This is a genomic window from Staphylococcus sp. HGB0015, from assembly GCF_000411275.1.
GTDB classification, from domain to species: domain Bacteria; phylum Bacillota; class Bacilli; order Staphylococcales; family Staphylococcaceae; genus Staphylococcus; species Staphylococcus schleiferi.
The window spans coordinates 113,964-171,634 of sequence record NZ_KE150417.1 but is presented as its reverse complement, the minus strand read 5'-3'; the positions used below and the strand labels follow the sequence as shown (position 1 = coordinate 171,634).

Here is a 57,671-nt window from a genome sequence, read left to right as displayed (position 1 = left end):
TGTTTGAACCTTACTCGCAACAATGCCTAAAATAATCATAAAAGGCACTTCTAAACCTGCACATAAACTTGCTAAATGACCTACATATTTCTCTTCTTCACCAAGATATTTCGTAACAAAAAGTGGCATATTGAGTGTGTACATCCATTGCCCAATATGTAATAACACAAAAGCAACAAATGGCACGATAAGATAGCGATGTCTCAACATAGAAGGCGCATTTTGTTCCGTATGTGTCGCTGTACGCGTGGGTTGTTTCGTCTTGATATCTTTGAAAAAGAAGACTTGTAAAAGTAGCGTTGTCAAAATGATTGCGACAGTGCCTCCGAACAGCCCGCTATAGCCCCATGACTGATTAAGGATGTTGCCCACTAATGGTCCAAATAAGAAACCAAATGAAAACATAGACCGCAGCACAGAATTCGCAAAAACGGCGCGACTGCTTGAAGTCGACTGATCAATAGATTCTCTCGCAGATGCATAAAGTTGTGGCATTGCAGGCGCGAACAGCCCTTGAAAAATGGCATATAAAATAATAAATAGCGTAATAGAATGAATAAAAAAGGGGAGTGCAAAGCTAATCGCGCCCATAAATAACCCAATAATAATTAATAACTTACGATTCACAGCATGTGTGTCTGAAAAACGCGCTACAATACTATTCATTGTGAATTGGCTAATTGCCGCAAGTGCCAATAATAATCCAAACTGATTGGTAGTCATCCCGAGTTGGTTTGTTGCAAATAGCACAAAAAAAGGTACTGTAATGGCAATCCCCATGCCAATCAGCATCATGTTGACTAAAAAGAGCTTATAATTTTTAATAGTTAATAATTCCCGAAACATTTGTTTTCTCCTTAATACGTAATTATCTTCTTTCTTAAATGACTTTACATCATCCCTTACTTTTTCTTCTGTTTACCTAAAAAAGCACGCCCTTAAACCATCGCACGTAAACGTGCAATGGTATGCGTTACATCTGATCAAGATGTAGATATTCTTTGAAAACATTAATAAATGAGCTCACTTGCGGTAATTGCATCATACTCATGTCATAACTTAAATATGTAGAACGCACGAGCGAATGTGCTTCTATGTCTACTTTTAACATCTCGAATTGTGTAATATCTAAGTCTTTCACCATAATTTCTGGTAATATGGTCACGCCAACACCGCTCAAAAGTAACGCTTTACATGTTGCAACTTGATCCACCTTAATTCTTGCATGATAATCTTGAGACATATGTTGTTGATACCACGTTTTAATTTGATTAATGTAAACTGGATCAGCCTGAAATTCGATGAAAGGCAATTTATGTAGCTCATCTTTTTTATTTTTAGGATAAATAAAATAGTGTTTATCGTCCATTAAATGATCATTATGCATATTTAGCAAAGGATTCCCGCGAACAATCATAATATGATAATCGTTATGATTCGCTTTAATATGTTCACTTGAACCCACTTGTAATTCAATTTCAACATTTGGAAATTCAGTTGTATAACGATTTAACACTTCAGGTAACACTGTTTGACCCACCAGTGATGAACAACCAATCGATAGTGTCCCGTTAATCGCACCCACATGTGCTTTAATTTTATCTTGAAACAAGCGCTCTTGCTTTAACATTGATTTTGCATGCGCTATTACCATCGCACCTTCAGTTGTCGTAATTAACTGCTTTTTTGTTCGGATGAAAATCTCAACACCAAAATGTCTTTCTATAGATTTAAGACGTTGCGTCACTGCAGGTTGAGAAATGTATAGTCTTTCAGCTGCTTTTCTCAATGTACGTGTCTCATCTAAAGTAATTAACAACCGATAATCATCAATCTTCATCGTAGCGCCTCCTCAAAATAAAAGAACACTAGACAAACAGAACATTGTCCAGTGTGCTTGTATACTTTCACAGCACACGCTGGGTTGGTTGTAACGGTGTGTGAAAAACATTTCTTTTAATCACTAATACTGTTTATGCTTTTCTTTTTTCTGATACTTATGCTTGATTTTCTGATAGCAGTACATTGCCCGTCTTTCGATACTTTCAAAGTCCTCGTCAATCTGGATCATGAGTTGGTGTGCAATCACATAAGCCTCGTGGTATTGCTTTCTTGTAATTTGCTTCGTTTTCAGTGCATATTCCAAGTCGTCTTGATCAACAAGTTCATATCGGCCGTTAGGTAGTGCGAGCACATCTAAGCACAAGTCTAACGTGCGTGCCTTACCTTTTTGCGTAATATTTTTTAAATTAATATCAAAATAATATTGCAATGGTTGTCCTTTATCATTAAACATGACAGTCATACTGTAACGCTTTTTTTCTGGTAATATTTGCAACCACTGATAGTTATCATCAGCCACGACTATCTTTTTACCTACAACAGTCACCTCTAATGGCTCTCTCACCTTTTTAATTGTAATTAAACCTATGATGCCTTTAAATTTGTTATTGTTCACTTTAACTTCGATATAATCATGGTCTAAGAGGCGACGCCAGTGACGTTTATCAATATATTTCACTTTCACAGCCACCAACCCCCTTTCGTACATTATATATAAATCAGCGTTATATGTCACTTCTCTCAGTTTCTAACCGTTTTGAAATTTGTTCATCCATGCCTCGATGATAGATGTCAGTCTGTCTAAAGCTGCGTGCTGTGTAATATTTATTATGCGTTCAATTTAAGCGTGGACGTTGATTTTCTGAAAGATGAGAACATCGTATGATTTCATACATCTTAATATGAAACAAAAAACATACTAAAGTGTATACAATCGTTAGGTTCTCATCACCTTAACATCCACCTTAGTATGTTTAAAATCACAACCACTGTCTCCCATCATCGCCCTATATGTTATGGGATTGATGTAATGAGGTCACATTCCTCATTCCCTTTCATTTACACATTCTTTTTCGCATATTTTTGAATGATTGTTTTATGCTCAGGATAAGTTTCTATAAGCTCATCTTGTGTGAATAATTCAAAATGTTCAAATTGAAATGCCGGTTGTACCATACAACCTACTACCGCAAAACTATTTTCTTGTTCAATAGAAGATGCAAAAATGGTATTTTTTGGTACAACAAGTTGTAATACATCACCATTTGCTACATCGGGACCAAGTTGCACAGTTTCATATGTGTGATCAGGATGTATCATATGAATTGTGAGTGTGTGCCCAGCATGAAAGTACCATATTTCATCAGCATCAATGCGATGAAAATGAGAAATGTTTGCGTCTTCTAATAAAAAATAAATGCTTGAATAATTTGGACGGCCTTCTGTCTGATCTGGACTTAATATCGTTTCACGATAATATCCCCCTTCAGGATGAGGGGTTAAATTAAGATGCTGTATCCATTCTTGAACATTCATAATAAATGCCTCCCAAAGATTTATTATAGTTCAACATTATGAAAGACACGTTGTACATCTTCAAGGTCTTCTAATACGTCAATCAATTTTTCAAAAGTCGCTTGGTCTTCATCAGAAAGTTGCACTTCTGTTTGCGGTAACATTTCAAATTCTGCAACTTCAAAGTCAGTGACGCCCATGTCGCGTAAAGCTTGTTGAACTGTAGCAAACTGATCAGGTTCAGCATAGACGATTGTCAAATCACCTTCTTCAACTACGTCACGAACATCTATATCGTTTTCCATTAATGCTTCAAGTACAGCATCTGCATCAAAACCTTCAAAGGCAAATGTCGCTGTGTGATCGAACATATAAGCAACTGAACCAGAAACACCCATATTTCCTCCATTTTTACCAAATGCGGCTCTTACATCAGATGCCGTACGATTAACATTGTTTGTTAAAGCGTCAACGATGACCATGGAGCCACTTGGACCAAAACCTTCATAACGTAACGCATCGAAATTTTCTTCGCCGCCACCTTTAGCTTTGTCGATTGCTCTTTCAATAATATGGTTGGGTACAGAATAAGTTTTAGCACGTTCAAGTACAAGTTTTAACGCTTGGTTTGACTCTGGATCTGGCTCTCCTGATTTTGCGGCCACATAGATTTCTTTACCAAATTTTGCATAAATACGACTTGTATTTTTATCTTTTTGTGCTTTCTTTTCTTTAATGTTATTCCATTTACGTCCCATTACTTCCATCTCGCTTTCACATGCTTTTTTGAATACTCTTTATTATACATGGAAATTTTACAGTATGGCAAATTCTACTCAATGTGAACAGGTTGTACGAATAATCGTTGTACTAATTCATGCGCCGTTTGCTGATCTGACGCGTGATAAATCAACAACCGCCCATCTTGATATAATGTCATTTCATAGTCTTTATATTGTAATCGTTTAATAAAATGATTTTCGATTAAACATGTCACACTAGGATGGATTTTTGCTGAAAACTGCTCTGGAGAGAGTCTATATTGATAAACGCCACCACACAGTAATTGTGTTTGTTCAAGTTGTTTATGATTTAATCGATCATATTGATGTTGAGCACAAACTTTACAATCTTCTTCTTTCAATGCTTTGATAGACAATGTTTTCATTTTGCCACGATAAATATCCATTGTCGTCATACGATAAGAAAAATCACCATGCATCAAATAATGGAAGACTTCTGCTACAACCAGACTACTCGCCATATGAACAGCGGGCGGAAGAACACCATTAATATCACAACTTTCCATTGTATCTGGTACGTCTGGCATTACACAATGTAAGCATGGACCATCTTGATGAATTGGAAAAACACTCACTTGACTCCCCACTACTGCCCCATAAATATAAGGAATATTTAACTTTCTAGAGGCTTCATTAACTAAATAACGTGTTTCAAATCGATCAAGTCCATCTAAAATCATGTCGGGTTGCGTTTCATTGAGGATACCCAATATGTTCCTTGCTGTAATCTCCTCATTCAATGGTTCTATCGTCACTTCATGGTTCATTGCTGACAGATGTTGTTGTAATGCAAATACTTTCGGCGTCATAGCTTGTACATCTGCTTCAGTATAGCCACTTTGACGATGTAAATTAGATAAGGACACCACGTCTTTATCAACAATTGTTAAACGGCCGACACCACTTCGCGTCAATTGCTCTGCGATACCACTGCCTAGCGCACCAACACCGATAACCATCACATGTAATTGTTGCAGTTGGACTTGTCCTTGTTGACCAAAAGGTTTAAATTTCTCTTGTCTGTTATAGCGGGTCATTATAAGAACCCTAACCCCTCTGATGGACTTGATTGAACAGCATTATAGCGAATAGGAATACGACCCGCTTCATAGCTCAAGCGACCCGCTTCAATACCTTTTTTCATTGCTTCTGCCATTTTCACAGAATCTTTAGCACGTGATACTGCAGAATTTAATAATATCGCATCTGCCCCAAGTTCCATCGCTTCCGCACAGTCTTTTGCTGAACCTATCCCCGCATCCACAATAACAGGAACTTGGCTTTTTTCTATAATATAACGTAAGTTTAAAGGATTGCTAATCCCTCTTCCTGTACCAATTGGCGAAGCAAGTGGCATCACGGCATGTACACCGAGCGCTTCCAAACGTTTCGCTAACACAACATCATCTGAAATATATGGACAAACAATGTAGCCTTTTTCTAATAAAATTTCACATGCTTTATAAGTTTCGAGGGGATCAGGTAATAATGTTTCATCATCACCAATTACCTCTACTTTAATCATGTCACATACACCAGCTTCATTTGCCAATTCAGCAATACGTACTGCTTCTTCAGCCGTTTTCGCACCTGCTGTATTTGGAAATGTCGTAAATTTAGATAAGTCCACATTGGCTAAAGGGTTCGGCAACTTTTCATCATACAAACTCATTCGGCGTACCGCAAATGTAAGTACTTCTGTTTCAGATGCATCAATTGCACGAGATTGAATCTCTTCATTTTCGAATTTACCTGTTCCTAAAAACAATCTTGAATTGAAACTTAAATTACCAATTTTAAACATCATTAACCGCCTCCAACAAATTCTAAAAGTTCTAACTGATCGTCTTCACGCACTTCAGTTGTATCCCACTCTGAGCGTTTTACAACTTCTTCGTTACGTTCAACTGCCATGCGTTTTGATTCAATACCAAAGTGATTCAATATATCACGAATCGTAGTGCCTTCATCGAAAAGTTGCCTTTCACCATTCACATATACTTGCATTACCTTCACTCCTTTGCACGCCAATAAGTGACCATTTGTCTAAACTGATGGATTTCGTTTGAAAACGCACTTCCGATACATGCGATCCCCGAAAAACCTGTAGGAACGTTTTGGATTGTCTCAAGACGAATGCCTCCAATTGCAATAATAGGAAAGTCAATAGACAACACTGCTGCAATTTCACTAGAGGATCGTGGTGGCTGATGGGGCTTAGAGGGTGTGGGAAAGAGATGACCAAACAATACGAAATCAAAATGTTGGGCTTGCGCATAGCGAATACTATTTTCAGAATGCGTAGACATACTAATACGATAATCCGGCGACTTCTGTTTGATATGTTCGGCGTTAACATCACCTTCTCTGAAATGAAGGCGATGAATGCCCAATTGCTCGGCAAGCTGCACATCCGTATGTACAATCATTTTAGATTTTGGAAAACCTTCATCATGCAACTTTAAAATCCAATTTTCTAGTTCAGGCTTTCTCATAGGTGTCCTGAAAATGACGCCATCAATATCAGGTTCAATTGCACACAAGCGTTGAATATGCGTATAATCAAGCCTTTGATAAGGTGTAACCACTACAATCATCGTATCCATCCTCCTTAACGCAACAAAAAAAGCTACTTTTCATAAATCAAATTAAGAAAAGTAGCGTGTTATTCCCACGAATTCAGCCACTTTCCTACGCCAGTACGAACTGGATCAGGTTCAGGAATTTTGAAATCGCATTTCAATCTCAGCCATTCGCAATGGCACTTCCAGTGGAATCGTTTTATCTATTCAATTGCGTTAACGTTTTACCATACGTGTTAATTCTAACACATAACGAATAATACGGAAAAGGTTTAAGAACAAATTGAAACCCATCTCTCTAGGTGAAAATTGTCCTCGTTTCATCCGATTAAAGTCATAAAGCGTATACAATAAGAATAATAACAAACCTACCACCGCAATGAGCGTATGGTAAATCGGGTTATGGATAAACCACCCAAGTAGACTTGCTAAAATTAAAGCGATAAGTGTCACGAATAAATATTTTCCAATACTTGAAGCATCTTTTATCAAAAAATAACCTAAAAAGCCAAAGATAAGAAACGCCGCAATCGCTAATAAAACAGTGTTAAAAAATACACTTGGCCCTAAATCTTCTAACGTATACATAAATGTGGCATAGGATAATAAGCCTGCAACAATGGTATAAATATGTGAAATGATAGGACCACTAAAACGTACACGTTGGACAACCATCGAAATCAGAATAAGGATAAGTAATCCTATCGATAGCGGTTGGCGCCATGCTTCTGGTAAAAATTGACCTAAATAAGTTGAAATCCCAAAAATAAGCCAATAATAAACAAAAAAGAGCCAAACTTTTCCATAAGCCTTACTAGGGGGTTGATGTGTTGATGATGACATCTTTTCTCTCCTTTCTTTTTGGTTGTTATATTTTACGATAGATTGTGTTACGAATAAAATAAAGTCTCTTGTCTTGTACCCGAAAATGCACTTTTTAGACCTCATTCAATATCGCATTAAATTTTCATCTCGATAAATTCGCGTCTTATGGCCCTTTTTATTACGTCATTTTTTATTTTACATTCAGTTGAAACAGCCTGGGTATCAACCTATAAAACACTTCAACGCCCTTATTAAGCCATTAGAAATTGCACACTGTTCAATGACTCACTGTTACGATGAATCGATGCACGTTTGAATTTAAAACAATGAAGCACTGTATATTTTTGACGATGCATGGATGGCGAGACGCCTGAGGGAACAGGACAAGCCGAAGACTACAGGCTGAGGCTGTCCCCTCGGAAAGCGAAGCCATCCATACAAGTAATCCAACATCAAAAACGCTCTAAGACAGTTTAATTAAAAACAATCTTAGAGCGTTTGAATTGAGGAAATAACCCCAGCCTCATCTCATCATAAACCGTACAACGGCCACTGTACAATCAACAATTAATGTGCTGACAAATGATCTAACGCCATATTTAACGCCAACACATTCACATAGTCATCATACATCGTTCCTTTATGTGCTTGCTTAGTAATTAATTGATCAATTTGTTGTGGTGAGAGATTTCGTTGTTTTGCAATACGTGCCACCTGTTGTTTTGCATTATCCACCGTAATATCCGGATCTAAACCTGAACCAGATTCTGTCACCGCATCAATCGGTGTATGGTGACCATCATCTTGTTTTAAGTCTTCTACTCTCTTTTTAAGTTCAGGATTGCCATTTGAATAGTTATCACTACCAGAAGCCACCCCTTTTTCTTTTAATGTCGTTTTATCCATATTATATTTGACAGCACTCGTTCTTCCGTGAAAATACTGAGGTTCATTCCACTGCTGTCCAATGAGATTTGAACCTACTACCTTACCATTCTGTGTCACAAGACTTCCGTTAGCTTGGTGATGAAACAACGTCTGTCCAACTGCCGTTACAGCCAATGGAAAGAGGACACCACACAAAACCATTGTCATTACAACGAGTCCTATGCTACTTCTTATCGCTTTCATATACACCCTCCTATATCCACCATTGAACAATGAGATCGATGAGTTTAATTCCAATAAACGGAACAATCATACCACCCAATCCATATACCAACATATTTTTCATGAGGATGGTCTCCGTTGAAGCACCTTTAATGCGCACACCTTTCATCGCAATTGGAATTAATAATGCAATAATCAGTGCATTAAATATTAACGCTGAAACAATTGCAGATTCAGGAGAATTCAAACGCATAATATTTAAAATACTCATTTCCGGTACAGTGACCATCATCATTGCAGGTAAAATCGCAAAATATTTCGCAATATCATTCGCAATACTAAATGTTGTCAACGCACCTCTCGTCATCAATAATTGTTTACCGATTTTAACAACTTCCATCAGTTTAGTTGGATTTGAATCCAAATCAATTAGATTTGCTGCTTCTTTTGCACTTAATGTACCTGAGTTCATAGCTAATCCAACGTTGGCTTGTGCTAATGCAGGCGCATCGTTTGTTCCGTCTCCTGTCATCGCGACGATATGCCCTTTTTCTTGTTCTTCTTTAATGACTTTTATTTTATCTTCTGGCTTACATTCTGCGATAAAACGATCCACACCCGCTTCTTTCGCAATAGTCGCGGCAGTTAATTCGTTATCACCTGTACACATAACTGTTTCGATGCCCATTTGACGTAACTCTTGAAAACGTTCGACCAATCCTTCTTTAATGACATCTTTTAAGTAAATAACGCCTAAAATGGTTTGATCTTCAACGACGATTAAAGGTGTTCCGCCTTTACTAGAGACTTCAGTAACCAGCGATTCAATATTAGAAGGTACCCTGCCGCCTTTTTGTTTAACATATTTAATCATACTATTAGGTGCCCCTTTAAAGACAGCACGATCACCCATGATAATACCGCTCATACGTGTTTCCGCTTTAAAAGGTTGGTAGTCACCTTTGACTTCATCCGGTAATTGAACCGATGAAGCTTGCGCCAAAGTAACAATACTTTTGCCTTCAGGTGTATCATCATAAACAGAAGTTTCGTAAGCTGCGACGAGTAATCTGTCGTACCATTCTTCATGCACAGGCATCAATGATTCCGCTAAACGGTTACCATAAGTAATTGTGCCGGTTTTATCCAAAATTAATACGTCTACGTCCCCGCATGTTTCTACGGAACGTCCGCTTTTAGCTAAAATATTAAACTGTGTCACACGGTCCATCCCAGCAATACCAATAGCTGAAAGTAATCCCCCAATCGTTGTCGGTATTAAACATACTGTTAATGCGATCAACGTTGCAATGGGCACATTCAGTTTTAAGTACTGTGCAATAGGATAAAACGTTAAAATAACAACTAAAAAGATAATCGTTAAAGTGATAAGTAAGGTAAAAAGTGCAATTTCATTTGGCGTTTTTTTACGTTGTGCACCTTCGACTAAGGCAATCATTTTATCTAAAAACGTAGCCCCTTCCTCACTATCGACTTCAATAATAAGCCAATCCGATGTTACAGTTGTGCCACCAATAACACCTGAAAAATCGCCACCTGATTCTTTAATCACTGGTGCTGATTCCCCTGTAATTGCAGATTCATCAACCGTTGCAATCCCTTCAATAATTGTTCCGTCTGATGGGATGGTTTCCCCTGCTTTAACAAGGATGCGATCCCCACGTTTTAACGCAGAACCGTCAATCGTTTCATATTTTTCATCGCCTATAATTCGACGTGCAACCATATTTGATTTTGTTTCACGAAGACTGTTCGCCTGTGCTTTACCACGTCCTTCAGCAATGGCTTCTGAAAAATTAGAGAACAGAATCGTCAATAATAAAATCACAAAAATCGTAAATAAATAAATTCGTGACATTGCATCATCTGTAAAAATTTGTGGAACTATCGTCATTATTAAAGTTAAAACCATCCCTACCTCTACAACAAACATAATTGGATTTTTAATGAGATATGCAGGGTTTAATTTTATAAAACTCTCTTTGATGGCTTGTTTGACGATCGCGCCATTCAAGACATGAGATGATTGATTCATTCAACATATCCTCCTTTATTTTAATGATAAAAATTCTCCAATAGGTCCAAGTAATAACACTGGTAAAAATGTCAAACCACTCAATAAAATAATAAAAATTGTGAGTGATACACCAAAGAAAGGTTTGTCGATAGCCACGGTCTGATCATCTTTTTGATATGCTTTTTTATTAACTAAGCTTGAAGCAATCATGATTTGTAAAATGATAGGTATATAACGCGCAATCAACATGACGATACCGGTTGAGACATTCCAGAACGTCGTATCATCTGCGAGTCCTTCAAACCCAGAACCATTATTGGCTGACGATGATGTCATTTCATAAAGTGCTTGTGAGATACCATGAAATGAAGGATTCGTTAATGCGTCACTCGCACCAGGAATAATAAAAGCGAATGCAGTCGCAACTAAAATCAATATCGGATGAATTAAAAATGTTAATGCGATGAGCTTCATTTCTCGTCCTTCTATTTTCATTCCTAAATAGTTTGGTGTTTTCCCTACCATCAAACTGCAAATAAATACTGTTAATAAGACGAAAATCAACATATTCATTAATCCGACACCTTCACCGCCGAAAATGGCGTTAAGCATCATTAATACTAAAGGTACAAAACCACCCAACGGTGTAAGCGTATCGTGCATATTATTAACGGTACCTGTCGTAAATGCTGTTGTAATCGTCGTGAAGAGCGCTGAAAGTCCTGGGCCAAATCTTACTTCTTTTCCTTCCATATTCGGTCCAACTACACCTAAATGAGATAACACAACGTTACCTTTGTACTCTGAAATAATGGCAATCGCAAAGAAAACTAAGAAAAATAACAACATTGTTCCAAATATGACATAAGCGTGCGCATGAATTTGCTTACCACTTTTTGTCAACATTCTTCCAAATAGGAAGACAAGCGCACCAGGAATCAACATCATACTCAACATTTCAATATAGTTCGACCATACAGTCGGATTTTCAAATGGTGTTGATGAGTTGGCGCCTAAAAAGCCTCCGCCGTTTGTACCGATATGTTTAATGGACTCTAATGAAGCAATAGGACCATATGCGATTTGTTGAATTTTGCCTGTGATCGTATGCAACGTTAAGTTACCTTTTAAAGTTTGTGGTGTGCCTTGACTCATCAAAAGAATACTCACAATAAATGATAGCGGTATTAAAACGCGGACGATAAACCGCACAACATCTTGATAAAAGTTGCCGATGACATCTGTCATTCCTGTTAGTCGACGCAGCATCGCAATACAAACCGCATAACCTGAAGCACTAGACGTAAACATCAAATAAGTGATGACAATCATCTGTGTTAAATATGTGAGTCCTGATTCTCCAGCGTAATGCTGTAAGTTCGTATTCGTTAAAAACGAAGCAACTGTATTAAACGCTAATGAAACCGATTGATTTAAATTATGATTCGGATTTAAAAAGAGCCATTGTTGAGTCAATAACAATAGAAACGACACAATTCCCATTAGTCCATTAAATAGTAGAAAATGTTTCAGGTATGTCTTACCCGACATGTGCTCTAACTTTGTTCCTAACACTTTGTAAATCCCTTTTTCCACACCTAAAAACACCTTATCTGCAGGTGTAGGGGTTAATAATGCAACACTATATAAGTATCGACTTAATAAAAATGCGCATAAAAGAAAGATGATTAAAAAGATAACGACTTCCATGTTTTCCCTCCATCAATAATTGAATTTAAAACTTTTCACTGTAAATTAAGGCGTATACTAAATAGCCAATTAATACGATGACAATGAGACCTAATACGATAATCATCTCTTGACCTCCTCCTTATTGCAGGAATCATTATATAAAAATTTCTATAAGGAGATTATTAATATTTGCATCGTTTTATTAAGAAGTTATTAAGATAAAGAAAAACGTATTTTTTTATAGAAAATATAAGATTTGAAGTTTATGATGAATTAAAAGAGGTGAAAAATATGGAGCGTAATCCAACGATAAAAAGAGGGTCCCTGACAATATACCTTGGTTATTCTCCGGGTGTGGGTAAAACTTATGAAATGTTATCTAATGCTATAGATGCATATCAAGAAGGCGCTGATATTAAAATTGGTTACATAGAGCCACATCAACGTAAAGAAACCCAAGCGCTAGCTGAAAAACTCCCCGTCATTCAAACTAAATCTAAAAACCACGGGAGTCATACATTCCAGTATTTAGATGTTGATCAAATCATTGATGATGCGCCTGCTATCATTCTTATAGATGAATTAGCGCACACGAATATCTCAAAAGAGCGTCATGAAAAAAGATATATGGATATTGAAGAAATTCTTTCCCACGGAATTGATGTCCATACCACATTAAATATTCAACATATTGAAAGTTTGAGCGAGCAAGTATCATTAATGACAGGCGTCAAAATTAAAGAACGGGTGCCAGATCAATTTATTATGTCGAGTGATGCGATAGAAGTGATTGATATTTCACCTAAACAGCTCATCAATCGCCTTAAAGCAGGAAAAGTATATAAGAAAGAACGACTCGATACGGCCTTCACTCATTTTTTCACTTATGAGAACCTTTCAGAATTAAGGGAATTAACACTCAGAACAGCCGCAGATATTATGAGCCAAAAAGAGCACCTCTATAAGAAAAATATTGATATTACGCCTCATGTCGCCGTCGCAATTAGTGGGAGCATCAGCAACGAAACCGTTATTCGAGAAGCGCGACGTATCGCCAATCGTGAACATGCACAATTTACAGCTGTTTATATTGATGTGTTTGATCATGAAGGCAGACACTACGCTAATGAAAGTCAGGTTCATCAAAATTTAATGCTTGCGCAATCATTAGGGGCATCCGTTAAAGTGATTTATGATAATCAAATTGCATCGGGTCTCGACGACTGGTGCAAATCCCAAAAAGTTACTAAACTTGTTATTGGTCAACATATTAGTGACAAATGGAACGATATTTTCAAACGTCCTCTCATTGACCAGTTACTGGATTTAAAGCATCATTATAAAATAGAAATCGTGCCGATTAAGCATATCCAAATGAAAGCGAAGCATGAACGACACAATCAAAAGGTAGAACAGAAACGTTGGACTGTCGATATTTTTAAAATGATTACTATTCAAGCAATATGTGTACTTTTGGGTCTATGGGTTTATAGTGCAGACCATGGCGAGCAAGACACCATCATTCTTCTATTATTTTTGTTAGGGATTATTGTTTTAAGTATGTGGACACAGTCGTACCTCATCGGTTTTTTCGCGGCAATTTTAAACGTATTTGTCTTTAATTTCTTTTTTACTGTGCCAAGATTCACTTTCGAAGTTTATCGTTTTGATTACCCTATTACATTCACCATTAGTATTATCGTCAGCATCGTGACAAGCGGACTATTAAAACAAATTAAACACCAGTACATCGTAACGAAACATCAACTTTATCGTACAGATATCCTGTTACAATTTAATGATTCAATCAAACAGACCTATACCATTCCGGATTTATTAGTTAATGCTCGACATCAAATTCAACACCTTTTAAATCAAGAAGTTACGATTTACTTAGTTGAAGATGAAAAAATTTCAAAAACGATTCCAATTGAAGGTCCGCATGCCGATTATTCACGACATCAACAAGCATTGAGTTGGATTATTAAAAACCAAAAACGTGCAGGCGCCACGACAGACACTTTTCCAGGGATTCAATATTTATTAATCCCAATAGGAACAAATCCTGTCAAAGCCATCGTTTCTATACATTTTTCTGAACCGCAAGTCATTGATTCTTATGATAATTCTATTTTAGAATCTATGCTTAATGAAATTTCGCTTGCGGTAGAAAACTTGAGCTTGTTGCGTCAAACACGTGAATCGATGTTGCGTGCTGAGCGAGAAATGACACGTTCAAACTTTCTACGTTCGATCTCCCATGATATTCGAACACCTTTAACATCAATTATCGGTAATTTAGATGTATTATTACTTTACGGCAAAGAGATGCCTCAACAAGAACAACATCAGTTGGTTTCACGCTCGTTTGATGAAGCCCAATATTTACACATGTTAGTTTCAAATATTTTATCACTTACGAAACTCGAACATTCAAATGTGAAATTAAATCGTCAACTTTACCTCATTGAAGAATTAGTTGAAGAAATCGAATCTGTATTAGAACGGAGAAGATTAAATCATCAAGTTAAGGTCACGGCATTTCATGATATTTGTTTTGTTAATATTGACAGCAAACTCATTTTACAAGCCATTTTCAATTTGATAGAAAATGCTTTAAAACATACACCACCTGAAACTAAAATCACGCTAGTCATCAGTAAAAACGAAGAGCAGATTTTGTTTGAGGTCATTGATCATGGTCCTGGCTTAACTGATGAAGAGCAACATACAGTTTTCCAACCTTTTCATAAACATCAGTTCTTCAAAGATAATAAAAAAGACAGTATGGGGCTCGGTCTTTATCTTGTTCAGTCCATTTTAGAAAAACATGACAGTCAGTTAAAATATCGACAAAACGAGCCACATGGTAGTATATTTTATTTCAACCTACCTTATGAATACTAAAAAAATTTAGGAGGCAGTGCAGTGAATGTTAGAATACTCGTTGTAGAAGATGATGATGCGATTACACACTTACTCGACGTCTCATTAACCCTTGATTATTATGAAGTGCTCACTGCGACTAACGGCAAAGACGCTAATTTTCAAATTCGTTCAAAAGCACCCGATATTATTTTGTTAGATTTAGGATTACCCGATATTGATGGTTTGGACCTCATCAAAATGATACGTCAAACTTTTGATATCCCTATTATCGTAATCAGCGCACGACTGGATGAGCAAACGATTGTTGATGCATTGGATAACGGCGCGAACGATTACATGACAAAGCCTTTTAATGTTGATGAATTACGTGCACGCATTAGAGTTGTGCAACGATTAAAAAATATGCAAGATCATAAAGATATCGTCTTCGAAAATGGACCTTTAGTCGTGTCTTATCAGTCTAAAACAGCACGTATTAATAACGAGACGTTAAGTCTAACGCCTAATGAGTTTGCATTATTAGAATTATTATGCCGGCACGTAGGAAAAGTACTCACATACGATACGATACTCAAATCTATTTATGGTTATGTGAATAAATCAGAGATGCCGAGCCTACGTGTCCATATGACATCATTGCGCAATAAACTTAACCAAGCGCATCCGTCATCTAAACAACTCATTATTACCCGCCCTCGTATCGGTTATCAAATGCAATATTGGCATTGATTTCGACTTAAACTATGAAAAAGCCGGCGCCAAAATTAAGAAATGACAACTTAGTTTTGGCGCCGGCTTCATTCAAATTTTTGCGACGATTCTATAAGAATTTAGTTAGGAATGCAAATACAAATTGCAATGGTAAGCGAATCACATGTTCTTTCACTGTCTTACGTTCACTGTCTGCATATGAAATTTGCTTTCTTGCAGCGTAAATGTTTGCTGGAAAGACAAGCCATAAAAAGCCACTTACAATTTTTCTTACACGATTTCTGTTTTTGCCTAATAAAATGTAGGCAGAAAGTACGAATTCTGAGATACCTGAATATTTCACAATTGCTTCTTTAAAAGGCAAATAAGATGGGACAATTCTTAAAAACATTTCTTTGTTTTTAAAATGGGCTTGTCCACTTCGGAAAAACATAGTGCTAAATAATAATTTTGCGATAAGTTGTTTCATATTTTCTCCTTTGCTGACTTTAAAGTTTGGGTTTAATTTCAGTTATTCTTCAGAAACTTGCACGACTTGCTTACCAAAGTTATCACCTGAGAATAATTTTCTAAAAGCTGTAGGCAATTGATTAAAACCGTTATCAATTGTTACTTCTGATTTTATTTTACCCTCAGAGACCCATTTTGCAAGTTGTTCGCTTGCTTCTTTAAAATAATCAGAAAATTGAGCTACTACAAAGCCTTGCATCAATGCTTGGCTCTTCACTAAAGTTTCTTGAATTCTTGGTCCCAATTCAGCCTCTGTATTGTTATATGTTGAAATGGCACCACACACCGGTACACGCGCAAACTGATTGAGATGTTTGAATACTTCGTCTGATAATGCGCCACCTACATTTTCATAATACACATCAATGCCATCTGGAACAGCTTGTTCAAGTTTTTCAGCGAAGTCATCACGTTTATAGTCGACCGCAACATCAAAGCCAAGTGTATCCGTTAAATAGGATGTTTTCTCGTCACCACCCGCAATACCTACGACTCTAGCACCTTTAATTTTAGCAATTTGTCCTACAACAGAACCTACAGCGCCAGATGCCGCTGATACAACGACTGTTTCACCTTGTTTTGGTTTTCCAATTTCTAATAAACCTGTATAGGCCGTCATACCAGGCATACCAAGAACACTTAAATACAAATATAATGGCACTTCTTTTGAAGGAATCGGATTTACTTTTTGTGCATCAACGGTAATGATTTTTTGCCAAGGTAAGACACCTGTCACATAGTCACCTACATTAAAGTTATCCGCTTCAGATTGAATTACCTTCGCCACAATATGGCCGTGAATAGGCGCATCAATTTCATAAGGTTTAACATAACTTTTCGAATCATTCATTCTACCGCGCATGTATGGATCAACTGAAATATAAACTGCTTCCAGTTGAACTTCACCTTGCTTTGGCTCAACAGTTTCTATCTCTTCATATCTAAAAGTATCATCTTTCGGTACACCTTTAGGTCTTTTTGCTAAAACAATTTGTTCATTTTGCATAATTAGCCTCCGTTCTTAATGGATTACGACACATCTCGTTGTACTGAACTTAACAACTTGAGATGCTCGCTTTTAAAAACGATATGATGCCCTATCAAAGCACGTGATTCATCGTTATTTACTCACATTCGCTTTATTTTTCTTCTAGAAATGTTGCTACTGCATCTGAAAGTGATGCATCACCATTAATGATTTGGAATTCTTTACCATGAAGTGCATCATTAACAACCACTTCTGCTAATACTTCAGCAACGTCTTCTCTTGTGATTTTAATAGGGCCTTTACCTCTTACATTAGAAGCAATGGTAAATTTTGATGTCCCTTTGTCATTTGTTAAACCACCTGGATGTACAATCGTATATTTAAGGTTCGTACGACGTAAATAGTCGTCGGCATAATGTTTTGCAATTGTATATGGTTTTAAATCGCCTGATTCATCAAATGCTTCTCTGCGTGAATCAAATGTAGATACCATAATGAAATGCTTAACGTCAGCTTGCTCGCTCGCTTTAATCGCTTTAACAGCCCCGTCTAAATCAACAATGATTGTTTTATCATCGCCTGTATTAGGCCCTGAGCCAACTGAAAAAAGAACTTGATCAAAGTTTTTAAATGTTTCACTCAGTTCATCAATAGATTGATTTTCAACATCTACATAAATCGCTGAGACATTATCATTTTTTAATGCATCAACTTGCGATTCTTTTCTTACACCTGCAGTAAAATCAACGTTTTGCGCTTTCAGTTTATTGACGAGGTGTTTACCTACGCCACCATTTGCACCTATAATTAATTGAGACAATGTCATTCACTCCTTTATTTTTTTAATAACGCTAATGCTTTTTCAGCTACAGCATGGCCTGATTGCGGGTTTTGACCTGTAATAATACGACCATCTACAACCGCAAATGGGTGCCAATCTGCATCTTTTTTAAATTGTGCCCCTTTGCTTACAAACTCATCTTCTAATAAGTAAGGGATATTTTGAGTTGTTCCGTTTGCTTCTTCTTCACTATTTGTAAAACCTGTCACTTCTTTACCATTTACTAAGAAACCATTTTCAAATGGAATGTCTAATAGGCCAACTGCCCCATGACATACAGAAGAAACGATTCCGTTGTTTTCGTAGATTTTAACCGCAATGTTATTGATTGCTTCATTATTTCTTAAATCCCAAATTACACCGTGACCACCTGCAAAGTAAATAATACTGTAATCTTCAGGGTTCACTTCATCTGGAGATAATGTATGACCAAAGTTCTGCATATAGTTATCATCCGTATAGTATGCCCAATCATCATCAGACATCATATCTGGTGTAAGACTTACAGGATCAAGTGGTACATAGCCACCTTTTGGACTCATGTAATCTACTTCGTAACCCGCATCATAAAAGTCTTTCGCAAAATGCGTGACTTCAGAAAACCAAGCACCTGTTGCTCTTTTTAAATTTTCATATTTAGATACATTTGTCATTACAATTAAAGCTTTTTTCATTGTATTTCCTCCTACGAAATGATTATATATAATAAGATAACAGTTAAACCTTACTTTAAGAGAAGGGATATGCTCACATTGGAAAAATATTATATCGATTATGTTGCAGAAATATGCAATATATCCAAAAGCAGATTAAGATTTTATGAAAAAAAAGAGATTTTAAAATTTATAGAAAGAGATTCGAATAATAAACGATTATATTCAAAAGATGATATTGAAATGATTAAGTTTATCAAATGCTTAAGTACATTAAATATGACTTTGAAAGAAATTAAGAAAAACACCAATATGCTCTATGAAAAGAAAACAGACGTTAAAACCATTTTAACGTTACATTTGGAAGTCCTTAATACAAAAAAAGCCTCGCTGACGAAACAAATTAACATTCTCGAAAAGGAACTCAAACAAATATAAACCTCATTCTTCCATTAATATGTCAAACTTAACGTCAATTCATAAATGATCTGAACTTGAACATTTCTTTTCCTACTAGAGACGCCGTTTCATTATATATTGCAGCCTATATTCTTATTTACAACCTTGCTTGAAAACAGCAAAATATTGTTATATTCTTAACAGGTAAGTGCAATTAAAGTATTCAGCATATTCAATAAAAAACATAGCTATAACAACTACGATTAAATTACCTTTTATTTTAAATAGCCTGTAACTGTTCATTTCTAAACCTTTGAACAATTCATATTTGCACGCTCTAATCAAGCTTATTCGTACTGAAACATTCCATATCATCGTCATGGATGCAGTTACATTTTTATCTAACAAACGCAACATCAGCATTATAGTGGGGAAATGCAATGTGAGCGCAATGATGATTTTAAAATCACTAAGTATATCAAAATAGTTGCTATGCATCAACTTCATGTGAGACGGCGCGCCCCTTACATATTAATATGATATCACTTTTTGTTATCGCTTACATGATATGTAGTTTGATGTGGATTTAATGAAATAGGATGAGAGTGTAGCGCTTATGTATTGAAACTCGCTTTTTTGCTTCAAATTTTAATATCACGAATATATCTTGCTTACTGAAAGGACGAAATTATGCAATTTTTAAATTTAACTGAACAAGAATTTGATTCATTTGCTCAAGAGAATTTTTCGCATTACACGCAAAGTAAAGATCTCTTCGAATATAGAGATAATAAAAGCCAAGACGTTCATATTGTCGGTGTTAAAAACGATGAGGGCGAAGTGATTGCAGGTTGTTTATTTACAGAAGCTCGTGTGATGAAATTCTTTAAATACTTTTACTCACATAGAGGGCCAGTAATGGATTTTCATAACACTGAGTTAGTAACGTTTTTCTTTGAAAATCTCACACAGTATTTGAAAAAACAAAACTGCTTATTTACATTAGTTGATCCTTATATGGTCATCAACGAATACAATGCAGATGGTGAAATCATTGCGTCGCATCATTATGAAACATTTAAAACGACACTTGAAGGGCTTGGTTATAAACATCAAGGCTATTCGATTGGTTATCATCCATTGAGCCAAATTAGATGGCTGTCAGTCCTTGATCTAAAAGATAAAACAGAAGCAGACTTATTAAAAGCAATGCAATACCAAACACGCAGAAATATTAAAAAGACCGAAGAAATACATGTACAAGTTGAAGAATTAAGTATTGATGAAACAGAACGCTTCTTCAAACTTTTTAAAATGGCTGAAGAAAAACACGGCTTTTCATTTAGAGATTTAGACTATTTTAAAGAAATGCAAAAAATCTATAAAAATTCTGCTTTAAAAATTGCGACTATTAATTTGAAAGATTACTTAAGCACATTAACATCACAACATCAGTCCATCACAGAAACGTTAACTTCAGCAGAAGAAAAATTAGAAGAAAATCCTAATTCTAAAAAACAGAAATCAAAAGTACAAGATTTACGTCAACGACTTCAAAGCTCAAACAAAAAAATTGAAAGAATTCAATCGCTCATCGAAAGTGATGGTGAAGTACTTGATTTAGCCGCTGCTTTATACATCTATAACAATCATGAAATGTACTATTTATCTAGCGGATCCAACCCGAAATATAATGAATTTATGGGTGCTTATAAATTACAATGGGAAATGATTAAATTTAGCCTAGACCATCACATTGATCGTTACAATTTTTATGGCGTAACAGGCGATTTTTCAAAAGATGCAGAAGACTACGGTGTTCAACAATTCAAAAAAGGATTTAATGCACACGTTGAAGAATATATCGGTGATTTCGTTAAGCCTATTAAGAAAAACTGGTATTTCATTTACAAATTACTCAACCGAGAGCGTTAATTGATAGACCGTCGTTTTATGACGGTTTCCTCATCTTTTACCATCAATTCATATCTGCCTTCCGTTTAAGGCATGGGGATGACTACTCGGATTGCACAAAGCTTACAACAAGCCCCTGTGCAATCCAGCTAGCCACTGCCATTTTATCAATACGCCCTTTCTATAAGTGAAATTATCCGTCCACTTGCCCACCTATTTATCCCTTAATTATCACACGCGTTTATTTATTAGAGTTCATCTTGATTAACTAGGTAAATGAGATGGCGTTATATTAAAATCATCTTACAAAACAAAATTTTCTGTCAGTTAAAAAGCATGCAGCAATTCGGGCATTACAATGTTTAAAGTCATCCGTCAAATTAAATAAAATTTTCCACAACATTACAAATTCGTAACAAGTGCCCTATATGATTTATTCTTTGTTATCATGGGTAGTGTATTCATAACAAATTAGAACACTCATAAATGATAGAGATTTAAAATCTAAGTGTCACTAAGGAGGAAATACATTGAAAAAATTCGCATTTGCATTTACGATGGCATCTGGCGCAGCTGCATTATTAACGCATCATGATGCCGAAGCTTCAACGCAACATACGGTTCAATCTGGAGAGTCATTATGGTCAATCGCACAACAATACGGCACATCTGTTGATCAAATTAAACAAGCCAATCAGTTAGACAATAACATGGTATTCCCTGGTCAAGTCCTCTCAATCGGTGGAGGCAGCGGTGCTGGTGGTGCTGCAACAGCACAATCATCTAATAATGGTTCACACGTTGTACAAGCAGGCGAATCTTTAAATGTTATTGCCGCACAATATGGTGTCAGTGTCCAAGATTTGATGCGTGCAAATGGCTTAAATAGTTATTTGATCCATCCACAACAAACTTTAAAAATCCCTGGTGGTTCTGGTGGTGCACAAGCCCCTCAAAGCGGTGGCGCAAATGGTTCATCCACAGGTAACGGAGGCTATACTTCTCCAACATTTAATCATCAAAATTTATACGACTGGGGTCAATGTACATGGCACGTGTTCAACCGTCGTGCTGAAACAGGCCAACCTATCAGTACGTATTGGTGGAATGCCGATCATTGGGCTAGCAATGCAGCAGCTGATGGATATACAGTAGATCACAATCCTACTGTTGGCTCTATTATGCAAAACTTTGAAGGTCCAGTCGGTCACGTAGCTTATGTTGAGCGTACAAATCCAGATGGTAGCATTCTTATTTCAGAAATGAATTACAATACGCCTCCAGGTGTTGTTGATTATCGTACAATTCCTGCTTCAGTTGCGTCTCAATATAATTATATTCACTAATTCATTTTGAAACATACGTCATAAAAAAAGCCATTAGAAGCGAAAAAACTTCTAATGGCTTTTTATTGTTTAAAATTATCAATTTTTATAGCATGCTGTAGTAATAAAGGGCTGTACACTTTATATGGTGGTTATGTATCTATAATAATTAAGTCGCAAACTTCCGATTGCTTCTTCGAGTCTCGCTTTCCCAGGCGCCTTACCTCAACTAATTTTGGCTTTTATTGTAGCTCATAAGAAGCCAAAATGGATTTTCGGTTTCGGCTCTATGCCTCGGGAGTCTCGACTCGGTACGCAATCTATTTAAGCAATTTCACTATTGAAAAGTGGCATTGCCTTTTTCTTTGGTCTTTTATACAGTCTAAAAATAATAAAAATGCGATTTTTGAAGTTATAAAAGTTGCGATAGCCATATGAAACTCTTTTAATCAGTTTAACTTTTTGATTAATTCCTTCAATCGCTCCATTATTGAATTGAGGGGTTCCAAGTGATTTTAATATTATTATCTTTAATTCTTAGTAACTTTAATATATCATTACACATAGGCGCAATATGTCTCCTTTATTTTTGGTTTAGTCACTTAAAATTATAGAGGCATTTGCGCTATTTTTGTACAAAAAAGCAGGATGACTTATGTCATCCCACCATAAAAATGAAGAACCTAATAAAGTCGTGTTTGTCCGTTTGCATATGCTATTGCACATTCATCTTGCAATAGACAGAGACGCTTAAGCTATAGATACTTCTCTATTATAAGAACAAGTTTAAAATCAAATAAAAGACTGCAGCAATAACAGCTGAAATTGGTAATGTAATGACCCAAGTGACGATCATACGTTTCGCTGTATTCCAATGCACACCTTTAATTCGATTTGAAGAACCTACCCCTAGGATAGATGAAGATACAACATGTGTTGTTGATAATGGAAAATGAAGTGATGATGCGACAAATATTGTCAACGCTGAAGCTAAATCAGCTGACGCACCATTTGCTGGGCGAATTTTCATAATGTTACCGCCCACTGTTTTAATAATCTTCCAGCCCCCAATGGCTGTTCCTAATCCCATTGCCGTTGCACAAGAGACCTTAACCCATAATGCAGGCTCAACACTCGTTTGTAAATTCGCTACAATTAACGCTAATGTAATAATCCCCATTGATTTTTGGGCATCGTTTGTACCGTGAGAAAAAGATTGTAAAGACGCTGTGAATATTTGAAAGATACGAAAATTACGATTGGTTCTTGTTAAATTCGCATTTCTAAAAATCGTTTTGACAATCGTATAAATAATAAAACCAACGATAAATGCAATCACGGGTGATAACAGTAACACTAACACAATTTTCGTAAAGCCTTGGTAGTGTAACACATTAAAAGAACCCGCAGAAGCAATTGCCGCACCTGCAATTGCACCGATTAACGCGTGTGAAGATGAGCTCGGTATCCCGTAATACCAAGTCACTAAATTCCATACAATAGCCGCCAAAATCGCTGCTAACACAACAACGAGACCATTTTCTAACGTAAATGGATCGACGATTTCTTTTGTAATTGTTGAGGCTACACCCGTAAAAGTCAGTGCCCCGATAAAGTTCATAAATGCTGCCAACAAAATGGCTTGTCTCGGTGATAACGCACGCGTTGATACTGCCGTCGCAACTGCATTGGCTGTATCATGAAACCCGTTGATAAAATCAAATAATAACGAAAAGATAATGATAGCTACCGTAATAAGCAACAAAAACTCCATAAACAAGGACTCCCTTAGCTATTTTTCATTATGATTGTTTCAAAATTATTTGCAACAGCCTGACAGCGGTCGGCAATATTTTCTAAACTTTCATAGATGTCTTTAATTTTAATTAAAGTAACAGGGTCTGTTTCACTATTAAAAATATGTTTAATAGACTGACGTAAAATGCCATCACAATTTGTCTCATATTCTTTAATATTGATAGAGTGTACACGCATATGTGAAAGTTTTTTCTCTGTCATTAAACCAATGGCCAATTTCATCTCGCCAATTGCTTTTTGAATATTATCCACAAACTCAAGCATATACTCATCTGTATATTCAATCGAATACATCTCAAACATACCCGATGTTTCTTCCATTGCATCCAAGACATCATCAATCGCATTACACAATGACATAATATCTTCACGTTCGATTGGCGTAATGAATGTTTGGTTTAAATCTGTTATGACTTGGTGCATTAAGTCGTCACCATGTGATTCATACGTCTTGATATTGTCAGCATAAGCTCGCAAGTCTAGGTGTGTATTGAAATCCATTTTACCGAACTCAATTGCTGCACGGTCTAAATTGAAGATCATATCCTCTAGGCGTTCCATGAACTTATCCTTTTTCTTCCTAATCATCTTAAAATCCTCCATTCAGCGATTACCCAATCACTTTTGTAAAAGTTTTATTACTTTAATTATAAGATAATGTTAAACCTTTGTTAACTCATAAGATGCTTGATAGGGTCATATCACCTTTTGATTTTCTTATTTCATTGTTGTTACATGCTTTCAACCTTTTTCACAATTCCTATTTGAAAATAGCATATATTTTAAAGCGCCACAATTAAATTTACAAAACCTTAACATTTTATTTTGTTAAGGTATTTGCCCTCTTAAAATCATCAACGTATTTTATTAAATGTACGTTTATTTTCGAAAATTCTGTAACTATTAAGGTATTATTAATCTCTAATGTAGGGTTATTATAAACTTTTTAAAGAATTTGAAAATATTTTTAAAGTTTAATTTAAAAGATTTAGCCTATCAGTCACCCAAAAATATGATAAGTTTTTGTTATCATTCAAATGATTTATTGTTATATTTATAAAATATGTATTCCTTTTAAAACTAAAAAATGTATATCATCAGACAATATCATATGCCCGGTACAAATCTTTTTCAAATGTAGATGACCCGTTTTATATACCAAAAAAGCATGATAGAAACCTCTATATTTTAAGATTTCTATCATGCCTTTAAAACGATTTAAAATAATGACATATTTCATTACGTCATGATATCGGATTAAATTTTACTATTTTAAATCGAATATTTAATGCTACGTCGTGAATGCATGTAAGCGAGTAGTGCAAATACAAAGTAGATGATTGTATATACACCCATCGCAATGAATACAGGGATAAAGCTTTGGCCATCCATTAATTCATTGAATGCTCTTGCAGCAAAGCCTGCATGAAGCAATCCGATGATCAATGGTAATCCAAAATTAAATACGACTTTTAATGCTAAACCTTTAAACATATCTTGATGCGTGTAACCCATTTTGCGTAAAATACGATAGTTTTGCATCTCATCCTCTGTCTCATCCATTTGTTTAATATAAATAATACATCCTGCAGCAATTAAGAACGCAATACCTAAGAAGCTGCTCACAAATAAAAACATTCCTGAAAATTGTAGTTGTTCGGTAAGCAATGATGATCGGTTTTGAGGTATTTCCTTATTATATTGTTGATTCCACTTTTCAGCTGCTTTGATATCTTTTTCATTTTTCAAATCATATCCAATTTGCGTCGTTGGGCCACTTTCTTTGTTATTTAATTGCGTTGTTTGTAAAGTTTTAAAATCTTTGTCATTCACTACTGCAAGTGACTGCCCAATAATAATTCTATTTGCAACATAAAATTGATTTGAAATATCTTTAACTTTTAATTGGACGTATTTTTTATCATTCCCTAGTCGCATTTGGATGCCTTTTTTCAAACCAGAGATGTTGTTAGAGACACTGCTTCCATTTACAAATGCAACCTCACCTTTATTCACCTGCACATCATCAATTTCTTTATCGCTTACAACGGGTGTAACAGTGTAGTTTTTATCCACATCACTCCCTTCTTTCAAAATGGATACATCAATCATATGCAAGACATTTTTGTCATATGGGATGTGATGCGATTTTAATTGATTTTCAAATTGTTGTGCTGATTTTTCTTTCATATAAGTAAATTCATGAGGACTCATAATGTCTACATTTTTTTGAATATTCGCTTGGCCAATAGCCGCAAAAGATAAAATCGTTATCGTAATGGCAGAAATAATACCAATAGCGGTTAGAGAAAAAGCATTTTTCTTCATTCTGTGCATAATAGAAGCTGTAAATACAACATCTGTCACATTCACATAGCCATGTTTACTTCTCTTAAGTGCTTTAAAAATAAGTGACACCGAACTTCTAAAGAAAAAGTAGGCGCCTAGCACTGTAGTTAATAAAATCAATGGTATTAATGTCATAATAAGCGTTGCTTCTCTTAGCATTATGACAGAAAGGTAATAACCGGTACCAATCATTACAATACCGAGTATTCCTAAAATAACGTCTCTTTTAGTAATTTGGGCTTGAGGCGCTTCAGTTTGCTTGATATCATTCATCATTTGGATGATAGAACGTCGCTTTAAGAACAAGTAACTTTGAATCATAATAAGCAAGAAAGATAAGATAACAAGAACTAAAGTGACACCTAAAGCTTGAGGCTCAAATGCAATTTTGATTTCCAGCGGTAAATGCGCTACGTTTTTAATAATTAATAAGAGTAGGCGTGAACCAAATAAGCCTATAATGCCCCCAATGAATGTTGTCGAAATGAAAATAACAATTTGTTCTAGCCCGAGCATGCGCATTAAGTCTTTACGCGACAAACCAATTAACTGAAATAGCGCAAAACTCTTTGTTCTTCTTTTAATAAACAACCAATTTGCATAAAGTAAAAAGACAATAATAATGACAAATAAAAACTTTTCACCAATGGCTGCACTGTTTTTCAATAATTTTGCGGACTCTGAATGTGTAATATCGTCTGTATATTTCAATGTCACAAAACTAAAGTACAACGAGATACTGAGTAGCAAAGAAAACAAATATATCGCATAATGGCGCAAATTTTGGCGGAAATTTTTAAGTACAATATGACTAAAACGCATGCTGTACACCACCTAACACACTTTGATTTTGAATGATTTCTTGGTAAAAGTGTGAAGCGGGTTTGTCCCCTTGATACAATTCTGTATGAATTTGACCATCTTTCAACATAATCACGCGATGCGCATAACTTGCTGCTACCGGATCATGTGTCACCATCACAATTGTTGTTTTCATGTGACGATTAATCATATCTAATCGTTTTAATAAATCTTGTGCACTTTTAGAATCTAATGCCCCTGTAGGTTCATCTGCAAAAATAATCGCAGGTTTACTAATTAATGCACGTGCCGCTGCTGTTCTCTGTTTTTGACCGCCTGATATTTCATTCGGATATTTATGGCTCAAATCTGTGATTCCGAGCGCATCTGTCACTTCTTGGTAGCGTTGCTCCGCTTCAGCCTTATTCATTTTTCCGATAGATAAAGGCAACATGATATTTTCACGTACAGTCAAAGTGTCTAAAACATTATAATCTTGAAAAATAAAACCGACATTTTGTTTTCTGAAGTGAGAGAGTTGTTTGTTCGACATACGCGTGATGTCTTGTTTGTTCACTTCAATCGTTCCTCTTGATACGTAATCAATTGAACTTAAAACATTTAATAATGTCGTCTTACCCGAACCAGAAGGCCCCATAATCGCTACAAATGCGCCTTCTTCAACTTTGAAATTAATGTCTTTTAAAACTTCAAAGCTTTGTTTTTTATTCCCATATATTTTACTAACATGACTCACATTTAAAATGGACACGATTCCTCACTCCTTCATCAAATTTATAATGCTATTTTATAGTGAATACAATGATAAATCGTGCGTATCATGTGACAAAACGCATGTCTTATGTGACATTTTTGTCACTTTGACATGCGTGCAATGTTTTCGTTCTGCATTGGAAAATGAATTGAGACTGTTGTGCCTTCACCAAGTTGAGAGTCTACAGTCACTTGAATACGTAAAGCATCACGTACAGCATCGACTAAATAAAGCCCCATACCTGAAGAGACCTGTTGATAATGCTCATTTTTACCCGTATAACCGCGTTGAAAAATACGTGGCAAATCGTGTGCTGCTATACCGCTTCCTCTATCTTGAATATGTAAATGCACTTGATCATCTTCAAACGTCGTATAAATCGAAATGTACGCATGGTCAGAGTATTTAATCGCATTTGAAATAATTTGACGAATGACCATACGAATCCATCGCTTATCCGTATAAACCGTTAGCGTGTCTGACACAGCCAAATCAAATCCAATCCCTTTTTGTAAACAGAGATGACGCGTTTGTTGAATTTCTTCAATTAGAATGGCACGCAACTTGACGCTTTCGAAATACATGTCATTGGATTGATGATTCAGCCTCGCTAAAAACAGTTGTTGATCGAGCATATAATCAATGCGAGACCATTCAAACATCAATTGGTTTCGGCGCTCACTATCTTCTTCTTTTTCGATTAACAATTTTAACGCCGTCACGGGTGTTTTAATATCGTGAATAAACTCTGTCATACTTTGTTCACTCAAATTAATCCATTCTTGTTGTTCACCCATAGACTGTTGAAGTTGTTGAATTTTCACCTGTAAATAATCTAATGTCATCTTTTCAAAAGGTGATTCTGCTAAATAGCGATGCTGCAATGATTCGACTTCCGCATAAGATTCTAGACGCTGATAAAAACGTGTTTCTTTCAAATAGGTACGTATCAAAAACGCAATGCTCACAAGCCATTTCAATCCTATGAAATACCACAAGCTATCAAGTGATATCTTTTCGTCTAAAGCACCAAGTAATAAAAAAAGTAAATCCAACGCAACCAGTAAACCAATCCAAGCGATACGCTCTCTTAAAAAATAAAATATCCACTTAATTGTTTTCATGTGCGAGATAACCTTTCCCTACTTTTGTTTCTATGACACCATCCAAACCGATATCTGCCAATTTTCTACGTAAACGATTGACATTTACAGTGAGTGTATTATCACTTACAAATGCTTCATCATCCCATAACGCTGTCATTAACGTGTCACGAGAGACAATTTGATTTTTATACTTGAGTAAAACCTCTAAAATAAGCATTTCAGTTTTAGATAACACTGCTGTTTGATCAGCTCTTACTATCGTTCCTTTCGACAAATCTACAACACTGTCTCGCCACAAGATGGTCCGTCGTTCTTCTTGATTATATTGATACACACGCCGAAAAATCGCTTGTAACTTAGCAATCAGAACAGGCATATGGAACGGTTTTTGTATATAGTCATCTGCGCCAATCTCCATACTCATCACTTGATCCATTGGATGATCACGTGATGATATAAATACAATCGGTACATTCGCATGCTGACGAATTTGTCGCGTCCAATGAAAGCCATCGAATTTGGGCAATGTAATATCCATTAAAATAATATGAGGATCAGCTTTTTGATATTCTTGAAAAACTTCATCAAAGTTTTGAATACAAGTGACATGATAATCCCATGACATCAATGCCTCAGTGATTTGTTGACATAATGTTTGATCATCTTCTACCAGTAGTATATCCAAATCCGTCACTCCTTCGTATAGTGCAAATCTTCACCGTTTTGTTGGCGATCATAATAGTTTTGAATGCGACATTTCGTATCAAATCCTCTCACTAACATTTGAAAAAATGGGACTTGAATAAAGTAAGCAATCGGCCACCATGCCCGTGGAATATAATCAAATAAATGCACAATGACCGCGTCTAATTGTTGAATATAACGAAATTCAATAATGGCGTGATTGCCCCCTTTAACTTTTGCCAAACGTCCTTTGACCATTTCAAGTCTATAGAGCGTGTCATCTATTTTATTAAGTTCAAATATCATCAACAATCGCTTTTGCTTTTTATCATAGACTTCAATTCGATGATCGACATGTCGAATCGAAGTCCGCGTTCCCGGCGTTTGAGACAGCCATATCCCCATTTGATGGATAAAGCTATCTAAATGCCACTTCAACGGCTTCGGAATATGATGTACAAGGCGTATATCATTATATTTGGCACCTTGGAATTCAACAGAAATATGAGGTCGGTTCACTTTTTTACTCGTACATCGCACCGATACACCATATCTACCCAATTGTTGGATTGTTTCATTATCAAATTGACTACCTCTAACATAAATGATTTCTTTGACACCTTGCTGAGCCGCAGCACGCGCAAAATTATCAGCGGCAATGAGGTTCAAATCTTTCGCTAAAGCTCTTGTCATTTTAGCTGAATGTTTCGTTGGATCTAAAAAATAAATCGCGATATCTATACCATGCATCGCTCTTAAAACATCAAGATAATTGTAAATATCCGCTTCAATCCAATTCACTGCTGACTGTGCCTGCTTTTTAGGATATTTAGATATCGTATGAATAAAGCAACGATCAGCAAGCGTATGAATGAGTGTTTTGCCAATATAACCTGTACCACCAGCTAGCAACACATTGGGTTTCATCGTAAACTCCTCTCCTATCAATACCTAATATTTAACAGTTGATCCGTGTTATAGAAATTTCCTAAATGTCTTATTTTACGTTACAATAAATGTGAATCTCTATTAATGACGAGGCGAACTAAAAACATGAAATGGAGTTGAAAGCATGTCAGTAACAATTAGAGAAGTCAGCATTAACGATGTCAATACATTCACCACACTCATGCAACAAGTCTTTGAAGAATCTGAATATATGCTTTACGATCCAGGTGAATATATGCCTTCATTTGAAAATGCCATTTCAAAAATGGAAGAAGTCATCACTTCACCTCATTTAGCTATTTTCGTTGCTCAAAAAGAGGAGCAACTTGTCGGCTATTTAACAGTTAAAACAAAAACGCTTCATCGGATTGCACATATTGCTGAAATATCTATTGGTGTGCTACGTCAATACCAGAATGCAGGCATTGGGTATCAACTTTTACAACAATGTATGGAATGGTGCCGTCAACACGGGGTTACACGCCTTTCTCTAAGCGTTGTTACTGAAAATAAAGCAGCTGTTCAATTCTATGAACGGGCAGGATTTAAAATTGAGGGTGAACTTCAACATACACTCAAAATTGAAAATCATTACTACAACTCGTTTATTATGGCTTATTTGCTATCCTCTTCTTCTAATCCAACGCCTTAATATCTCTATTTTATCATTTTATGAAGTTCGACTCACATAATCGTCATATTTTTATATTTAAAAGCACTGAAATCTATTAAAATGATGTACATTCCATAAAGTTAGGTTTGAGCCCCATTTTTGGAATGCACATCCACAGTTATGATTTCAGTGCTTTTACTTAGTTATCGTATGGATTTAAGTTAATTTCAGTGTGGTCCGTATCTTTATTATCCGGACCGACTTGTGTGCCTGTTGTATTTCTACTTAAAAAGCTTAAGACTTTTTGAATATTCTCTTTGGATTCTGGTTTATTGAGATGAAACTGGTATTGATGTTTCAAGTGATGTGAACCATCAAAGAAGAATCGATCCACCGAGACACCTTTCTCTTCTAGGGCATTCGCAAAACTTTCATTTTGACTCATAAAAGGATCGTCATCCCCTACAGATAAAAATGTCGATGGAAAATCTTTAGTAATTTGATTCTCTGTGGACATTTCAGCAATATTTTTCGAACTCATTTCCCATTTTTTCACACCTAAATAACTTCTCATAAATAAATTAATTCTTGGAAATTCAGTTGAGCGAACGGTTTTCATATCATAAAAACCACCAAAGAAAATAGCCGCTTTAATTTGTTCAGGTGTAAACTGTTGTCGAAAATTCATTTCTTCACGTAATGCGCGGTTCGTTTGAATTGCAGTAAATTGACTATTAATTTGTGCACCTGCTGAATCGCCACCAATAATGACTTGATTTAAATCAATAGGCAAGTTACTTTCGTGATTTTTAATAAACGTGACCGCTCGATCCATTTGAATGAGTGGTGTCGGATATTGATACTCTGGTGCGAGTGCATAATTGACATTAACTACAACGTAGCCATGCTCAACAATATTCGCAAGTAGTGGGTTTTTGTATTGCTTATCCCCAGCGATAAATCCTCCACCGTGCGCCCAAAAAATCACAGGTAGCTGTTCATCCGCGCTCACATGCTTAGGCATAATAATATCGAGTTGACTATTCGGTAAGCCTTCCATGTAAGTAATGTCTTTAAATACTGAAACATTTTTATTTTGAATTGATACTCTATTTTGTTCCTGTCTCGATAGTCGAGGCTCAAAAAAATAGCCGGCGATCAGACCGGCTATAACGAGTAAAATGATTGATGTGATCACAATCCATCTTTTTCTATGATTCGTCATTCCAATCTTCCCTTTCGGAAAAATTGTAACACATCTAATCAATTAAGCAATAAATTTCTTATCTTGAGATTTACGATAGAGATATTTAACAATAACCGCAAGCACGATAAAGAGGCCAATAACCCCCATAATTGGGTAAACCACTTTAATAAGTCCTTCAAAGCCTACGAAACTTAATCCGTATGCTAACGGTACAAGTATAGAAATCATAATATAATAACCTTTTGTATAAGGTGTTGTAAAACGTGCTGCAAATGAATAAGACAAACCTAAAATTGTGTTATACATTACAGCTAACATCACGATAGATAATACAAATGTTAAAATTGGAGATATTTTCCCCGCTAAAACTAATGTTGGGATGGCAGAATCTTTAATCGCTGTATATTCTGAGTGTAAAGCGAAGTTAATTAAACCTAATAATACTAAATAGACAACCCCACCTAAAAGACCACCTAAACCAGAGACTAGTCTCTTAGATGCATCTCCACCGATTGCAACTAAAGTACTAAATCCTACTGCAAAAGCAAGACCACCATAATTGAATCCATTCCAAATTGCTAAACCAATATTTGGTGTTTCAACAACACTGTTGATTTTTGAAATAGGAATGCTGCCTTTAAATAAGAATGTGACAGCAATCAGTACAACTAAAACAATTAATACAGGGGTTACAATCCCTAAAGCTCTTACAATCTTATTAAAATCCATAAGTAATGTGATATAGACGGCAATACACATCAAAAGCGCGCCTAACCATGTAGGTACACCAAAGCTCTCTTCAAATGTAGAGCCTGCACCCGCAATCATCGTAATTGTTACGGCATAAAGTGACAAAATTAATACATAATCGATGACAAGACCGATTTTTTTACCAAATAAATACTCAAGTGTCGATCCATGATTATCTGCATCAAAGGCTGTCCCAATTTTTGCAACTTGACGCCCGATAAATGTCAGGATTAAACCTGAAATAAGTACACCTATATAGGAATAAATACCATATCTACTGAAGAATTGTAGGACTTCTTGCCCAGTTGAAAAACCGGCACCTACAACAACGCCTACATAGGCAAAAGCTATTTTTATAGCTTCACTATATTTTTGCATACTGTTTTGACCTCCTCGTTAGCAAAACACGTAAAACATTAAAACATATTACTCCATTAATTTCAAATTATGATACGCCTATCAACTATCTGAAAGGCTTGATATGACAGCTATGAGCGCATTATCAAATGATTTTCTTACAGTTTTTTATACTTTTTTATGAATAAACACACGTTACAGGCAATCAATTATGCATATTTATTCTAATTATGAATAGATTCAACAAAAGATTTCATAGAATTCTTAAAATTTTATAGGTATTTTTTGAACCCAAAAGTTTTTACGTACGCTTTTAGAGTAATTTTATACTCATTTAAGTCTCGAAAATCCCCTTTTAAATTTCAACCTTTACTTATCTTTAACTACAAAAAATCGGCTGTACACTTTATATGGTGGTTATGTGTCTATAATAATTAAGTCGCAAACTTCCGATTGCTTCTTCGAGTCTCGCTTTCCCAGGCGCCTTACCTCAACTAATTTTGGCTTTTATTGTAGCTCATAAGAAGCCAAAATGGATTTTCGGTTTCGGCTCTATGCCTCGGGAGTCTCGACTCGATACGCAATCTATTTAAGCAATTTCACTATTGAAAAGTGGCATTGCTTTTTTCTTTGATCTTTTATACAGTCTAAAAATAATAAAAATGCGATTTTGAAGTTATAAAAGTTGCGATAGCCATATGAAATTTAATCAGTTTAACTTTTTGATTAATTCCTTCAATCGCACCATTATTGAATTGAGGGGTTCCAATCGTATAAGCAATGATATCCTCATACTTTCTGTAGAAGCGTAACACTTTCCATCCATACATTTAAAACGTTGTTTTAACAGATTTAAATACACTGCTATCTCTTGGAATCTTAAAAAAGTAATTCGCGATAAACGTTTTCCGTGTTTGTGTATTCAGTTTGGATTCGTATGATAACAGTGAGGACAAGTCATAGGCTTGTATGAAAGGGTACCAAAGATGACGTTAGATTTCTTACCTCTAATAACTACATCTTCTTCCACTTTAGTGATTTTAATATTATTATCTTTAATTTTTAGTAACTTTAATATATCATTACACATAGGCGCAATATGTCTCCTTTATTTTTGGTTTAGTCACTTAAAATTATAGAGGCATTTGCGCTATTTTTGTACAAAAAAGCAGGATGACTTATGTCATCCCACCATAAAAAATGAAGAACCAAAAAATCTATTGCTTAATGTATCAATTAGACACGACAATATTGATGATAGGCACTTCGATTCAAGGTGATGCAATAAAAAAACGAGACAGAAATCTTGTTGGATAAAATTTCCGCCTCGTTCATACATCCGTTTGCGATCGTACATTGCTTTATGCGTCTTTATAATGGTTTAATTGATCAAAATCAACCACTACTTGATCCATACGTTTCGCTGTTTCTTTCAATACGTTTCTGGCCACTTTATTATTTGGATCAAGCTTTAAGATTTGTTTTGCAACACTAAAAGCCCTTTTATCAGAAATAACAGGCTCTGGAATTGCATGCAACAGTAACATTTGTAATAAACTTTTTACTTCTTTACCTTCAGTCAAATCAATTGATGATTTAGCATGATAATATGCAGCATCTAATGCGCCTGGCACATCACTCAATGGATATACAAGTAATAAGAAAGCTAAATCATGAATTTCTGCTGTTTCTTCCGCTTTAATCATATCAAGCAAACATGTATAATACATGACACTTTCTTCCTCATGTGCACTAGAGATATACGCTTCTTCAAAAGCTAAAAAGTCAGTTGCAGACATTAAGTTTTTTACCGCTTCAAATTCGCCGTTTAAGACATGTTTCTTTATTAAATCTTGCATGGCTTGTCCTCCTGAATGTGCCTATGTCCATTTACCACTATCTTAACATAATTACATTAAGATTGCAGTTTGACCTGCCACATTAAGTTATATTTTTATCGTATTATCTCATATATTTACATTCTAACATATTTTATATCTATCACGCTCAGTCTAAGGATTGAAATCATACAGAACGTGTTCGATACATCAAATACAAAAAGTAAGGCGCACCAATCACAGCAACGACGAGACCTGCTGGTACGCCGCTCGGTTGTAATAAAATTTTTCCTAATGTATCTGAAACAGTCAGCAGTAAAGCACCAATGACAATAGAAATCGGTATAAATAATTGATGTCTTGGTCCTACCATTGACTTTGCAATATGAGGCCCCATTAAGCCGATAAATCCAATTGCTCCCGCCACTGACACTGCAGCGCTAGACAAGAGAACAGCAATCAAAATTAATAAAATACGTGCTTTATTAAGCGGAACACCCACACTTTTAGCAATCGTATCACTTGTATTTAAAATATTTAAAGTTTCAGATTGAAAGATAACAATAGGCACTAAAATAATAAGCCAAGGTAAAAACGCGAATACAAAAGGCCATGTATCGCCCCAAATATTGCCTGCCAACCAAGTGGCTATAAATTCAGATTGATCTTTGTCAAATGTCGACATTAGCGTAAGCGCAGCACCTGACAACGCAGTCGACATCCCGACACCAATCAATACCATACTTGCTGGAGAAAGACCTTTATCCCCTTGATAACTCAAGATGAAAATTGCAAAAGCCGTCAACAGTCCACCTACCATACTGATGATAGGTAAAACATAAACAAACTGATCCGATTGGATTTGACCAATTGCGATAAACAATGCGATAGCAAAGCCACTTCCTGCATTAATACCTAATATACCAGGCTCTGCTAATGGATTTTTAGTCACACTTTGTAAAATCACGCCACTCAAACTTAGAGCGATACCCGCCATAAGTGTAATCAACATACGCGGCAATCGGAAATCAATCAATATCAATTGATCTGCTGCATTCCCTTGGCCTAAAAACGTTTGAATAATACGACGATAGGACATCGCATATTCACCAGTTGTGAGATTCCAGACTATAGCTAAACAGAGTACGATAATAGCAGTCACTAAAACAATGCGTTGCTTCCGTTTCAATTTTGGATGAATCATATCGTACTACCCCCTTTTCGAATGAGGTAGAAGAAATAAGGGACACCTATAAAAGAAATAATAGCACTCATAGGCGCTTCTCCCAGTAATCTTGCAACTAAATCTGCCAATAGGACTAACGTTCCACCCATGACCGCTGCCATTGGGAGTACTTTGATATAATCAGTTCCTACTAAATAACGTACGATATGGGGCACAATCAGACCAATAAAAGCAATCTGACCTACCATCGCCACTGATATCCCCGCTAATAACATTGAGAGCACTAAAGCTAGTGTACGAATCCATTTTACATTTTGTCCTAAACCAGTTGCCAAAGTTTCACCTAAACTTAAAATCGTCAGTTGGCGACTTATAAGAATAAATAAAGCTAAAACAACTAACACAATGGGCGCACTAATCATAATTTGTTGCCAGTTTGTACCGGACACACCGCCAGCACTCCAAAAATTAATAGACTGATTCAGACGATAAATTAATGCAATCCCTTGACTTAATGCAGTCAAAAGAGCACTAACCGCTGCACCCGCAAGAATCAGCCGCATTGGATTAAATCCATCACGTCTTGACGAGCCAATCATCATCACGATTGTACCGCCAAAAATAGCGCCTATAAATCCGGCCAAAATAAGCACCGTAAAAGGCGCAGAGGGGAAAAATGCATAAGTCACTGCCAACGCAAAAGCAGCCCCAGCGTTTAAACCAATTAAACTGGGGTCTGCTAATCCATTTTTTGTGACGCCTTGAATCACTGCACCCGCTGTGGCTAAAGCAACCCCTACTAATACCGCTCCAATATTACGCGGGATACGAATTTCAGAAATAATATTATGTGCTTGAATCGATGGATCATAATGGAATATGGCTGCAGCAATCGTTGACAAATTGACATGCGCCTCACCCAATAAAATAGAAAGAACAAACACAAATATGAGTATCACAAGTGCACAAATCAGTTGCAATGCATAATTTAATTTAACAATTTTAATTTTATTTAACATTTGAATACGCCATGCCTTACCGCTTTATGCTTTCTCATAGTGCTTACACAATAAATTATAAGTCACTAACATTGGCTTGCCTGTTCGAGGATCAGTGCTCAGTTCCGCATCAATATTAAATACTTTTTCTAAAATCTCGTTCGTTAACACCTCATGCGTTTCACCTTGCTTAACGATATCACCATTTTTCATCGCAATCAGATGGTCAGAAAAACGAATTGCTTGGTTAATATCATGTAAGACCATAATAATCGTTGTCCCATGTTTCGCATTCAGTTCTTGTACGAGCTCTAAAATTTCAAGTTGATGTGAAATATCTAAATAAGTCGTCGGTTCATCTAAAAAGATAATATCTGTTTTTTGAGCCAAAGCCATCGCAATCCATACGCGTTGACGTTGACCGCCACTTAAATCATTGACTGCACGATGTTTAAAATCAATTGTTCCTGTTACACGCATCGCCCAATCGATTTCTTTTTTATCTTCTTCATTAAGACGTCCAAACCCTTTTTGATGTGGAAATCGACCGTAAGAAACCAATTCACCCGCAGTTAGCCCATCTGCTACATCTGGTGATTGAGGTAAAATCGCGATTTTTTTCGCAATTTCTTTTGTAGATTGTGTATGAATATTTTTACCATCTAAAGAGATTTCGCCACTTTTAGTATTCAGTAATCGTGATAAGGCCTTCAGTAATGTAGACTTCCCACAACCATTTGGCCCTATAATGGACGTAATTTTCCCATCTGGTATAGCAACGTCTAAGTTGTTCACAATGACACGTTCACCATATCCGATAGAAACTTCTTTACCTATTAATCTGTTCATCGTCATCCTTCTTTCTTAAAACGATTCCGCTTCCATTCCTATTATGAAAAGCGTTATTTGTACATTACGAGATAGACGTGACCAGTTTTCTATTTATATCACGCTATTTTGTAGATCTATTTCATCCAATTGATAATCATTATCATATATTTGTTAGTATATCATCCTTTGCTAGAAATTTCTAACTGAAACTTAATTGATATACATACATTAAACGAAACGAAAAACGTCTGTTTGTTAAACGATTGATACTTTTATTTAACAAAAATAAAAAAGTGAGATAGTCCAAACTATTTGGTAACTATCCCACTCATGCTACTCATATCCACTTTTCTTAAAAATGTCCTTTTAAATTAGTCTTCTACTAAAAAGCCATTACCGTATACATCACGAACGTCATGGACGACTACAAACGCGTTTTCATCAATTTTTCGTATCATGCGCTTCGTCCGTGATAATTGCGTTTTACTAATCACTGCATACAAAACATCTGTTTCTTTTTTTGAAAAGTAACCGCGACCGTTGAGTATAGTAATACCTCTGCCTATATCTTCATCAATCATTTTAGCAATGCGATCTGGCTCTTTAGAGATGATGGTTACAGCTTTTTTAGGATTTAATCCTTCTATAACAAAGTCCATTACTTTTGTACCTATGTACAAACTAATAATTGTTAACAGAGCACGGTCTAAAGGAATGACTGTCAACGAGATCAGCACAACAATTAAATCGAAGAAGAGTAAGGCATTGGGTGTACTCACATCTAAATATTTATTTGCGATACGCGCCAAAATAGTTGTTCCTGCAGTCGTACCTCCCGCCAATACAATAATACCGATTCCTAATCCTACAGAGAAACCACCGAATATCGCATTAATAATGACATCATCCGTTTTTACATGCCATGACTCAGTTAAACTAAGGAAAATAGAAATCAATACCGTCGCTAGTATGGTTAAATACATACTTCTTTTACTTAAAAATTTATACCCCACACCGATTAAAATCGCATTCACCACAAAGTTTGTGATAGCTGGAGATAAGTGAAATGCATAGTATAAAATGATTGCGAGCCCTGTTACACCGCCTTCACCAAGATCCGCAGTGATAATAAATGCATTTACGCCGGCTGAAAATATAAACGCACCTAAAACGACTAAAATTAAATCTCTAATTGTTCTGCTCACCAAACCATTCCCTTCATCTTAAGATTGTCTTTTTATATTGTCATTAGCCATATTATCACAACTTTATGACAATTCGTACCCTTGAATTCCGAGTTAGTGTAAACGATTTTATTAAAGTGTTAAATTTCTGAATATTTAGTTTACTTATGGTGTAAAAGTGTGTATAATATGAATTACCTTATTTGTTGCTAGTTTACTAGTCAACAAGAGGCCATCTCCTTTGTGTTTTTTATAGTAAGAGAGATTTTTTGCTCGAGGTTGATATCATGCTCGAATATCAATCTAAATTATTCATTTCCCGTCTAAGGCAGTTCAGCAAGCGCTGGGCTGCTTCTTTTATGCGTTAATTTCATTTGGAATAATAAGCTGATATGGGCTACTCACAGTTTAAGACATTAACCTTTCAATATCATCACTTACACATAAAAAAGAGAGAGACAGGACGATGATGTCCTGCTCCCTCATTTTTTCATTCCGTCGCTCACCGGAATCACAATTACCAAGCGAATAAACCTACAAAACCTGCTGTTAATAATGAAACTAAAATACCCGCTAATAACATCATTGGTACATATTTAGAAACAAAATCAGACGTCTTTTCATTAACAATCCCTTTTAATGTACCGATAATCATACCAATTGTTGAGAAGTTAGCGAAAGAAATTAAGAATGTAGAAATAACAGCGCGGTGGTGCGGTGTATAACTATTAATTTCACCAGTAATTTCACCCATGACAACAAATTCGTTTGTCACAATTTTCTTCGCCATATTTTGTGCAACTTTCCACACTTCATCTGACGGTAGACCTAATAAGAATGCAAACGGCCACATAAATACACCTAAAACTTGGTCTAGACCAATGCTTCCTTTTAAGTGGAATAAGTGTGCAATACCACTACTGATAAGGTGGATCAAACGGTCTGCCAATTCTGCTAAAGCAACAAAACTAATAACGAAAGCAATGATAATTAAAACAAGCTTACCAGCATTTAATACTGAATCTCCCAAGAATGAGAAGAACGGTTGACGCGCTTCATTTTCACGTAAGTCATAAATAACATCGTCATTTACTTCAACTTTAACTGGATTCAAAATTGAAGCTACAATCATCGCATTAACAATATTTAATGGGATGGCTGTCAATACTAATTCACCTGGAATCATTGTGACGTAAGCCCCAACAATCGCACCAGATACAGAACTCATTGACATCATTGCAATCGTTAACACACGTGTTTCTTTCATGCGCTTTAATTGTTCACTCGAAACCGCAAGTGCTTCAGTGTTACCTAAAAACATCATTTCAATACCAAAGAATGCTTCAAATTTAGGTTGACGTGTAATTTTGGCTAACACCCAACCAATTGCACGCATAATCCATGGCAAAATACGGAAATACATTAAAATGTCAAACAAAGGCACAACTAATAAAATAGGGAAAAGCGCAGCAACAGCCATATCTAACTGTTTGACTTCTGTCCAACTTTTAAATGCAAAACCTATACCTGCAAATGCAGCATCTATTACCCAAGAGATACCTTCTGCTGCTTTTTTAACGGCTAAAGTTCCAGCAGGGAAGTATACGAAAAACCAAGCTAAGATAAGGTTCAATACAACTAAGACAGCGATAGAACCCCATTGTATATTTTTACGGTCACGTGAACACAGATATGCAACACCCAAAAATACAAACAAACCAATAATGTTAATGATCAAATACATAAGGATTTACCTCTTACCTTTCAACTGTTTTTAACACAACAAGTATACCACGCGTATGACATAGTGAGAATATGTTTTTTTAATAATATTTAGGTCAAAAACCCCTCTTTCTTCCATTACGTATAGCCCACGACAAACGACATTCTCATATGTCGAGATGAACAATGCAGTTCATCGAGTCATGCCGACCTAGCTAACTATCACACACATATCCAAACTGATTCGCATATTGTTAAACTGAATGGATTATGCATCCGCCTTAAATGAAGCGACGAGTAAAACTTGACTATTTCACGTTATTTAGACTTTAAAGTCCAGCTGAATGCCGTTCTAGTCCAACAAAATTTTTGATTAAATTCAATAATTTTACATATTCTTTCTAAAATCACTATTGCTAACAAATATAATTCAAGGTATTCTATAATTAAATGAAAATGATTATCATTAACGATAAGTAGGTGGGAGTATGTTACATGTTGCAAATGCTGAGGTTGGAAGAAACTATCGAGTCAAAGCTTTAGAAACGCAAAACATTCATTTGAAGCATCGTTTACGCGCGCTTGGATGTGTGGAAGGTTGTTGCTTATCTATTCATCAAAAAGGTTTATTTAAAGGGCCTTGTACTTTAAAAATTAACGGCCAACAAATTTGTATACGAAATTGTGATGCTTGTGACATCCTATTGGAGCAGGCCTATGAGTAATGCATATTGTATTTTAGGGAACCCTAATGTTGGAAAAACATCATTGTTTAATGCACTTACCGGCTCTTATGCTTATGTTGGCAATTGGAGTGGTGTCACTGTTGAAAAAAAGGTCGGGCAATTAAAAAAGAAAAATGGTCATTTAATTGATTTACCTGGCATTTACGATTTAGTTCCTATTTCGCGTGACGAAACTGTTGTAACTGACTTTTTATTACATGAATCATTCGACGGCATGATTAATATTATAGATGCCGCACAAATCAAACGTAATTTTAATTTGACGATACAATTGTTAGAATTCGGCGCACCAATCCTCATAGGTTTAAACATGATAGATGTTGCTAATAAGCGTGGCATTCGGATTGACTATCAGAAACTCATGAGGAAATTACACGTCCCTGTCATTCCAGTCATTGCAAGAACTGGAAAGGGTAGTGATGATATGCTTAACGCCCTGACAGATCATCATATTTCAAAACAACGTCCTTTAAAAATCAACTATGGTGAAGCGATTGAAAACTTGCTTCAACAATTACAACAAGCAATGCCTTCTCAATTGAAATTAGAAAAGGCACAATATCGTTTTTTAGCGATTCAATATTTACTCAAAAATCCATCTGTTCTAACGTACTTAGATTCTCAAACGTGCGACGCATTAAATGATATTAAAAATGCATTTATGTCTACACATACAATTGACATTGAACATCATATTGTTCAGTGTAGACAATCCTACATTGACGCTATATTGGCAGACGTTGTTCAATATCCAGATACGCAACGACACTATGTTACAGAACGAATAGATGCGTTACTGACACATAAAATTTTAGGGATTCCTATCTTTCTTGGTATCATGTGGCTGATTTTTCAAACGACATTTACATGGATAGGTACACCCTTATCAGATCAACTGGATGAATTTTTCGGTGGCCCTTTAACTGACTTTACACGTGATGCTATGACACATCTCGGTATCTATCCAGCACTTCAAGATTTAGTCACAGACGGAATTATCGCTGGTGTCGGAGGCGTACTTGTCTTTGTTCCTCAGATTCTTGTCTTGTTTTTCTTCATATCTTTGTTAGAAGATTCTGGCTATATGGCACGAATTGCAGTCATTATGGATCGAATTATGGAAAAATTTGGACTAAACGGAAAGTCTTTTATCCCAATGATTATCGGGTTTGGTTGTAATGTACCTGGAATTATGGCCGCAAGAAGTATCGAAGAAGAAAAAGAACGTTTAACGACAATACTGATTGCCCCTTTTATGTCTTGTTCTGCAAGGCTTCCTGTGTATGGATTGTTTGTTGCTATATTTTTCGCGCAACATCAAGCACTCGTTGTTTTAAGTCTTTATGTTCTTGGTATCATCGTAGCTTTATTCGTCAGTTGGGTCCTTTCAAAAACAATTTTGAAAAAAGACACTTCTATTTTTGTAGTCGAATTACCCCCATATCGCTTGCCATCTATTAAAACATTATGGAGAAGCACTTGGGAAAAAGGAAAAGGATTTGTTAAAAAAGCAGGGACATTTATTTTTGCTGGTTCTGTCATCATCTGGCTGCTCAATTATTCTGGTCCATCGGGGTTTCATGTACCGGTAGAACAAAGCTTCTTGCATTTAATCGGGGCTGCTATTGCACCTCTTATCGCACCTTTAGGTTTTAGTTCATGGCAAACAGCTGCTACATTAATACCAGGATTTTTAGCCAAAGAAGTCGTTGTCAGTGCGATGGCAATCATTTATTCAGTAGATGAAAACGCCCTTGTATCAATGATTTCGTCACACTTTACAGCTTTATCTGCTTATTCATTTATGGTTTTTATTTTGCTATATACACCTTGTCTGGCGACTGTCGCGGCGATTCGTAAAGAAACGACATCATGGAAATGGACCTTGCTCGCACTCGTTTACCCAGTCACGATTGCTTATGTCTTATCACTCGCAGTTTATCAAATCGGTTCAATTTTCTTTTAAGGGGGAAACCGTTAATGACATTACTTTTAAATTTAATACTCATTGCACTTATAGTTTGTTACGTTGTCTTTGTAACGACACGTTATATAAAAAAATCTAAGCAAGGACAATGTAGCGCTTGTGAGGTCAACAAATCTTGTTCTACTAAACAGTTACCAAAACATTTGCAGTAATACAAAAAGGAGAATTTCATTCGCTGAAATTCTCCTTTATTGATTTAACAATAGATGAGGTGAAACGTTGAAACGAAACAACATACCACCCTTTCCTTTAGCTAACAACATAACATCGCGAGGCGCTTTAATTGCATCAAAGGCATACCATAAAAATGCCTGATGGATAAAATCCTTCACAAAATTACGCATCACGCTTTGTTGTTTTGTTATCAGTTAAATTTTGCGTTTCTACAAATTGTTGATATTTTTCATGAGTCTGCATTAATACTTCATGTCGGCCTTTACCTGTAACACGTCCTTGATCTAAAAAGATGATTTGCCCTGCTTTTTTAATTGTAGATAGACGGTGTGCAATGACAATCGTAGTGCGATTTTCCATTAACACATCTAATGCTTCTTGAATCTTACGCTCACTTTCACTGTCTAAATTCGCCGTTGCTTCATCCAGTAATAAAATATCCGGATTTTTGACAAAACTACGTGCAATGTCAATACGTTGACGTTGACCACCTGATAATTTCAAGCCACGTTCACCCACAATCGTATCGTATCCTTGCTCGAATTCCATAATAAAGTCATGACAATGTGCAAGTCGTGCATAATGGATAAGCTCTTCATCAGAAACTTCGCGATCAATACCATATAAAATATTGTCTTTAATCGTGCCATTCATCATTGCATTACTTTGCATAACGTAACCTATTTTTCTTCTCCAATCCGTTAGGGAAAGATTGTATATAGATTGATTATGATATGTAATATCACCACCATTAACATCATACATACGCTCAATCAAACTGAAGATTGTACTTTTCCCTGAACCCGATGGTCCAACGAACGCTGTCACTTCGCCTCTAACAACATTAAAAGAGACGTCTTTTAAAACAGGCGCAACATCGTAGCTAAAGTCAACGTGTTCAAATGATAAATCTCCTGATTCAATCAGATGTGTCTCGCTCGGATCATCAATGACTTCCATTGGCTCTTGTAGTATTTCATAAATTCGGCTACTTGCCCCTACTGCTTTTTTATAATCCGTGATAAGTGTAGATAAATTGATAAGTGGCACTGATAAATTTAATACATAAAATATCATGGCTACAAGTGTCCCTGCAGAAATAGCGCCAGAAGCAATACGCAAGCCACCAAAACCTAAAATAATCCCAATTGTTAATAACATGATTATGCCAGAAACAGGTTGAACAATCGCCGCTATCTTGGCTTGTTTTAACCCTAATCCATAAATTTTAAGTAAATTATCATGTGCAAGATTTAATTCTCGCTTTTCTGTGTTTGCTACTTTCACTAAGCGCATTTCAGTTAAAACACGTCCCAATAACCCACTAAAATTGGCAATCTCGCTTTGTGTATTTGTTGAGATTTTTTGCATAATCTTACCGAGTGGTATCATAATCAACACAAATATAGGAATTGTAATAAATGTTAATAGCGTCATTTGCCAATCTAAAACAAACAATAAAATTAAAGAACCAATCAACGTAATAATGGATGGGAAAAAGTTAGGCAACTTTTGTGATATAAAATCATTAATCACTTTCGTATCATCAGTTAAACGACTCATCAATTGACCACTTTCATTTTTGTCAAAAAATGGCATCTTTAAATGAATAATATGCTGCCACAACACTGAACGGATGGCATAAATGATTTTTTCACCAATTTTATTCAACAAATAATATCCGATACCGCTCAATAACGCGTTTAAGATAAACACAACGAGCAATATAACAATGAAGATCGGATTAATCGATGCAACTGTGAACTTATCTACCATCTTCCCAGTAAAGAGTGGAACAAGCAGGCCGCTAAGGCTTCCTAATGAAGCGATAATCACAGCGATAATAATGAGACCCACCGGCCATGAAATCTTTTTCAATAAATATAGGAGTGGGTTATCTTTTCTCATAGTGACATACCTCATTTATTCGTAATTTTCTTCGCAATAAGTAATCCGTGAGTCTTCCTTCTTTGTGCGAGCAGTCTACCGCATTAAATTTTAGTCATTTTTACCTAGAATAATTAAAATCGGTGTTTTTTGTTAAACCACAATGACTACGACTCGTAACTAAAACAAGGGCACCTTTGTAAAAAATCAGCCAAAGTACCGATTTATTAACAACAAGCTTTATGATAAAATGACGTTTGTTGTTTATCAATTTATAGTTTTAGATTGAGGAGTCTGTATGCAAATGAAAAAATTAATACTATCTATCGTGGCTGTATTCTTCGCTACCACAATTATAACACCTTTCGCGCGTGCATATACACCTTCACCTGTTGAACTTGCTCAACAAAGTGGTTATCCGGTAACTTTGCCGTTCCAACCTGAAGGTGGCATCAATATCAGTCAAACTGGCCAAATTTTATACGACTATAATAGTCAAAAAGAATGGTATCCAGCCTCAATGACAAAACTTATGACAATGTATTTAACACTTCAAGCGGTAAAAGAGAAAAAATTATCATTAAATGACACAGTTAAAATCACACCTGAGCATTATAGAATGTCAACACTACCGGAATTAAGTAATACAAAGCTTTATCCGGGTGAGACTTATACAATAGCAGAGTTACTTCAAATTACTGTTTCTGCTTCAAGTAATGCGGCTGCACTTATTTTGGCTAATCAAGTTTCTGACAATACATCTGATTTTGTAGATAAAATGAACCAGACTGCAAAATCTTTAGGTATGAATCACACGCATTACGTGAATCCAACTGGTGCAGAAAATCGACTGCTATTAGAATTTGTTCCTAAAAGATACCAAAATGAGTCTTCCTCTATTTCAACAGCCCATGATTACGCCATTTTAGCGCAACATACCGTTCAAGATACACCTAAAATTTTACATTTCACTAAACAAATCGCACCTACACAACACGGTGTAACCTATTACACTTTTAATGATTTACTAGAAGGTGGCAATATGAGCTTAGAAGGCACAGATGGCTTAAAAACAGGTTCTAGTGATATTGCAGATTACAATAATTCCTTAACGACAAAACGTGGAAAATTCCGTATATTTCACATCATTATGGGAGCTGGCGATTATAAACACCTCGGTGGCGAAAAACAACGGAATATGATGAGCGCGAGCGCGATTAATTATAGTTTTGCATTATATGACTATAAAAAAGTCCTCTCTAAAGGGAAGCATAAAATCGATGGTAAAACGTATTACGTCACAAAAGATTTATATGACGTCGTTCCTAAAAACCTAAAAAAACCTTATCATTTTGTGATTGATGATAACCATGTTCATCTTGATTATGATCGTAAATTCATCACAAAACATGATGGACCACCTAAAGTAGAAGTAGAAAACCCATTTATCTATGAATCTAAATCTGTCGTCATTTCAAGTTGGCAAACACATCCATGGATGACGATCCTCGCTTTCGGTGTTATTGTCGTCTTTCTATCTATCGTATTTTACAGTCTTATGAGCCGATTCCGTCGTAAATAAAATAAACTCATTGTTTTACACTGAGTCTCAAGCAACCTATGCGACAATCAAAAAAAGGCTTAGAAATTTTGGTAACTTCAAAATTTCTAAGCCTTTTTTAATTTACGACTATTTTGCATCTTTACCATACAACTCTTTCTTAATTTGAGTTGTAGAAATGCCTTCTGTACGTTTTAAATAAATCACTTCACATTTGTCTTTTAAGAAATCAAATTCGCCTTCCCAGTCATGACCCATTACGAAAGTATCAATTTCATACTTTTCTACGTCAGTTTCTTTTTGACCCCAATCATTTTCAGGAATCACAAGATCTACATAACGAATCGATTCTAACATCATTTTACGTTGTTCAAAATTGTAATATGACTTTTTATTTTTGATTCGATTGAATTCATCACTTGAGAGCGCAACAATTAAATAATCTCCCATTTCACGAGCACGTCGTAGTAATTCAATATGTCCATAGTGTAAAAGATCGTATGTTCCATATGTAATGACACGCTTCATCTTTACATCTCCTTAATAATCTATTAATATATTTACATTTTGTTAAAATTATAGCATAAACAATTCTTAATTCCTAAAATATATGAATATAGATTTTAAATCCTCACGAGTTTTTCTACATAATTAACCACCTGATTGAGACTCTCTCTCGTATTAAATTGGTGCCACTTTTCAAATAGTGGTTTTAAGTTTCCTTTTCTAATACGGGCATATAAGTCATGCTCATTATAAACTTTGTAATCTTGTGGAATGGCTTGATAATATTCATTGAGACCTCTGATCTCATCATATTCAGCCTCATCATAGACATAAAAGAGTGCAGGCGTATCAATAATACTCGCTTCTATCGCAAGTGAGCTATAATCTGTAATGATTAAATCTGCCATAACAATCAGATCAAGTGTGCATACTTTTGTGTTGTTCACTGCAGCAGGAACTGTAGGATGATACTTACTCAATAAAGTATATCCCGGTACAGTCGTTTCAAAAGTCACTTTATCGATAGTGCGATTATTTTGACCTTGCTCTCTATAGGTTGGTAAATAAACAGCAACTTTATTTTCGATTCCGAGCTCCTGCTTTAACTTTTGCTTGTGTGCTTCTATATCTAATTGTCGATATGTGGTCAAGCGCGGACTCCCAAACCCAATCAACTGCTCGTATTCCGCTTCAAAAGCTTTTTCAAAACAGTGTGACATTTGTTGGCCGCCTACGAGATATTTATCTGTTGCTTGATAGACAGCACGATACTGTTCGACTAATTTGTGATTGTTTAAATCTACTGAGCGATCTTCTAAACCAAACTTTTTAAGCGCACCTGCCGCATGCCAAGTTTGAATGACTGTCTGTCCACTCTTTTTATTTAATCCTGCCATTAATAAATAATACGTATCAATAAAGATAATCTTAGCGGTTGCTAGCGCTGACAACTGTTTCAAAATGGAAGAAAATTTAAGTGGGTGATAAGTAATATTTTGTCGATTCTCTAAAAAACTGAAATCCTTCTTTTTCGCAAAAACAGTAACGCGAAAACCATTTTCACTTAATTGATAGATAATGGGCAATTCATCTTCTTTAAAAGTCATTAAAAAAACAATATGGTTCGCATCCACACGTAAATGACTGTATAAACGACTTAAAAATTTAATAATATAAATATAAAACATTTTAATATAATATCGCATCATTGTTCTTCACCACCTTAAAATGTTGTCGAATGAACAAAAAGCCCCCAACACAAACCACTGTATTGAAGGCGTGTTCTCATTACATAAAATCTGCAAAGTGATCTCTGTAGCGCATATGTAACATCGAACCAACGATAAATATTACAACTGTAACCAATACATTATATAGTGCAAGATGCCAATGCTCTATGAAATACCATTGATGATACAGTATCGCAGCACGGTAGCTCTCTGCTATAAAAAAGATTGGATTAAACTTCAAAATCTTTTCTGCTAATGACCCTATTGCAGGGTGCCATAATATAGGCGATGCATAGAAAAGGACCCTTAATAATGCTTGCATTGCCATTTGTGTATCTCTCACGAGCACACCTAACGTTGACGTTAATAGTGTTACAGATATCGTGAAGAAGTATGCAAACGGAATGTATAAAAATAACTGAATGATATAAATTGTTGGCATAATACCAGATAAAATACACAATATTATAATAGCGAATACAAGTGCCAAGTGACCATAAAGTTTACTTGTGACGATATAAGTTGGAATAATCGATAGTGGAAAGTTCATCTTCGCAACCTGACCGTATTTCATCGTAATCGATTTCGTGCCTTCTAAAATACCTTGGTTAATGAAGAACCACATACTAATACCGACTAATAGCCAATATATGAACGGTATCCCTTCTATTGGGTGGTTGCTACGAATCCCAAATCCAAAGACAAACCAATAAACCAAAATTTGTATTACCGGATTAATAATCTCCCAAGCTAATCCAAGATAATTATTATGATTTGAAATTTTAAGTTGGAATTGTGCTAACCGTTGAATAAGGTAGAAACTTTTTAAATGCTCCTTTAATACGATTCTAACTGAATTCATAATTTACCACGCTTTCACATATTGGATAATTCACTCAATACCAAAACAAGGTCGCTATAAAATGAATATATTGACCTAGAGTGTCTCATCACCTATTCTTTAATTGAAAATGTTCAACTATTTGAGTAAAATAGATACATTGTATCCCTAATACTTTACAATAGCTTCACAAATTTAACAACCACTTAGTAATATATTATAATCTATAGACAACGAATGATGAAAGCAAAAAACGAAATTCTCATAAATATTATCAATTAATGTAAGGAATGTTCTCAGATGAATCCAACTGTCAATATTAATCAAGTGACAAAAGAATATCGTATTTATCGTAACAATAAAGAGCGTATCAAAGATGCTTTATGGCCAAAGCATAAAAACAAAACATTTTATGCTTTAAAAGACATTTCGTTTCAGGCTTATGCTGGTGATGTAATCGGTCTCGTCGGTATTAATGGCTCAGGTAAATCAACACTCAGCAATATGATTGGTGGCTCGCTCACGCCGACTAATGGTCATATTGATAAAAAAGGTGATGTGAGTGTCATCGCGATTAACGCTGGCCTAAATGGTAATTTAACCGGCATGGAAAATATCGAATTTAAAATGCTATGCATGGGATTCGATAAACATCAAATTAAAGCATTAACACCTGAAATTGTAGAGTTTAGTGAACTTGGTGAGTTTATATACCAACCCGTGAAAAAATATTCAAGTGGGATGCGCTCAAAACTCGGCTTTTCAATCAGTGTAACAATTAACCCTGAAATACTCGTCATTGATGAAGCCCTTTCTGTAGGTGACCAAACGTTTACTCAAAAAAGCTTGAAAAAAATCTATGAATTTAAAGAAGCACAAAAAACGATTTTCTTTGTAAGTCATAACTTGCGCCAAGTGAAAGAATTTTGTACTAAAATTGCTTGGATTGAAGCAGGCCAACTTAAAGAATTTGGTTCAGTTGATGATGTACTTCCTCAGTATGAAGCTTTCCTTAAAGACTTTAAGAAAAAATCCATTGCTGATCAAAAAGCTTTTCGAAGCAGCTTAGATGAAAAACGTTTTGTTGTAAAATAAACGGATCATCAATCATGCAATTGCATATTTGCACAATACCCAAAAATGATACCTTTCATTCAATAAATCTTAGTGTTTCAATCAATTTTTTCAAACAAAGCGCGAGCAACTCCAGTCGTCCCTTTAAATACGACCTGAATCGCTCGCGTTTTTTATGATTGATATTATGTTTTTATTATGATGATAACGCTCTCCTTGCCGTGCTACAGCTCTGGTAGCTGATACATTTGATTTACCGTCGTATAACTTGCTTCATTTTTAAATAATTAAAGGTAGAGCGTCAATTCATCGCCCTACCTTTAAATTATTTTGATTGATCGAAATATTTCTGTTTATAAACCCCTACAACGAATTTAGGAATTCTCTGTAATCTACGGATACGTTTCATATCTGTCAAACAACGATACGCCCATTCTAAATTAAGTGCGCGCCACACATAAGGTGCTCTTTTAACCTCCCCACTAAAAACATCAATAGCACCACCAATCCCCATCATCAATGTATGATCAAAATGATGTCGGTTGTGCTGAATCCATTGTTCTTGCTTAGGATAACCCATGCCAACAAAAATGAAATCCGGATTAAACTGACGCACTTGCTCGATGACTTCTTGATCTGTAATGTCTATAAAACCATGGTGTGTTTGAATTTCAATATTTGGAAATTGTCGTTGGATACGTCTTGCCGCTTTTTCAACGACAGGTGATGTTGCACCAAGTAAAAACACTTTTTTATGTTCTAAATCAGCAATATTTAAACATGTTTCCATTACTTCGATACCAGGAACACGTTCTTGTAAAGGTTGGCCTAGAATACGCGCCGCTTTAACAATTCCTGTTCCATCAGGCACAATATAATCTGCCTGTTCAATCATTTTATGATATTTCGGGTTTTCTGAAGCGTAATGAACGATTTCTGGGTTTGCTGTCACGATGAATAAATTGTGTTTTGTCTCACTATGCATATATTTTAAAATATTTTGATGCATGTCTAATAAATTGACATTATCAAACATAACATTCATCACTTTGACTTGTGCATTTTTGTCTTTTAAACGATATGCTTCTTGCATTGTCGTGATATCAGGATGTGTAAAAGTTCCCTCACGCTCTCCACTAGGCATTACTTTTGCCATAGTTTCACCTTCATTCTCTCTATCATTTCAGTTTGTTTTTACTTTTAGTTTACAATATGTTTATGTTACTTTAACACATTTTACACCAAAATCAAGCTAAAAGAAATCTTTTCATGCTAAAGTATGAGGCTGTTTTTCTCCTATTTTAAAAAGAGCGCAACGTCCTCATTTCATCGTCTATTGAAAATGAATATTTACCCTCAATTGAATAGGTGTCTTCGTATAGTTATACTTTCAACTTTAAGACTTTAGTCCATAGTCCCTTTTTCGTTCAACCGTTATAATCATTATATTGGCTCTGAAAGGATGGACATATATGCACGGATATTCTTGGTTGACTTCGCCGATTCCAATTTCAGGTGTATTACTTTGCACCCTAACTGCAATTTACTTAATCAGTCGCTATTATCATCATCGCCCTTTATTTTCTATACTAGATATTGCAATGAATTATATTCCTGTCTTGACTCATGAATGGGGACATATCTTATTTAATAAATTATCTGGTGGTCGCGTGATAGATTTTGTAGTTGTCGCAACTAGACGTGAACGTAATGCGACAGGGCAACAAGGATACGCTGTCACACAAAGTCGCCATCGAACAGGACAAATCTTTACAACGCTAGGTGGATATTTAACACCTCCGATGATGTTATGTTTAGGTCTTTATCTTCAAAGTAAAGGCCAGGGCGCGTTATTATTGATGCTATACATTTTAATTTTTATTTATTTCACATGGAAGACCTCTAGAAAATTAGTTCCGATTTTGATTATCTTATTCTTAACACTTATCGGTTATTTTGGGATTCAATCTGAAAACTTAACAAATTATTCCTTCATATATATGTTCGTTTATCATTTTATTTTAGGAACTTTATTAGGAGAAGTCATATTATCAACGATAACGATTTTGCAACTCACATTTTCACGTTCACAAACCCAGTGGGATGGAACCGCACTAAAAGCGTTGACGCACCTTCCGACATTTTTATTTTCAATGTTTTGGATTGCAGTCAATCTCCTAACACTTTATTACACATGGACATATAGCTTTCATATCTTTTCATAGCTAAGCATGCATGATAAAGGGTTTTGGACATAGTTTTTTGATAATCATGACTCCATAAACGCGTTTGCTTAGGGGCTGAAGTTTCAACTCAATTTAGCTTAATTGAATGCGAAGTTTTATCATAAAAAGAAGCGCTGAGACGATTTTCTATTAAAATCATCTCAGCGCTATTTATTTTGGGGTTGATGTCCCAGCCTCTTGTTACGTTATATTAAAATGATGACTCGCTTATTTTTATTGTACTTTTTCAACGAAGATTACATCTGCGTTATGATAGCTTAATGTAACTTTTTCGTCTTTATTTTGCAATTCTAATAATTGATTGATTTCATCTTTTTCTACTATTGTAACGGTATCACCGATTGATAAAGCTTTGCTCGATAAGAATACAAGTAACTCCGATCGGTCACGGACACGTCGAATCGTCACTGTATCCCCTGCATAAAACTGCAATAACGGGGTTTTATAAATTTCTTCATATTGATTGTTTCGTGGAATCACACCACCGTGCGGACATGTTTCCGGATAATTCAACAGCTCGTCCAAACGTTCCACAAATAGTTCAGATACACGGTGCTCGAGCACCTCTGCTTCACTATGAACTTCTTCCCACGTATAATTTAAAATCTTTATTAAAAATAATTCTATTAAACGATGTCGCTTAATTACATCTAATGTATAAGTCAGTCCTAGTTCTGATAACTTTACGCCTTTATAAGGCTTCGTTATGACATAGCCTTCTTTTTCCAAGCGTCCTACCATTTCGCTCACAGATGGAGGTTTAATATTCAAAAATCCTGATAACGTTTTATTTGACACATAACTATGAACGCCATCATGACTTAAAATTGCTTTAAGATAGTCTTCTTTTTCCTCAGTTAACATATGCTCACCTCTTTCACATATACAATTTATTGTATCACGAATTCTATTGATATTGACAATTTTCTATTTATAATATACTTTATTAGGGTAACCTAAAACACAAGAAAGGTGGTGTTAATATGTTATCCATAAAAAACCTAAACCTATTTTTAGGTCAAAAACATGTTTTGAAAAACATCACATTAGATTTACCATTGAATGGTGAAATGATTGGAATTATGGGCCCCAATGGGAGTGGTAAGTCCTCTTTAATCAAATCTATTATTGGCGAATTACCTGCTGAAGGCACGATTTTACTTAACCAAAAACCGACACAACAACATTTAACAGATATTACATATATACCACAAAAATCTGTACTTGATCTTGACTTCCCAATCAATGTACAGGATTTAGTTTTATCTGGCTGCTATCAAGAAATCGGATGGTTTAAACGTGTACCAAAATCCATTCGCGATAAAAGAGACGCGTTATTAAAAGAGTTAGAACTTTTTGATTTACGCAAACGACAATTGCATGCGCTTAGTGGCGGACAACTCCAGCGTGTGTTCATCGCTCGCGCCCTCATGTCAGATAGCGTGGTTTATTTGCTTGATGAGCCATTTGTAGGTATCGACTTCAAAAGTGAACACATCATTTACAACAAACTTAAAGCATTAAAACAGCAAGGTAAACTCATTTTAATTGTACATCATGACCTCACAACAGCTTCTGAATATTTTGATCGTATTTTACTCTTAAACCAATCTGTCGCATTTTTAGGCGCAAGTTCCGAAGCCTTAAAAACAGAAAACATAGAATCTGTCTTTTTAAGTCGACACCATTCAACAAAATTACAAGACCAAAATCCCCATGGAAAGGAGTCATCACAAGATGTCATTCATTCAACATCTCTTTGAATATCAATTTTTGTCACGGGCTATGAGTACAGCCATCTTAGTCGGCATTGTATGTGGCGTTGTCGGATGTTTGATTGTTCTTAGAGGGCTTTCACTTATGGGGGACGCAATGAGTCATGCCGTCTTACCTGGTGTTGCTTTATCATTTCTTTTCAATATTCCTATGTTTATCGGCGCACTTATTACAGGTATGCTCAGTAGTACAATTATTGGTTATATTTCGGACAAATCAAAAACTAAAAAGGATGCAGCAATCGGTATTACATTTACCGCCTTTCTCGCTTTAGGTATTATTTTAATCAGCTTAATTCATTCAGCAACAGACTTATATCACATTCTTTTTGGTAATATCTTAGCCATTACTCAGTCCGCATTTTATACTGCATTGGTTGTTAGTATCATTGTATTGAGTTTGATTATCATTCTTTTTCGACCTTTAAAAATGTCTACATTTGATCCTGTGTTCAGTCGAATGAGTGGGCTCAATACTACATTTATGCATTATTTTGTTATGTTACTTTTAGCACTCGTTATCGTGGCAAGTGTTCAAACTGTAGGTGTCATCCTTGTTGTTGCCCTACTCATTACACCTGCTTCAACAGCTTATCTCATAACAAAAAGATTATCTACAATGATGCTCGTTTCTAGTTTGTTTAGCGTTATCAGCTCTACAATAGGCATCTATGTTAGCTTTATATTGAATTTACCAAGTGGTGCGGTTATCGTCCTCATCGCTGCAATATTGTATGCACTTGTTTTTGCACTGACTAAATTTAACAACATCTCACATAAAGGAGCGTATCAAAAATCATGAGTAAACGAATTCTTACACTTTTATCGATTTTATCGATTGTTTTTCTTTTAACAGCATGTAACTCTTCTGATCAAGGACATAAAGATCATAAACTTAAGATTGTAACAACAAACTCAATCTTATATGATATGGCAAAAAATATTACAGGCGATGAAGCAGAAATTCATAGCATCGTTCCTGTCGGTCAAGACCCTCATGAATATGAAATTAAGCCTAAAGACGTTAAAGCATTAACTGACGCCGATATTATTATTTATAATGGGTTCAACTTAGAAAGTGGGAATGGTTGGTTTGAAAAAGCATTAAAACAAGCTAACAAATCATTAGACGATTCTTCAGTTATTCAAGCTTCTAAACATGTTGATCCTATCTACTTGAAAAAAGGTGAAAAATCAGAACACAACATTGATCCTCACGCATGGTTAAGTTTAGATAATGGGATCCAATACGTTAAAAACATCAAAGATGCATTAGAAAAAGCAGATTCATCACATAAATCTACTTTTGAAAAAAATGGTAAATCTTACTTAGACAAATTAGAAAAACTAAACAATAAAAGTAAAGACGAATTTAGTGATATTCCAAAAGAAAAACGTGTCATGATTACAAGTGAAGGTGCATTCAAATACTTCGCAAAACAATATGATGTAACACCAGGTTATATTTGGGAAATCAACACTGAAAACCAAGGTACACCAGAACAAATGAAACAAGCGATTGACTTCGTTAAACAAAATCACATCAAAAACCTTCTTCTTGAAACAAGTGTAAGTGATAAGAGCATGAAGAGCTTAGGAGAAGAAACAGGTGCGAAAATTTACGGCACAGTTTACACAGACTCTATTGGTAAAAAAGGTAGTAACGGAGATTCATACTACAAAATGATGAAATCTAACATCGAAACAATTCATAAAAGCATGAAATAACAACCCCATTGATGCATCAATAGAAATATGCATCATATAAAAAAGCGTGACCAATTCATCACCATTGGTTCACGCTTTTTTATTATTTTAAATAATGAAGTTCGCTTGATAA

56 protein-coding genes, 1 pseudogene and 1 riboswitch (1 of these 58 only partly in view) are annotated in these 57,671 nt (G+C 35.6%); of the genes and pseudogenes, 15 read left to right on the top strand and 42 right to left on the bottom strand.

Annotated elements, in window-relative coordinates:
- The 14 genes from HMPREF1208_RS00820 to kdpF form a co-directional block, all read right to left on the bottom strand.
- On the bottom strand, positions 1-846 hold the 5' portion of the coding sequence (locus HMPREF1208_RS00820; RefSeq protein WP_016424432.1) for a sugar efflux transporter. It extends 360 nt beyond the left edge of the window; only the first 846 of its 1,206 coding nucleotides appear in the window; the start codon lies at positions 844-846; its stop codon lies beyond the left edge, outside the window.
- Between the two features lie 127 nt (positions 847-973).
- Positions 974-1,840, bottom strand: coding sequence for a LysR family transcriptional regulator (locus tag HMPREF1208_RS00815; RefSeq protein WP_016424431.1), 867 nt, complete (start codon positions 1,838-1,840; stop codon positions 974-976).
- 123 nt (positions 1,841-1,963) lie between these two features.
- Positions 1,964-2,527 carry a DUF402 domain-containing protein gene (locus HMPREF1208_RS00810; RefSeq protein ID WP_016424430.1) on the bottom strand — a complete coding sequence of 188 codons (564 nt, stop codon included), beginning with the start codon at positions 2,525-2,527 and terminating at the stop codon, positions 1,964-1,966.
- Positions 2,528-2,901: 374 nt separating this feature from the next.
- Positions 2,902-3,378, bottom strand: a complete 477-nt coding sequence (locus tag HMPREF1208_RS00805; protein WP_016424429.1) for a cupin domain-containing protein — start codon at positions 3,376-3,378, stop codon at positions 2,902-2,904.
- 23 nt (positions 3,379-3,401) lie between these two features.
- A complete protein-coding gene (locus HMPREF1208_RS00800) occupies positions 3,402-4,115 on the bottom strand; it encodes a YebC/PmpR family DNA-binding transcriptional regulator (protein ID WP_016424428.1) in 714 nt (237 codons plus the stop codon).
- A 74-nt stretch (positions 4,116-4,189) separates the two neighbouring features.
- A complete protein-coding gene (locus tag HMPREF1208_RS00795; RefSeq protein WP_016424427.1) occupies positions 4,190-5,197 on the bottom strand; it encodes a ThiF family adenylyltransferase in 1,008 nt (335 codons plus the stop codon).
- On the bottom strand, positions 5,197-5,964 hold the full coding sequence (locus HMPREF1208_RS00790; RefSeq protein ID WP_037559188.1) for a thiazole synthase: 768 nt from the start codon (positions 5,962-5,964) through the stop codon (positions 5,197-5,199). The genes HMPREF1208_RS00795 and HMPREF1208_RS00790 overlap by 1 nt, the downstream gene beginning before the upstream one ends.
- Positions 5,965-5,966: 2 nt before the next feature.
- Positions 5,967-6,167: a sulfur carrier protein ThiS gene (gene thiS, locus HMPREF1208_RS00785; RefSeq protein WP_016424425.1), complete on the bottom strand. Its 201-nt coding sequence runs from the start codon at positions 6,165-6,167 to the stop codon at positions 5,967-5,969.
- Positions 6,168-6,172: 5 nt separating this feature from the next.
- Complete coding sequence (locus tag HMPREF1208_RS00780; RefSeq protein WP_016424424.1) at positions 6,173-6,757, bottom strand: thiamine phosphate synthase; 585 nt, start codon at positions 6,755-6,757, stop codon at positions 6,173-6,175.
- A gap of 74 nt (positions 6,758-6,831) precedes the next feature.
- Positions 6,832-6,939: riboswitch (TPP riboswitch) on the bottom strand.
- Positions 6,940-6,958: 19 nt separating this feature from the next.
- Positions 6,959-7,585 carry a Bax inhibitor-1 family protein gene (locus HMPREF1208_RS00775; protein ID WP_016424423.1) on the bottom strand — a complete coding sequence of 209 codons (627 nt, stop codon included), beginning with the start codon at positions 7,583-7,585 and terminating at the stop codon, positions 6,959-6,961.
- Positions 7,586-8,134: 549 nt separating this feature from the next.
- Entirely contained in the window at positions 8,135-8,698 is a 564-nt protein-coding gene (gene kdpC / locus HMPREF1208_RS00770; protein WP_016424422.1) for a potassium-transporting ATPase subunit KdpC, read from the bottom strand.
- Between the two features lie 10 nt (positions 8,699-8,708).
- The gene (gene kdpB / locus HMPREF1208_RS00765; protein WP_016424421.1) at positions 8,709-10,733 is read right to left on the bottom strand and encodes a potassium-transporting ATPase subunit KdpB; all 2,025 of its coding nucleotides are present in this window, start codon (positions 10,731-10,733) and stop codon (positions 8,709-8,711) included.
- Positions 10,734-10,748: 15 nt separating this feature from the next.
- A complete protein-coding gene (gene kdpA, locus HMPREF1208_RS00760) occupies positions 10,749-12,425 on the bottom strand; it encodes a potassium-transporting ATPase subunit KdpA (protein WP_016424420.1) in 1,677 nt (558 codons plus the stop codon).
- Positions 12,426-12,450: 25 nt separating this feature from the next.
- Positions 12,451-12,531 (bottom strand): K(+)-transporting ATPase subunit F, encoded by an 81-nt coding sequence (kdpF, locus tag HMPREF1208_RS12605; RefSeq protein WP_081635118.1) that lies wholly within the window; start codon positions 12,529-12,531, stop codon positions 12,451-12,453.
- A 167-nt stretch (positions 12,532-12,698) separates the two neighbouring features.
- On the opposite strand from kdpF, the gene HMPREF1208_RS00755 reads away from it, so the two are divergent.
- Positions 12,699-15,314: a sensor histidine kinase gene (locus HMPREF1208_RS00755; protein ID WP_016424419.1), complete on the top strand. Its 2,616-nt coding sequence runs from the start codon at positions 12,699-12,701 to the stop codon at positions 15,312-15,314.
- Positions 15,315-15,335: 21 nt separating this feature from the next.
- Positions 15,336-16,025, top strand: coding sequence for a response regulator transcription factor (locus HMPREF1208_RS00750; RefSeq protein ID WP_016424418.1), 690 nt, complete (start codon positions 15,336-15,338; stop codon positions 16,023-16,025).
- 91 nt (positions 16,026-16,116) lie between these two features.
- Here HMPREF1208_RS00750 and HMPREF1208_RS00745 read toward each other — a convergent pair whose 3' ends face one another.
- The 4 genes from HMPREF1208_RS00745 to HMPREF1208_RS00730 all read right to left on the bottom strand — a co-directional run bounded on the left by HMPREF1208_RS00745 (position 16,117) and on the right by HMPREF1208_RS00730 (position 19,020).
- Positions 16,117-16,476 (bottom strand): DoxX family protein, encoded by a 360-nt coding sequence (locus tag HMPREF1208_RS00745; protein WP_016424417.1) that lies wholly within the window; start codon positions 16,474-16,476, stop codon positions 16,117-16,119.
- A gap of 42 nt (positions 16,477-16,518) precedes the next feature.
- Positions 16,519-17,523: an NADP-dependent oxidoreductase gene (locus HMPREF1208_RS00740; protein WP_016424416.1), complete on the bottom strand. Its 1,005-nt coding sequence runs from the start codon at positions 17,521-17,523 to the stop codon at positions 16,519-16,521.
- Between the two features lie 133 nt (positions 17,524-17,656).
- Positions 17,657-18,325 carry an NAD(P)-binding oxidoreductase gene (locus tag HMPREF1208_RS00735; RefSeq protein WP_016424415.1) on the bottom strand — a complete coding sequence of 223 codons (669 nt, stop codon included), beginning with the start codon at positions 18,323-18,325 and terminating at the stop codon, positions 17,657-17,659.
- Positions 18,326-18,339: 14 nt separating this feature from the next.
- Positions 18,340-19,020 (bottom strand): type 1 glutamine amidotransferase domain-containing protein, encoded by a 681-nt coding sequence (locus HMPREF1208_RS00730; protein ID WP_016424414.1) that lies wholly within the window; start codon positions 19,018-19,020, stop codon positions 18,340-18,342.
- Between the two features lie 78 nt (positions 19,021-19,098).
- Here HMPREF1208_RS00730 and HMPREF1208_RS00725 point away from each other — a divergent pair, with 78 nt between their 5' ends.
- The 3 genes from HMPREF1208_RS00725 to HMPREF1208_RS00710 all read left to right on the top strand — a co-directional run bounded on the left by HMPREF1208_RS00725 (position 19,099) and on the right by HMPREF1208_RS00710 (position 22,658).
- The gene (locus HMPREF1208_RS00725) at positions 19,099-19,437 is read left to right on the top strand and encodes a helix-turn-helix domain-containing protein (protein WP_037559186.1); all 339 of its coding nucleotides are present in this window, start codon (positions 19,099-19,101) and stop codon (positions 19,435-19,437) included.
- A 651-nt stretch (positions 19,438-20,088) separates the two neighbouring features.
- Entirely contained in the window at positions 20,089-21,333 is a 1,245-nt protein-coding gene (locus HMPREF1208_RS00715; protein WP_016424412.1) for an aminoacyltransferase, read from the top strand.
- Positions 21,334-21,842: 509 nt separating this feature from the next.
- A complete protein-coding gene (locus tag HMPREF1208_RS00710; RefSeq protein WP_016424411.1) occupies positions 21,843-22,658 on the top strand; it encodes a LysM peptidoglycan-binding domain-containing protein in 816 nt (271 codons plus the stop codon).
- 303 nt (positions 22,659-22,961) lie between these two features.
- Here the strand turns inward: HMPREF1208_RS00710 and HMPREF1208_RS11630 are convergent.
- From HMPREF1208_RS11630 to HMPREF1208_RS00675, 8 genes and pseudogenes are all read right to left on the bottom strand, one after another.
- Positions 22,962-23,138 (bottom strand): annotated as a pseudogene (locus HMPREF1208_RS11630) (transposase); the annotation flags it as partial.
- 271 nt (positions 23,139-23,409) lie between these two features.
- Positions 23,410-24,411 carry an inorganic phosphate transporter gene (locus HMPREF1208_RS00705; protein ID WP_016424410.1) on the bottom strand — a complete coding sequence of 334 codons (1,002 nt, stop codon included), beginning with the start codon at positions 24,409-24,411 and terminating at the stop codon, positions 23,410-23,412.
- Positions 24,412-24,425: 14 nt separating this feature from the next.
- Complete coding sequence (locus HMPREF1208_RS00700; RefSeq protein WP_016424409.1) at positions 24,426-25,043, bottom strand: DUF47 domain-containing protein; 618 nt, start codon at positions 25,041-25,043, stop codon at positions 24,426-24,428.
- 684 nt (positions 25,044-25,727) lie between these two features.
- Positions 25,728-27,626: an FtsX-like permease family protein gene (locus tag HMPREF1208_RS00695; RefSeq protein WP_016424408.1), complete on the bottom strand. Its 1,899-nt coding sequence runs from the start codon at positions 27,624-27,626 to the stop codon at positions 25,728-25,730.
- Entirely contained in the window at positions 27,616-28,377 is a 762-nt protein-coding gene (locus tag HMPREF1208_RS00690) for an ABC transporter ATP-binding protein (RefSeq protein ID WP_016424407.1), read from the bottom strand. The genes HMPREF1208_RS00695 and HMPREF1208_RS00690 overlap by 11 nt, the downstream gene beginning before the upstream one ends.
- Before the next feature lie 104 nt (positions 28,378-28,481).
- The gene (locus HMPREF1208_RS00685; protein WP_016424406.1) at positions 28,482-29,504 is read right to left on the bottom strand and encodes a sensor histidine kinase; all 1,023 of its coding nucleotides are present in this window, start codon (positions 29,502-29,504) and stop codon (positions 28,482-28,484) included.
- Positions 29,491-30,171: a response regulator transcription factor gene (locus HMPREF1208_RS00680; RefSeq protein ID WP_016424405.1), complete on the bottom strand. Its 681-nt coding sequence runs from the start codon at positions 30,169-30,171 to the stop codon at positions 29,491-29,493. Before HMPREF1208_RS00680 ends, HMPREF1208_RS00685 begins: the two co-directional genes overlap by 14 nt.
- 5 nt (positions 30,172-30,176) lie before the next feature.
- The gene (locus HMPREF1208_RS00675) at positions 30,177-31,097 is read right to left on the bottom strand and encodes an NAD(P)H-binding protein (protein ID WP_016424404.1); all 921 of its coding nucleotides are present in this window, start codon (positions 31,095-31,097) and stop codon (positions 30,177-30,179) included.
- A gap of 145 nt (positions 31,098-31,242) precedes the next feature.
- On the opposite strand from HMPREF1208_RS00675, the gene HMPREF1208_RS00670 reads away from it, so the two are divergent.
- Positions 31,243-31,770 (top strand): GNAT family N-acetyltransferase, encoded by a 528-nt coding sequence (locus HMPREF1208_RS00670; protein WP_016424403.1) that lies wholly within the window; start codon positions 31,243-31,245, stop codon positions 31,768-31,770.
- A 160-nt stretch (positions 31,771-31,930) separates the two neighbouring features.
- On the opposite strand, the gene HMPREF1208_RS00665 is transcribed toward HMPREF1208_RS00670, so the two are convergent.
- The 10 genes from HMPREF1208_RS00665 to HMPREF1208_RS00625 all read right to left on the bottom strand — a co-directional run bounded on the left by HMPREF1208_RS00665 (position 31,931) and on the right by HMPREF1208_RS00625 (position 41,826).
- A complete protein-coding gene (locus HMPREF1208_RS00665) occupies positions 31,931-32,956 on the bottom strand; it encodes an alpha/beta hydrolase (protein ID WP_016424402.1) in 1,026 nt (341 codons plus the stop codon).
- Positions 32,957-32,998: 42 nt separating this feature from the next.
- A complete protein-coding gene (locus HMPREF1208_RS00660; protein WP_016424401.1) occupies positions 32,999-34,066 on the bottom strand; it encodes a YkvI family membrane protein in 1,068 nt (355 codons plus the stop codon).
- Positions 34,067-34,692: 626 nt separating this feature from the next.
- On the bottom strand, positions 34,693-34,875 hold the full coding sequence (locus HMPREF1208_RS11960; protein WP_154840298.1) for a hypothetical protein: 183 nt from the start codon (positions 34,873-34,875) through the stop codon (positions 34,693-34,695).
- 92 nt (positions 34,876-34,967) lie between these two features.
- A complete protein-coding gene (locus HMPREF1208_RS11955; protein ID WP_016424400.1) occupies positions 34,968-35,135 on the bottom strand; it encodes a hypothetical protein in 168 nt (55 codons plus the stop codon).
- A 271-nt stretch (positions 35,136-35,406) separates the two neighbouring features.
- Complete coding sequence (locus HMPREF1208_RS00650; protein ID WP_016424399.1) at positions 35,407-35,904, bottom strand: hypothetical protein; 498 nt, start codon at positions 35,902-35,904, stop codon at positions 35,407-35,409.
- 166 nt (positions 35,905-36,070) lie between these two features.
- Positions 36,071-37,087, bottom strand: a complete 1,017-nt coding sequence (locus HMPREF1208_RS00645) for a FecCD family ABC transporter permease (RefSeq protein WP_016424398.1) — start codon at positions 37,085-37,087, stop codon at positions 36,071-36,073.
- Positions 37,084-38,088 (bottom strand): FecCD family ABC transporter permease, encoded by a 1,005-nt coding sequence (locus HMPREF1208_RS00640; RefSeq protein WP_016424397.1) that lies wholly within the window; start codon positions 38,086-38,088, stop codon positions 37,084-37,086. The genes HMPREF1208_RS00645 and HMPREF1208_RS00640 overlap by 4 nt, the downstream gene beginning before the upstream one ends.
- 24 nt (positions 38,089-38,112) lie before the next feature.
- The gene (locus tag HMPREF1208_RS00635; protein ID WP_016424396.1) at positions 38,113-38,916 is read right to left on the bottom strand and encodes an ABC transporter ATP-binding protein; all 804 of its coding nucleotides are present in this window, start codon (positions 38,914-38,916) and stop codon (positions 38,113-38,115) included.
- Positions 38,917-39,269: 353 nt separating this feature from the next.
- Positions 39,270-40,103, bottom strand: a complete 834-nt coding sequence (locus HMPREF1208_RS00630) for a YitT family protein (protein WP_016424395.1) — start codon at positions 40,101-40,103, stop codon at positions 39,270-39,272.
- Between the two features lie 496 nt (positions 40,104-40,599).
- Complete coding sequence (locus tag HMPREF1208_RS00625; RefSeq protein ID WP_016424394.1) at positions 40,600-41,826, bottom strand: NupC/NupG family nucleoside CNT transporter; 1,227 nt, start codon at positions 41,824-41,826, stop codon at positions 40,600-40,602.
- 466 nt (positions 41,827-42,292) lie between these two features.
- Here HMPREF1208_RS00625 and HMPREF1208_RS00620 point away from each other — a divergent pair, with 466 nt between their 5' ends.
- From HMPREF1208_RS00620 to HMPREF1208_RS12555, 3 genes are read left to right on the top strand one after another with little or no spacing between them, the layout of a single operon-like run.
- On the top strand, positions 42,293-42,529 hold the full coding sequence (locus tag HMPREF1208_RS00620; protein ID WP_016424393.1) for a FeoA family protein: 237 nt from the start codon (positions 42,293-42,295) through the stop codon (positions 42,527-42,529).
- On the top strand, positions 42,522-44,516 hold the full coding sequence (feoB, locus tag HMPREF1208_RS00615; RefSeq protein WP_016424392.1) for a ferrous iron transport protein B: 1,995 nt from the start codon (positions 42,522-42,524) through the stop codon (positions 44,514-44,516). Before HMPREF1208_RS00620 ends, feoB begins: the two co-directional genes overlap by 8 nt.
- Entirely contained in the window at positions 44,423-44,689 is a 267-nt protein-coding gene (locus HMPREF1208_RS12555) for a FeoB-associated Cys-rich membrane protein (protein WP_306669212.1), read from the top strand. Before feoB ends, HMPREF1208_RS12555 begins: the two co-directional genes overlap by 94 nt.
- A gap of 184 nt (positions 44,690-44,873) precedes the next feature.
- Here HMPREF1208_RS12555 and HMPREF1208_RS00610 read toward each other — a convergent pair whose 3' ends face one another.
- The gene (locus HMPREF1208_RS00610) at positions 44,874-46,619 is read right to left on the bottom strand and encodes an ABC transporter ATP-binding protein (RefSeq protein ID WP_016424390.1); all 1,746 of its coding nucleotides are present in this window, start codon (positions 46,617-46,619) and stop codon (positions 44,874-44,876) included.
- Positions 46,620-46,902: 283 nt separating this feature from the next.
- Between HMPREF1208_RS00610 and pbp4 the strand changes: the two genes are divergently transcribed.
- Positions 46,903-48,180 (top strand): penicillin-binding protein PBP4, encoded by a 1,278-nt coding sequence (pbp4, locus tag HMPREF1208_RS00605; RefSeq protein WP_037559184.1) that lies wholly within the window; start codon positions 46,903-46,905, stop codon positions 48,178-48,180.
- A 108-nt stretch (positions 48,181-48,288) separates the two neighbouring features.
- On the opposite strand, the gene tagD is transcribed toward pbp4, so the two are convergent.
- The 3 genes from tagD to HMPREF1208_RS00590 all read right to left on the bottom strand — a co-directional run bounded on the left by tagD (position 48,289) and on the right by HMPREF1208_RS00590 (position 50,757).
- Complete coding sequence (gene tagD / locus HMPREF1208_RS00600; protein ID WP_016424388.1) at positions 48,289-48,687, bottom strand: glycerol-3-phosphate cytidylyltransferase; 399 nt, start codon at positions 48,685-48,687, stop codon at positions 48,289-48,291.
- A gap of 95 nt (positions 48,688-48,782) precedes the next feature.
- On the bottom strand, positions 48,783-49,874 hold the full coding sequence (tarB, locus tag HMPREF1208_RS00595; RefSeq protein ID WP_016424387.1) for a teichoic acid glycerol-phosphate primase TarB: 1,092 nt from the start codon (positions 49,872-49,874) through the stop codon (positions 48,783-48,785).
- A 79-nt stretch (positions 49,875-49,953) separates the two neighbouring features.
- Positions 49,954-50,757, bottom strand: a complete 804-nt coding sequence (locus tag HMPREF1208_RS00590) for an ABC transporter permease (protein WP_016424386.1) — start codon at positions 50,755-50,757, stop codon at positions 49,954-49,956.
- Positions 50,758-51,036: 279 nt separating this feature from the next.
- Here HMPREF1208_RS00590 and tagH point away from each other — a divergent pair, with 279 nt between their 5' ends.
- Positions 51,037-51,831: a teichoic acids export ABC transporter ATP-binding subunit TagH gene (gene tagH / locus HMPREF1208_RS00585; RefSeq protein ID WP_016424385.1), complete on the top strand. Its 795-nt coding sequence runs from the start codon at positions 51,037-51,039 to the stop codon at positions 51,829-51,831.
- A gap of 304 nt (positions 51,832-52,135) precedes the next feature.
- Here the strand turns inward: tagH and tarA are convergent, their stop codons facing one another.
- Positions 52,136-52,903, bottom strand: coding sequence for an N-acetylglucosaminyldiphosphoundecaprenol N-acetyl-beta-D-mannosaminyltransferase TarA (gene tarA, locus HMPREF1208_RS00580; RefSeq protein ID WP_051116762.1), 768 nt, complete (start codon positions 52,901-52,903; stop codon positions 52,136-52,138).
- A 379-nt stretch (positions 52,904-53,282) separates the two neighbouring features.
- On the opposite strand from tarA, the gene HMPREF1208_RS00575 reads away from it, so the two are divergent.
- Positions 53,283-54,035, top strand: coding sequence for a M50 family metallopeptidase (locus HMPREF1208_RS00575; RefSeq protein ID WP_016424383.1), 753 nt, complete (start codon positions 53,283-53,285; stop codon positions 54,033-54,035).
- A gap of 234 nt (positions 54,036-54,269) precedes the next feature.
- On the opposite strand, the gene HMPREF1208_RS00570 is transcribed toward HMPREF1208_RS00575, so the two are convergent.
- Positions 54,270-54,920 carry a metal-dependent transcriptional regulator gene (locus HMPREF1208_RS00570; RefSeq protein ID WP_016424382.1) on the bottom strand — a complete coding sequence of 217 codons (651 nt, stop codon included), beginning with the start codon at positions 54,918-54,920 and terminating at the stop codon, positions 54,270-54,272.
- Positions 54,921-55,039: 119 nt separating this feature from the next.
- Between HMPREF1208_RS00570 and HMPREF1208_RS00565 the strand changes: the two genes are divergently transcribed.
- The 3 genes from HMPREF1208_RS00565 to mntC are packed head-to-tail and all read left to right on the top strand — an operon-like array spanning position 55,040 to position 57,559.
- Positions 55,040-55,819, top strand: a complete 780-nt coding sequence (locus HMPREF1208_RS00565) for a metal ABC transporter ATP-binding protein (RefSeq protein WP_016424381.1) — start codon at positions 55,040-55,042, stop codon at positions 55,817-55,819.
- Entirely contained in the window at positions 55,794-56,633 is an 840-nt protein-coding gene (locus tag HMPREF1208_RS00560; RefSeq protein WP_016424380.1) for a metal ABC transporter permease, read from the top strand. The genes HMPREF1208_RS00565 and HMPREF1208_RS00560 overlap by 26 nt, the downstream gene beginning before the upstream one ends.
- Entirely contained in the window at positions 56,630-57,559 is a 930-nt protein-coding gene (gene mntC, locus HMPREF1208_RS00555; RefSeq protein WP_016424379.1) for a manganese ABC transporter substrate-binding lipoprotein MntC, read from the top strand. Before HMPREF1208_RS00560 ends, mntC begins: the two co-directional genes overlap by 4 nt.
- Positions 57,560-57,671 lie beyond the last annotated feature (112 nt).

What these genes read in the sequence shown, in the direction of transcription:
- HMPREF1208_RS00815 (WP_016424431.1), bottom strand. Translation starts at nt 1,840, where the DNA reads ATGAAGATTGATGATTATCGGTTGTTAATTACTTTAGATGAGACACGT.
- HMPREF1208_RS00805 (WP_016424429.1), bottom strand. Translation starts at nt 3,378, where the DNA reads ATGAATGTTCAAGAATGGATACAGCATCTTAATTTAACCCCTCATCCT.
- HMPREF1208_RS00800 (WP_016424428.1), bottom strand. Translation starts at nt 4,115, where the DNA reads ATGGGACGTAAATGGAATAACATTAAAGAAAAGAAAGCACAAAAAGAT.
- HMPREF1208_RS00795 (WP_016424427.1), bottom strand. Translation starts at nt 5,197, where the DNA reads ATGACCCGCTATAACAGACAAGAGAAATTTAAACCTTTTGGTCAACAA.
- HMPREF1208_RS00790 (WP_037559188.1), bottom strand. Translation starts at nt 5,964, where the DNA reads ATGTTTAAAATTGGTAATTTAAGTTTCAATTCAAGATTGTTTTTAGGA.
- thiS (WP_016424425.1), bottom strand. Translation starts at nt 6,167, where the DNA reads ATGCAAGTATATGTGAATGGTGAAAGGCAACTTTTCGATGAAGGCACT.
- HMPREF1208_RS00780 (WP_016424424.1), bottom strand. Translation starts at nt 6,757, where the DNA reads ATGATTGTAGTGGTTACACCTTATCAAAGGCTTGATTATACGCATATT.
- HMPREF1208_RS00775 (WP_016424423.1), bottom strand. Translation starts at nt 7,585, where the DNA reads ATGTCATCATCAACACATCAACCCCCTAGTAAGGCTTATGGAAAAGTT.
- kdpC (WP_016424422.1), bottom strand. Translation starts at nt 8,698, where the DNA reads ATGAAAGCGATAAGAAGTAGCATAGGACTCGTTGTAATGACAATGGTT.
- kdpB (WP_016424421.1), bottom strand. Translation starts at nt 10,733, where the DNA reads ATGAATCAATCATCTCATGTCTTGAATGGCGCGATCGTCAAACAAGCC.
- kdpA (WP_016424420.1), bottom strand. Translation starts at nt 12,425, where the DNA reads ATGGAAGTCGTTATCTTTTTAATCATCTTTCTTTTATGCGCATTTTTA.
- kdpF (WP_081635118.1), bottom strand. Translation starts at nt 12,531, where the DNA reads ATGATTATCGTATTAGGTCTCATTGTCATCGTATTAATTGGCTATTTA.
- HMPREF1208_RS00755 (WP_016424419.1), top strand. Translation starts at nt 12,699, where the DNA reads ATGGAGCGTAATCCAACGATAAAAAGAGGGTCCCTGACAATATACCTT.
- HMPREF1208_RS00745 (WP_016424417.1), bottom strand. Translation starts at nt 16,476, where the DNA reads ATGAAACAACTTATCGCAAAATTATTATTTAGCACTATGTTTTTCCGA.
- HMPREF1208_RS00740 (WP_016424416.1), bottom strand. Translation starts at nt 17,523, where the DNA reads ATGCAAAATGAACAAATTGTTTTAGCAAAAAGACCTAAAGGTGTACCG.
- HMPREF1208_RS00730 (WP_016424414.1), bottom strand. Translation starts at nt 19,020, where the DNA reads ATGAAAAAAGCTTTAATTGTAATGACAAATGTATCTAAATATGAAAAT.
- HMPREF1208_RS00715 (WP_016424412.1), top strand. Translation starts at nt 20,089, where the DNA reads ATGCAATTTTTAAATTTAACTGAACAAGAATTTGATTCATTTGCTCAA.
- HMPREF1208_RS00705 (WP_016424410.1), bottom strand. Translation starts at nt 24,411, where the DNA reads ATGGAGTTTTTGTTGCTTATTACGGTAGCTATCATTATCTTTTCGTTA.
- HMPREF1208_RS00700 (WP_016424409.1), bottom strand. Translation starts at nt 25,043, where the DNA reads ATGATTAGGAAGAAAAAGGATAAGTTCATGGAACGCCTAGAGGATATG.
- HMPREF1208_RS00695 (WP_016424408.1), bottom strand. Translation starts at nt 27,626, where the DNA reads ATGCGTTTTAGTCATATTGTACTTAAAAATTTCCGCCAAAATTTGCGC.
- HMPREF1208_RS00685 (WP_016424406.1), bottom strand. Translation starts at nt 29,504, where the DNA reads ATGAAAACAATTAAGTGGATATTTTATTTTTTAAGAGAGCGTATCGCT.
- HMPREF1208_RS00675 (WP_016424404.1), bottom strand. Translation starts at nt 31,097, where the DNA reads ATGAAACCCAATGTGTTGCTAGCTGGTGGTACAGGTTATATTGGCAAA.
- HMPREF1208_RS00670 (WP_016424403.1), top strand. Translation starts at nt 31,243, where the DNA reads ATGTCAGTAACAATTAGAGAAGTCAGCATTAACGATGTCAATACATTC.
- HMPREF1208_RS00665 (WP_016424402.1), bottom strand. Translation starts at nt 32,956, where the DNA reads ATGACGAATCATAGAAAAAGATGGATTGTGATCACATCAATCATTTTA.
- HMPREF1208_RS00660 (WP_016424401.1), bottom strand. Translation starts at nt 34,066, where the DNA reads ATGCAAAAATATAGTGAAGCTATAAAAATAGCTTTTGCCTATGTAGGC.
- HMPREF1208_RS11960 (WP_154840298.1), bottom strand. Translation starts at nt 34,875, where the DNA reads ATGTATGGATGGAAAGTGTTACGCTTCTACAGAAAGTATGAGGATATC.
- HMPREF1208_RS11955 (WP_016424400.1), bottom strand. Translation starts at nt 35,135, where the DNA reads ATGTGTAATGATATATTAAAGTTACTAAAAATTAAAGATAATAATATT.
- HMPREF1208_RS00650 (WP_016424399.1), bottom strand. Translation starts at nt 35,904, where the DNA reads ATGCAAGATTTAATAAAGAAACATGTCTTAAACGGCGAATTTGAAGCG.
- HMPREF1208_RS00645 (WP_016424398.1), bottom strand. Translation starts at nt 37,087, where the DNA reads ATGATTCATCCAAAATTGAAACGGAAGCAACGCATTGTTTTAGTGACT.
- HMPREF1208_RS00640 (WP_016424397.1), bottom strand. Translation starts at nt 38,088, where the DNA reads ATGTTAAATAAAATTAAAATTGTTAAATTAAATTATGCATTGCAACTG.
- HMPREF1208_RS00635 (WP_016424396.1), bottom strand. Translation starts at nt 38,916, where the DNA reads ATGAACAGATTAATAGGTAAAGAAGTTTCTATCGGATATGGTGAACGT.
- HMPREF1208_RS00625 (WP_016424394.1), bottom strand. Translation starts at nt 41,826, where the DNA reads ATGTATTTGATCATTAACATTATTGGTTTGTTTGTATTTTTGGGTGTT.
- HMPREF1208_RS00620 (WP_016424393.1), top strand. Translation starts at nt 42,293, where the DNA reads ATGTTACATGTTGCAAATGCTGAGGTTGGAAGAAACTATCGAGTCAAA.
- feoB (WP_016424392.1), top strand. Translation starts at nt 42,522, where the DNA reads ATGAGTAATGCATATTGTATTTTAGGGAACCCTAATGTTGGAAAAACA.
- HMPREF1208_RS12555 (WP_306669212.1), top strand. Translation starts at nt 44,423, where the DNA reads ATGGAAATGGACCTTGCTCGCACTCGTTTACCCAGTCACGATTGCTTA.
- HMPREF1208_RS00610 (WP_016424390.1), bottom strand. Translation starts at nt 46,619, where the DNA reads ATGAGAAAAGATAACCCACTCCTATATTTATTGAAAAAGATTTCATGG.
- pbp4 (WP_037559184.1), top strand. Translation starts at nt 46,903, where the DNA reads ATGAAAAAATTAATACTATCTATCGTGGCTGTATTCTTCGCTACCACA.
- tagD (WP_016424388.1), bottom strand. Translation starts at nt 48,687, where the DNA reads ATGAAGCGTGTCATTACATATGGAACATACGATCTTTTACACTATGGA.
- tarB (WP_016424387.1), bottom strand. Translation starts at nt 49,874, where the DNA reads ATGATGCGATATTATATTAAAATGTTTTATATTTATATTATTAAATTT.
- HMPREF1208_RS00590 (WP_016424386.1), bottom strand. Translation starts at nt 50,757, where the DNA reads ATGAATTCAGTTAGAATCGTATTAAAGGAGCATTTAAAAAGTTTCTAC.
- tagH (WP_016424385.1), top strand. Translation starts at nt 51,037, where the DNA reads ATGAATCCAACTGTCAATATTAATCAAGTGACAAAAGAATATCGTATT.
- tarA (WP_051116762.1), bottom strand. Translation starts at nt 52,903, where the DNA reads ATGCAAGAAGCATATCGTTTAAAAGACAAAAATGCACAAGTCAAAGTG.
- HMPREF1208_RS00575 (WP_016424383.1), top strand. Translation starts at nt 53,283, where the DNA reads ATGCACGGATATTCTTGGTTGACTTCGCCGATTCCAATTTCAGGTGTA.
- HMPREF1208_RS00570 (WP_016424382.1), bottom strand. Translation starts at nt 54,920, where the DNA reads ATGTTAACTGAGGAAAAAGAAGACTATCTTAAAGCAATTTTAAGTCAT.
- HMPREF1208_RS00565 (WP_016424381.1), top strand. Translation starts at nt 55,040, where the DNA reads ATGTTATCCATAAAAAACCTAAACCTATTTTTAGGTCAAAAACATGTT.
- HMPREF1208_RS00560 (WP_016424380.1), top strand. Translation starts at nt 55,794, where the DNA reads ATGTCATTCATTCAACATCTCTTTGAATATCAATTTTTGTCACGGGCT.
- mntC (WP_016424379.1), top strand. Translation starts at nt 56,630, where the DNA reads ATGAGTAAACGAATTCTTACACTTTTATCGATTTTATCGATTGTTTTT.